Origin of the sequence: Shewanella decolorationis, assembly GCF_004354305.1 — a bacterium.
Classification (GTDB): Bacteria; Pseudomonadota; Gammaproteobacteria; order Enterobacterales; family Shewanellaceae; genus Shewanella; species Shewanella decolorationis.
Map to the genome: position 1 here is coordinate 2,309,555 of NZ_CP037898.1, position 57,671 is coordinate 2,367,225.

The following is a 57,671-nucleotide window of genomic DNA, read 5'->3' on the forward strand; positions in this document are numbered from 1 at the left end:
CGCAATGGAGTTTTGGTTTGGCGTTGAGGGTTTCCAAACCTTCTTCAACCAATTAAAAGCATCGGCTGAGCAAGGTGAGTTGGGAGGTGCAAAATGAGCAACAGTTTATCCATGCGGGACATGCTAGCAGGCCCTGTATTTGCCAATAACCCAGTGGCGATGCAAGTGCTGGGCGTATGTTCGGCGCTGGCGGTGAGTAACTCCATGCAGACGGCCGTGGTGATGACACTGGCGGTGACCTTCGTACTGGTGTTCTCTAACCTTATTATCTCCGCCATTCGCAACTTTATCCCTAACAGTGTGCGGATTATTGCCCAGATGACGGTGATTGCCTCCTTGGTGATTATCGTCGATATGGTGTTGCAGGATGTCGCTTACGAGCTATCTAAGCAACTATCTGTATTTGTTGGGTTAATTATTACTAACTGTATCATCATGGGCCGCGCAGAAGCCTTTGCGATGAAGTATCCACCTCACTTAGCCGTGGTCGATGCCGTGGGTAACGCGGCGGGTTATGGCCTAGTGCTGATCAGTGTGGCCTTTGTGCGTGAGCTGTTAGGCACGGGCAATCTATTTGGTCATAGCGTGTTGACTACGGTTGAAAACGGCGGCTGGTACTTACCTAACGAGATGTTTAAGTTGCCACCAAGCGCCTTCTTCCTGATTGGCCTGCTGATCTGGAGCATTAACGTGATCCAGCGTAAACGCGGTTAAGGAGCGGATATGGAACACTATATTAATCTGTTTTTACAGGCCACATTCTTAGACAACATGGCGCTGTCGTTCTTCCTCGGTATGTGTACCTTCTTAGCCGTGTCTAAAAAGGTGTCGACCGCCTTCGGCTTAGGTGTTGCCGTTATCGTAGTGATGACCTTAGCCGTGCCCTTAAACCAACTGATCTACGCGAAGGTGTTAGCACCGGGCGCATTGGCTTGGGCGGGCATGCCAGGCATCGATTTAAGTTACCTGCAACTGATCACCTTTATCGGTGTGATTGCGGCCTTAGTGCAAATCCTTGAAATGTTTTTAGATAAATACATTCCAAGCCTGTATGACTCCCTCGGGATCTTCCTGCCACTGCTCACCGTAAACTGCGCGATTTTTGCCGGGGTGATCTTTATGGCTAACCGTGATTACAACTTTGCCGAATCGGCGGTGTTTGCCATGGGTTCGGGCACGGGTTGGGCGCTGGCGATCGTGATGCTGGCAGGGCTGCGTGAGCGGATGAAGTTTCATGCGATTCCAGAAGGCTTACAGGGGATTGGTATCACCTTTATTACCACAGGGTTGATGGCACTTGGCTTTATGTCTTTCTCGGGGATCTCGCTGTAACGCGTGGCTGAGAAAGTGAAACCGCATTCTGTTTAGAAAAAGGGTTATCGAATGGAAATGGCAATAGGCATAGGCATGTTCACCTTGGTGGTGTGCCTACTGGTGATAGTAATCCTTATCGCCAAAAAGAAATTAGTGACTACTGGTGAGATCACTATCGGGATTAACGACGATGCCGAGAAAAGCATAAAAGTTGCCGCGGGCGACAAACTGCTTGGCGCCTTAGCGAGCAAGAATATTTTTATTCCCTCGGCCTGTGGCGGCGGTGGTACCTGCGGCCAGTGCCGGGTGAAAGTCAAATCGGGCGGTGGTGATATTCTGCCAACAGAACAAGGGCATATCACTAAAAAAGAAGCCAAAGAAGGCTGTCGTCTCGCCTGCCAAGTGGCGGTGAAAACCGATATGGAACTTGAGCTAGAGGAAGAAATCTTCGGCGTGAAGAAGTGGCAATGCGAGGTGATCTCAAACGATAATAAGGCCACCTTTATCAAAGAGTTACTGCTAAAACTGCCCGAAGGTGAAGACGTACACTTCAAGGCCGGTGGCTATATCCAAATTGAAGCGCCAGCCCATGTGGTGAAGTACACTGACTTTGATATTCCGGCTAAGTACCGCGACGATTGGGAAAAATACGGCCTGTTCGACCTAGTCTCTACCGTCAATGAAGACGTGCTGCGCGCCTATTCGATGGCGAACTATCCCGATGAAAAGGGTCGCATTATGCTTAACGTGCGGATTGCGACGCCACCTTCAGCCAATGTGCCACCGGGTAAGATGTCTTCTTACATCTTTAACCTCAAGGCGGGTGATAAGGTGACCATTTCTGGCCCATTCGGTGAGTTCTTTGTAAAGGATACCGATGCAGAAATGGTCTTTATCGGCGGTGGTGCGGGCATGGCACCGATGCGCTCACATATTTTCGATCAGCTAAAGAGTAAAAAGACCAAGCGTAAGATGAGTTTTTGGTACGGTGCCCGTTCGACCCGTGAGGTGTTTTACCAACATGATTTCGATGCATTAGCGGCTGAGAATGACAACTTTGTTTGGCATGTGGCGCTGTCGGAGCCGCTACCAGAGGATAATTGGACGGGCTACACTGGCTTTATCCATAATGTGATTTACGAAAATTACCTTAAACATCACAAGGCACCAGAGGATTGCGAGTACTACATGTGTGGTCCTCCAATTATGAACTCCTCGGTGATCCGTATGCTTGAAAGCCTAGGGGTCGAGCCTGAAAATATCCTGCTCGATGACTTTGGTGATTAAGCGGTAAGTGGTAAGTGGGATAGAAAATCGCGTTAGGCAAAGCTAGAACAGCGGAGTCCAACGCGATTTTTGTTTATAGGGCTTTTAGTTTTAGGCTTTGCTCTCTAGCTAAAGGATTTACCGCCATGGCGGCTTAAATAGCTCACCATACGCTGACTCTCAGCGGTATAGCATCCCATGCGAAACTCTCCTTGCAAGTAAGCAATATCGAGCGGACGATACCCCAGCGCATTTGGATGATTCACATCGGCACCCGCATCAACCAATAGTTTGAGCAATTCAAAAGACTGTAGCTCACAGGCATGCAACAGTGCCGTCATCCCATTCTTATCAACGCCTTCAAGATCAGCGCCATTAGCAATAATGCGCTTAACCGCATGTGTATCCTTGGCTTTAACTGCATGGATAAGTTCAGTGCTCATAGGGATATTTAACCTGATCCTGAGAAGCAAATTTAACGGAGATCAATCAGAAACGCCCAAGTGAATAAATACAACTCCTTTCTTGCCCTCGATAGCAAAATCAACCCATTCCATCTCATACCATTCATCCGTTATCAATGAAACAGCTAAAACCCTTTTGACCTCTAGCAGCGCATCAAGTTGATCACTTATCTGTTTGATAAATTCGTCTCTAAAGCTTTTTATGGACATTGAAAAGGCGTTATCGACATCCTTAAGAGAAGCAAAAGCTGAGCCGCAACCGCTCGGTGTTGTAGGTAGGAGATAGGAAAAAAGCCAATCATGAAGTGCTGCATTGATCTCACTACGCCAGTCTATGATTTCACTAAAGCTAACCGTGGCATCCTTATAAAAACCCTTAAGATAATTTTCCGTTGCAATCTCTAATGGTTTTGATGCATCAATTTTAATGATTTCAAACGTATAGCCGTGATTCGCTTTATTGTTTACATAGGATAGCCCTGTGAGTATCCCGTTTAACGTACCCAATTTATAGTCAAAGTTGTCCATTTCAGTTACTACACGCCTTTAGCCATTGAAAACGGCAACCAATAATTCTATCTGCCATTTTAAATCAACAACATAATCTGCTTTCGGCTTCCCCTCAAGCGAATAGTGATTGAGATTGTTTTAAAGACGTGGCAAAAGTGGCTGTTAACATTAGTCAATGTGAATAGGCTCGCCATGGCATTGACTCACCGACACGCAGCAAGTCCGTCCTTGGATGCTCGACCGCCCCGTCCATGGGGCGGACGGTCGTCTCGCCCATCACCATGGCTCTCCTGTTGAGCATCGATGCAATCTTTAGGTTCAATAGACAATATAATTGCCGCGAATAATCACTTTTATGGCAATACCTTGTTACTCTAAGTCACTTATAAAACTGAATTTTTACTATATGCAATTGAAAATCTAGAAAATTTAACCGTGGTTGTCACAATAAATTCCATGCTGTCTAAAAATCACTCTCGAAAGATCAACAGACCCTAGTAAGGTTTTATAGCATTAGATATCTTTGACTCCATCCAAGGAAATTTCTGGCAATCGCCAACGACATCTGATGTAGCAAAGTTATGTTCTCCCCAATATTCTACTGAATGTTCTGGTTCATAAACTTGCTTAAGTTCTTGATAAAGGTATTCCCATGCAGGTTCCTTTTGAGATTTATCCAAATATATAAATGAATTTGCAGACTCTATAATTTTCCCTCTAGCTAAACCATCACTAGCTATAAGTTTACATTCTTCTGATATGTCTGATATAACTTGATTAAGTTCTTTAATTATCACTTCGTAACATGATTGTAAGGTTTTTATGCTAAAGCATATATTTACACTAGTTTGTTGCCTTATATCGTGGTCGTCACTGAGTTCAGGCTTTTTAACTGTTTCTGTCATGTAGATAATATGTTTTTTAAGTTCTGGATAATTCTTTAAAATGTTATCTGGTTTTATTTTTGCAAGTTCAAAGCTATAAAAATTTTCAATTAAAGTGCCTTTCTTGAACTGAGGTGCATTGAAAGAAAATTTAACGCAAACCCATTCTTCATTTTTACTATGAGTTAGGCTGACCGAAATGTTTTCCCCCTTAACCATTTTTAGACATTTGTACCAATCATCTGCTGTATTTGTTGGGACATTTGAATAGATATTGAACACATTTTTTAAACAATCTTCGACTCCCATTAAAGTATGTCTTGAGTTGAGTTTTATTAATTCCAGATCTTCAGGTTTTAAAGGTCTAAAATGAGCAAGAGAATTTCGAACGGTACCAATTTCAAGTAGTTTGTTCTTAATTATATCCTTATTGCCTTTGAAGTGTTTTTTAAATATAGGCCAGTATGCATCTGCTGTGATAATCTCTACAAGTTCACCACTAGTTAAATGCATTAAAGGTGACATAACTTCAAAGCCTAGGTAACCGAAATTACGAGCTTGATTAATCCTTTTTGAAGCTATACTTTTAATGCTTTGTTGATCATTCCCACCCACTTTAAAAGAGCACTCATCCCAACTATCCATTTTTTCCATTTTCAGTATTATATAAACAAATACCCTTAATGAATTTTCAAATCTAAATAATATATTTAACGCTTCGTAATAGTGTAATTGTAGCCAACTTTCCGGCACTTTAACCAAGCCTTCATCATTAACGTGTGCTGATTTCCAATCCATTTTACTATCCTAGATGCATAAAATTTATGCCTTACATTATTCTTATTTTCAGTACCAGTCAATAAAGCGTTCTTTTCAAATCACCAATTTTAAATCAACAACATAAATGCATTTTTTCAAAATTTAACTAGCCACCCATCGTTAATTTTTCTAAAAGTGATGCTAGGCATCATTCGGAATTTAACGAGCCACCCATTGTTAAATTCTCTAAAAATTATGGTAAGCGTTACTCGGTTTGCTTTGCATGACGAGCAGACAGCACTAAAGCTACTGGAGTTCACTATTCCCTAGGAGTTGTCGCAGGGCAGTCGAATCAGGGCGGGGATCGTCTGATGCGATAACATAAGGGACGCTAAATGCCCAAGGGGTTTTCAACTCCGTTAGGGGCGTCTTTGCTGATGTGAAAACGATAGGCAAGGAGGATAGGACTAGCAGTTCTCCTTGGTCGACTCTTTATTAAAAATCAAGGGGGTGAAGCCCCACGACTTTGACTTTGCTTTTAAAAACTCAATCCATACTTTGATTGCTCATTTCAAACGCCGCAACACTATGAAAACTTATGATAAGCTGGCCGCTTTCTAATCAGGCAGTATTTGCTAATTAAGTTAAGGATAACCCATGCGTTTGAGTGTTATCGGTTCCCTGCTATCGGGGTTGTTATTATTCCCAAGTGCCAATAGTGTTGGCGAGTCGCTTGAAGCTGCGATTGTGTCGGAAAGCGCGCAAGGCGGTCAGTCAGTTAAGCTTGAAAGCCAAACTGCATCTTCAGAATCTAAGCTTGGGGAGATTAAGAGCTTAATCCAAGCCGCGATCAAGGATTCGCCGCAGCCATTGAGTGGCAGTGTTATCCTGCTTGAGCGGGGCAAGCCACTGCTTGAATTGCAAAAGGGCGAAGGTATTAGTAAAGATTCGCGCTTTGTGATGGCATCGCTCTCCAAACAAATCACTGCAACCTTGATATTACAGGCGGTTGATGCGGGGAAACTCGATTTAAATCAAACGTTAAATCATTACCTTTTTAGTGATGCGAAGGGAGATAACAAGGCACTCAAAGGCGCTGTGGCGGGCACAAATTCAAGTGCAAACACTTTAAATCCCAGTCGTTATGACGCGCGGATTACGCTGCATCAACTGCTGACGCATACATCGGGCGTTGATGAACTGGGTAAGGCCAATCGATTTGAGCCGGGTAGCCAATTTGAATACTCCAACTTTGGTTATTCACTGCTTGGGCAAGTGCTTGAAAAGGTCAATCACCAATCCTTTGCCGAGCAGGTGACGCAATTTGCTGCGCGATACCAGCTTAATGGTTTGAGTGCAGAGCTGGGTAGTCTTGAGGTGATTCACACCAAAGTACCTTCACTCGCCGTTGGTTTACAGGAAAGCGAAGTGATTGCGCCTTCTGAGCTGGTAATTGATGAAGCGTTATTGCCCGCTGGTGGATTAATTGCCTCGGCGGCCACTTATGCCGACTTTCAGCAGCAATTACATGCTGGCAAGTTGATGAGCGCAGAGAGTTATCAACGGATGACTACGGCGCATACCGAGATCCAATTTTTATGGCCGAATATGCACTATGGCTATGGGGTGAGGATCAATAAGGACGATGACCTCGTCGAATACAGTCATACGGGCTATTTAACCGGCTATATGTCGATGACACTGCATTATCCCGAATTTAATTTGGATTTGGTGATGCTGGAAAATCTATCGCTAAATCTTAATGATCGCGCTCGAGTATTCGAACTGCATAATCAGATCCGCCAAATTATCCGTAGCCAGTTGCTGCTTGCTAAAGCCGCTAATGTTTAAGCCTCTGATGTTTAAACTTTAGCTTTCGCCATTATGTGGGCGAATAGGCAGCTAAGCCTGCTGGTCTGAGGTGAGGCTTAACCTTGAAAGCATAAAGCCCCAGCGTTGGGGCTTTATGCTTGGTCTCTTTGGTTGCCAAGGTGCTAACGGCTACCAAAAGCGCTTTCTAAGTGCGGTCTCGATATCAATCTCAACCCTAAAGTATTGCAAAATCGTCCAAACGGAATCGACTAAGGCTTCGGTAAGCGCGGGGTAATCATCCTCGATAATCCCGTTAATTTCTTCGACGGTTTCATCGATATATTCCTGAACACCTTCCTCAAATTCGCCCTTTGTCGCTTGATTGCGGAAAAAGCTAAAGTTGTCGAGCTTTTCAATCAATCGTTCCACTTGCTCTTTAACCGAGTTTAACTGTTGAGCTGTGATGCTTGGATCGCTGGCTATCGGCTTAAAGAAATGCTGCACTCTGTTTTTGAGATCAAACAGCGTCGGGATTTGGCTTCTATCCACCGCCGCATCACTGACCTCTAGTCTAGTTTTTTGGGGTTGAGCGGTTTTTGGCGCCTCCACATGGGTTGTGCCACATTCAAGAGTAAGCGATGCGACTTCTGGCTTCGCTACCTTATGTTCGATAATTGTGGGGGCTGCTGGTATTTCACGCCCTAGCTTTTGTAATAGCCGACGTTGGAAATAACTTTGTGGCTGGGCTTTGCTCAGGGCTTGCTCAAGTTGTGACTCACTGTAGGGGACGATTTGCAGTAGTACTTCGAAAATCTCTTTATATTCCTGCTCCATAGTCACACTCAGCGGGCTATAACCTAAGCTGTTACTTACGGTTAAGTCGCCGCCATGTTGCTGCAACAGTCTTAAGATCCGCACCGCTGTTGATTCAAAGCGTGGAAACTCATTCGAGCTGCCGCCCATCACGGCGCAAAGGGCTGGGGTGGTGTCTTCGGCATTGATGGCATTGGGGTTAGCACCATGCTCAAGTAACACTTCAACGCAGGACTGCGCGCCGTAATAGCAGGCGCACATCAGAGGCGTAAATTGTTCATCTACTGAGAATTCTTCAATTTTGGCTCCGTGGCGCAGTAATAGTTCCACAGTATTACGTCGCATCGGGCCTGTGATTTGATCCCACCAGTAGGTTGAAATTGCCTTGTGCAATATGGGCGAATTATCATGGCCGCAATGGGTGAAAATATCTCCGCCTTGGTTAATCAGCCATTCGAGAACTTGGGTTCGACAGGCGATGGCCGCAGCGGACACGTAGTTAGTGTTGTAAATATTGGTAAGGCTTAAATCGAGTCCCTTGGTGAGCAGATATTCCATCACTTGGATAAGTGTGGCTTGATCTTCCTTACCCGAACCACGTTGGCAGATAGTCAGCAAGCTTGGTTCATCCACCGCACCAAACTTTTTATTGATATCCATGCCATATTTTATGAAGAGGTCGAGAAACTCCGGCAGAAAGGTTTTCTTCTCGACCATCGGATAAACCAATAGTCGCAAGTTCGACCAGGCTAACATTTCATAGGGTTTACCCGCATTCATAAACACTGAATTTGGATCCGCGCCATATTTGAGCAACAGCTCTAGTGCTTGATAGATATACTCCCGTTTATTCACATCGGTAAATTGGGCGTTATCAATAAATTGGTTGAGCACGGGTGAATGGTCGGCGTCAGGCGGTGTCATCCTATAGATGCGATTGATATCGACGGTCGCCTTAATCAATTTTTCGATAATTCTGAGGTCAAATTCTGAGGTCAATGCCGCGTAGAGTAAACTTTTCGCGTGGGAGTCGGCTTTGAGCTGCGGATAATGATCAAGCAGATATTCAGTGTATTGCTGCGCTTTTGCGTAGACACAGAGTTCGAGTAAATTGGCGTCATCCCAAAAGCTGCTATCGTTGGCCATAATATAACGAGGCTTTTTAAACTCAGGATAGCGTTTCACTAATGGCGTGAAGGCTTCAATCCCCCAAAAGTCACTGGAGAAAATAATCTCTTCTATCAGACTTAATTGACCAATATCTAAATAAAGGTCTTTGTTAATAATATGTAGGAATAGCTCTTTACTGCGCTCTGCATAAAGGATTTCTAAGGGATGATTTAACTCGCCATTGGTCCAAAAACTCACCGAATGATTGATATCCAGCCCCTGTTCAAGCAGCAGATCTAGCATAGCGATGCGCTGATTATCTTGATAAATATACTGAGGATTTGGATGAAATAAGTAGTTTAACCAGCAGTTATTAAATTGATTTTGGTAGTAAAGATTCGCGCCAGCCTTGAGGTAGAGCTTTACCAACTCAGGATTATTAAATTCAAGCGCTGAGTGTAAGGCGCTAAAACCATTGCATTCAATTTGAGCGCCATTATCCAGCAGATATTGTATTAATTCGAGGTCGGATTCAGGGCTACGAGAAAGCGGAACTAAAACATTACAGGGGGAAATGTCGGGATCAATAAAATTAATATCACCGCCATTGGCGAGGTACTTATTAATTTTTTGTAATTTCTTGGCTGTAGACAGCTCGTTATCGACACATATTTCCCGCAGAGTGAGGTTATTATCACCAAAAATCCAATTTAGCATGGGCTTCCCTAATTATTTAACAATAATGCAGCAAATTATCATCTAGATAAATATCATTTTACCGGATGAAAAAGAGGCCTAGTTTAATACAGGTGCTGAATAAAAAACTATGTGGATTAGGAAGGATAAAAACAGACTTGTTCGAATTTTGGCATGACTCACAACACATTATTCAATGAGTCATTTATCAATTCACAGGATCAACAGGCCTATGGCCTGCTAATATTGGCGAGTGGTTATGGGGTTAGCTCAGCGTGCAGTGGCAATAGCATTGGGATTTCACAGGCGTCGTGGCCAGTATTGCCAAGGGGGGCGCTTAAGTAGTTAAACCCTAAGTGTTCATAAAGCTTTAGGGCTTCTTTGAGTAATGCGGTGGTTTCGAGATAGCAGCTCTGATAACCCGCTTCACGGGCGAACTCGAGGGCCTGCAGCGCTAAGCGCTTGGCTAAGCCTTTACCGCGGATCTCGGGCATAAAGTACATCTTTTGCAGTTCACAAATGCCTGCATTATTAGCCAGTGGCGCAATCCCTGCGCCGCCAACGACTTGGCCTTCATGTTCTATCACCCAGTATTTGGCGCCCGACTGCGAATAGATTTGGCTTAAACAATCTAAGGTTGGGTCGGCCACGCTATAGCCTTTATCCGCGGTTAAGCCGTATTCGGCTGAAACCGCGCGGATCACTTGGGCAATGGCGGCATCATCGGCGACGGTCGCTTCACGGATAAGACAACCCGATTGTTGTTTAGCTTTGAGTATGGCTTGGTTGTATTGCATTAGGGCTTGCTCGATTTGTTGGATTTGATCAGGGGTAAGCTGCGCTAAAATTTCTTGAAAGAGTTGATTCTGTTGGATATCTAACTTCGCGAGCAGCTTTTTACCCGCAGTCGTGAGTTGCACGACAAGGCAACGATTATCCCGTGGATGCATTTGACTCTGGGCGAGGTTTTTATCGACTAAGTGTTTGATTGCTCGGCTGGCATTGGATTTATCTATGCTCAGCTTACAGGCGAGTTCCTTAATGGTTTGCGGTTGTTTACCTAGCTCAAGTAAGGCGTGGGCCTGTACTGGGGACAGAGGTAAATCACCCACAGCTGCATTGAGCATGCCTAAGTGTCTGACCATATAGCGGGAAAGTTGTCTCAGTTGGCTCGAGGAGTCTAGATCATTTGCCATAGTCGGGTTGAGTACCATAAGAATTAACCAATGTTGAGCCATGCAAGTACCAGTGCGGGCTGCCGTCGCTCATAAAATCATTTAGTTGCAAGTCACAACCAAATTAGCGGGCTTTGCTCGGCTTTGCAATATCTCATTAACAAAATTTAAGGGTACATCTCAGGATTCAAAAACGGCGCCATGGCGAGGATGATCGCTTGGGTATAATTGCTCTCACGGGTGGCATGGCCGTGGGTGAGCAGGCCTATCGCGCCACCTTTTTGTTTGATGTTGACAGTATTGAACAGTTTATCCATCACATGACCCAACTCTTCACCCGCTTCGAGTGCCTGATAAACCTGCATCGGCAGCGGCAACAGGGCGCCTCGGCCAATGCTTAAACGAGCTTGGTGAGCAATCGCAATATAGGCGAAGGTCGCAGGACCGAACTCGAAACAATCGACGCCGCCTTCCATCGCAAAGTAATAATCTGCTTCAGCATGTTGTTGGCAGTAGTTAACGCGATTGACTGCACCTTGGCGGGTGTCGCTATCTGTCATAGGTTGTGCGGGCACGCCCGAGGGCGCATCCATGCCTTGAGTTTGGATCTCATATTCAGGGAAGAGCAGCGCCATGGCATTAGCAGCTGCGTTAATTTTGACGGGGTTTTTCGAACCGACGATCACTTTGATAATGTTTTGTTGCATATAAGTTATTTATTTTGGTTTTTAATGTGGACGCTCGTTTGAATCATTGCTTAAATGGTCGGAGGTGTCTCGCCTCTGGGTTTTCTATTTTGCCATATTCATCGCCTTGGCTCAGTAAAAAAGCAAATGCATGGGGAGCAAATAGCCAGAGTCTTGCATCAGGAAGCGACATACGACTATTGCTCCTTCAGTCAATTAGCTGATTTAAGCAGTAAAGCGATGTCATTGAAGGAACTAAAATTAAGAGATAATAATAATGAAATTCAACAAACTCATGATCGCGATGGGGATGGCCTGCGGCGTTATGCTCACAGGCTGTAACGACAGCGAAGATAGCACTCCACCTACCGAACCTGAAACCCAGCTGCAAACCTTTGCCCCCAACGGCTTACTCAAAGCCAATATTCGTCGAACTACCTACGGTGTGCCTCATATCCAAGCCGATAACCTAGAAAGCTTAGGTTTTGGTAGCGGTTACGCGCAGGCGCAGGACAACCTCTGTGTGCTTGCCGATGGTTTTATTAAGGCCAACTCCCAACGCTCTATGTACTTTGGTCCCCATGCGTCGATTGATTTCACCACTGGGCAGCCCACCGCCGAAGACAATGGCAACTTAATCTCCGACTTTGCCTATAAAGCCTTAAAAATCCGTGAGCAAGCCGAAGCCAAATGGCCACAGTTTAGCGAGCGTTCTCGTGCATTAATCCAAGGTTTTACCGCAGGTTATAACCAATACCTTGCCGATGTTGAGGCGGGTAAACAAACCGCCGAACCTTTCTGTGGCGGTCAGCCGTGGGTGAAGCCCATAGTGCCAGAGGATGTGGTCACATATCTGTTTTCTATCGCCCTGCTACCCGGTGCAGCTAACTTCCTCGATTTGATTTTCTACGCTAACCCCGGGGATGGGCAGGAGTATATGCCGCGTATCGTCGGACCAGCACCAAGCCAAGAACAAACCGCGTTTGTCAGCGATATGCAGTCTAAATTGCTTGCCCGTGCGGCGCGCATTACTACCCCCGAGACCAATCCACGGGATTTAGGCTCTAACGGTTGGGGACTGGGTAAAGATAAGACCGAAAATGGTCGCGGCATGGTGCTTGGCAATCCGCATTTCCCACATACAGGCAACCTGCGCTTCTGGCAATCGCACATTACTATTCCAGGCCAATTGGATATGATGGGCGGCTCGCTGGTGGGCATGCCAGGCCCTATCAACATCGGGTTTAACAAAGACTTAGCTTGGACTCATACCTTCTCTACCGCTGAACACTTTGTGATGTATAACCTTGAGCTGGTTTCGGGCGACAGATTGCAATATCTGTTCGATGGGCAGCCGATGCCGATCAATAAAGAGACTGTGTCTATCCTAGTAAACGCTGGTCCCGCTGGCATGTTAGTGGCTGAAAAAGATATTTACACCACGGCGAAAGGCCCTATGGTCGAGGCGCCGCCTTCGCTCGCACCTTTTGGTTGGGACGATGGCAGTGCCTTTATGATCCAAGATGCCAATATGGGGAATATGGATCCGGTCGATCATTGGCTCGCCATGAACTTAGCGACCAATAAAGATGAATTCCAACAAGCCTTTAAAGACTACGACGGGGTGATTTTCAACAACACTATGTATGCCGATAAAGAGGGCAATGCCTTCTATATCGACGACTCGACCGTGCCCGGTTTGTCCGAGGCGGCCGTGGTGGTGTTAAAGACTTCGCCCGATATTAAGGCGGCAAAAGAGCAAGCAGGCTTTACTATTCTGCCGGGGAATACTTCGTTATTTAGCTTTAGTGGCCCCACGCCCTATGAGCGTGCACCTAAGCTTGAGCGCAGTGACTTTGTGCAAAACTCCAATGACTCCTTCTGGTCAACCAACTTGAATGAGCCACTGACATACTTCTCGCCCATGTATGGTCCAGAAGCAGAGCAGTTATCGCTGCGTACCCGTATGGGCTTAACCCTGATGCAGGATGCGGCGGGCAGTGATGGCAAGTTCAATCTGGAAGAACTCGAAGCCGCGGTATTGTCGAATCGCAGTTATTTAGCTGAGTTGGTATTGCCGGATTTGATTGCCCAATGTGAGGCGCAGGGCAGTACGCCTGTGGTGGTATCTGCGAGCTTATCTAAGGATTTAACTTCTGCCTGTGCAGCGCTCAAAGCCTGGAACGGTAAGCAAGATAACGACAGTAAAGGCGGCGCCTTACTGCGTGAGTTTGCCCATCAGTTCAGCCAAAAAACCATGTTGACTAAGGGATTTGACCCCGCGAATGCGGCGACTACGCCTAATACGCTTACCACAGACGGTAGCGCATTAGTGGCGCTTGCCCATGCGGCCTTGAATCTTGAAGCCGCAGGTTTTGCCTTAGATGCACCGCTAGGTGATGTGCAGTTTGTCGAGAAGTCACTCCCCGATGGCACTGCCAGCGGCGCGCGTTTACCTTGGCCGGGCAGCCATAACGCGGAAGGTGGATTCAACGTGTTTTCGACAAGTTTATCGGGAGATGACACTCTGATCCCGCAGCATAAATACGCACCTTTGATGGACGTTGTTACGGGTAAGGCGATGGCCTCTGGCATGACGGCGAAGGGGTATCAGATACGTTATGGCTCAAGTTGGATGATGGCGGTGAGCTTTACCGATGAAGGCCCTGTCGCGCGCGGCATACTCACCTATTCGGAGTCGAGCAATATACTGTCACCTTCCTTTGCCGACCAAAGCAAGCTGTATTCCAGCAGTAAGAGTTTCCGTCCTTTACTGTTTAAGGAAGCTGATATCGCCCCAGCGGTGATTTCGACTACAGAGCTGACACTGCAAAAAGCACAGTAATGGCTGAGTTGTTGTGAATAGATAGGCCCACTTAGGTGGGCCTTTTTTATGGTGCTGAGCTTGCTGTTTCAAAATGTGAAAATTTAACAATTTTCACTGTGATCTTGTTCAAGATTTTATGGTGGCTAATTGAAGTCGATCCCATTTGGCATCTTTTTGTGACTCAATACCAGTTTGCGCTTTTTATCGACAAGCGGGCAATGTCAACGCTTAGGTGTTAGCGTGAATCAACTGTACGCTATTGGTGATTTTGTGTGATCTTTTTGATGCGTTATTGGAAATTTATTACATTAATTCATGGATCTAGATCGCAATATCAGCTTTATTTGAAATTTCATTACTTAAAATGGTGCTAGATCAACTTTTGCTAAAGCTTTTTCGCTATCCTTACGCCGAATTTTTTATGCGGTATCACCGTAAGGTAATTTTAAAATGCAAAAAGATGCGATCAGTGTTCTCGAAACACCTCAAAGCACGCAAGAAAGCACAACAAGACACTTACCATGGACGCGCCAAGACACCACTTGGATGCTAAGTTTATTCGGCACCGCTGTGGGGGCGGGCATTCTATTTCTTCCTATCAATGCGGGCATGGGCGGTTTTTGGCCCTTAGTATTGATGGCCATTATCATCGGCCCTATGACCTATCTCGCCCACCGTGGCCTGTCACGCTTCGTATGTTCATCGAGCATTCCCGGTAGTGATATTACCCAAGTAGTTGAAGAACACTTTGGGATTGGCGCTGGCAAGGCGATTACGCTGCTGTATTTTTTAGCGATTTATCCCATTGTGCTGATCTACGGCGTGGGGATCACTAATACCGTCGACAGCTTTATCGTCAACCAGTTGGGCATGGCCTCTCCGCCACGTTTCCTGCTGTCAGGTGTGTTGATTTTCGGCATGATGGCCGTGATGGTTGCCGGTGAGCAATTTATGCTGAAGGTGACTCAACTGCTGGTCTATCCGCTGGTAGGGATTTTGGCCTTTATGTCCATCTATTTGATCCCTGAGTGGAAAATGGATGCGCTGCAAGTCGTGCCAGAAACCGGCGCCTTTTTAGGCACTGTATGGTTAACCATTCCTGTATTGGTGTTTGCCTTTAACCATTCTCCGGCGATTTCACAATTTTCGGTTTCCCTTAAGCGTGACCACGGCGTCAACGCGGCCCGTAAGGCCGATGTGATCCTGCGTAATACCTCGATGATGTTAGTCGGCTTTGTGATGTTATTCGTGTTCTCCTGCGTGTTGTCACTGTCGCCAGAACAGTTGGCCGAAGCGAAGGCGAAGAACCTGCCGATTTTATCTTACCTTGCTAACGTGCATGACAGTGGTTTTGTCAGCTATTTCGGGCCTTTCATCGCGTTTGTGGCGATTGTGTCTTCTTTCTTTGGCCACTATATGGGCGCGACTGAGGGCATGAAGGGCATTATCGTTAAGCAGTTGCGCTCAAGTAACAAACAAATCAGTGAGAACAAGCTGAACAAGTTTATCTTAGTGTTTATGTTTGCCACGATTTGGGCCGTTGCGATTAAAAATCCAAGTATTTTGGGGATGATTGAGGCGCTGGGCGGGCCGATTATTGCGGCTATTTTGTACTTAATGCCAATGTATGCCGTGTACAAAGTGCCAGCTTTGAAGGCTTACCGTAACCGCATCAGCAACGTGTTTGTGATTATTGCGGGCCTACTGGCGATGACGGCTATTCTGTTTGGCTTGTTAAGCTAAGCTTGGAATTAAAAGCGGTTTGAAACGAAAGGATCGGGTTATGCCCGATCCTTTTTTATTACTTTTCTTCGTACATCAGATAGCAACTCTGCTTCATCCCTAGTGCTTGGTAGGTTTGCTGAGCGGCGGTATTTTCCTGCTCCACATAGAGACGGAAACTCGCGGCGCCACCATTGGCCTCAGCCAACTGTTTCACCTCAGCATAGAGCTTGCCATAAATCCCCTGACGGCGATTTTGCGGATGAATATAAACGCTTTGGATCCAGTAATAATCTTTGGCGCGCCAGTCGCTCCACTCGAAGGTAACCATCAGCGAACCGACAATGTCGCCATCGATTTCGGCCACCAGATAAAAGCCTTTCTCAGGGTGATTCAATAGGGTATTGACGCCTTTAATCAGGGTCGTTTCGTCTAGGGCGAGGCCTTCGGTTTCCTGTGCCATTGCCTGATTAAATTGAACTAGGGCGGTGAGATCTTGCACTTTAGCTTTACGGATCAACATATAACAACTCCTCGGCGGTTAGTACCTCTACCGCTCTTGTGTATGGGGATGACGCTTTTGCATCAGCTTCATTCGGCGGCACACTTTAACATGGAACCGTTTAGAAGAACGAGTGAACAGCGTTTCAAAGCCTGCTTTAATTGCGGCTAATTTTTGTACGACTAAAGTCTAATCTGCTAGGCTTGAATAAGGTTTTCACCTTAAGGGAGTGGTGCGATTATGGCATTCGTAAAATCAACTCGTCTCTTTAAGCCCAAATTTTTACAAGCCTATGAAGTACAAAAAGATCTTAAGATTAATCATGGGATGCACTTTGTACTTACCTTAATCACTTTTGGTTTATGGGGGCTGGTTTGGTGGTATTTAATCCTCAAATCGCAGGGGGATAATCAGTCACTCTTTAGCGGTTTCGATGATGACTATTGGAGCTACCTTATCGAGTGTGAGCAGCCGCCCGCATCCCTTTATCGCCAACGTTTTGCCGCCTCAGTCAGAACGGTGCAATTTGAGGCATAAGTTAACTATTAGGTGGATTTTGCAGCGGTTGACATCAACGTGATATAGATCATCCTTAGAATTTTATCCCTTATGCTAGACTCGGCGGCTGGCTAATTTAAGGTTAGTCCCGCCAAGGATAAGGCTTCGCCCTATCATCATTTCAAACTCAAGGTTATAAACATGTCAAAACAAAGGTCATCAGCCCTAGGCCGGATCTGGTCTTCCTGGATGTCAGTGCCCCTGTGGCTGCAAATTTTCGTCGGTATGGTGTTGGGGATTGCAGTGGGCGTCAGCTTAGGTGAGCAGGCTTCTTACCTGAAACCTATTGGCACCCTGTTTGTGAATACCATCAAGATGCTGATCGTGCCTTTAGTATTTTGTTCATTGATTGTCGGTGTGACCTCGATGGAAGACACCGCCAAAATGGGCCGAATTGGGTTTAAGTCTTTTGCGTTTTACCTGTGCACCACCGCGATTGCGATCAGCCTAGGTTTGGCCGTGGGCTATGTGATTCAGCCTGGTGCCGGTGTGCCTTTACTCCATCATGAAACGGTGCAAACAGCGAAGGAAGTTCCTTCTGTGATGCAAACCCTGATTGACATAGTGCCTACCAACCCCGTCGCCGCCTTGGCGAGTGGCCAAATTTTGCAAGTGATTGTGTTTGCCGTGGCGCTTGGGATTGCCTTGGTCTTGATTGGCGACCATGGTAAGCCTGCGATTAAGGTGTTTGAAAGCCTTGCAGAGGCCATGTACAAACTCACTGACATGGTGATGAAGCTTGCGCCCTATGGTGTGTTTGGCTTGATGGCATGGGTTGCGGGCGAGTATGGCATCGACATGCTGTGGCCGCTGATTAAAGTGATTATTGCCGTTTATATTGGCTGTATTATCCACGTGTTAGGCTTCTACAGCATAGTGCTGCGTCTATTTGCCAAGCTCAATCCACTGCATTTTTTCAAGGGGATCAGCAATGCGATGGCGGTGGCATTTACCACCTCAAGTTCGGCGGGTACTTTACCTGCAAGCATGAAATGTGCGAGCGAATATCTCGGGGTAAATAAGAAGATCTCTAGCTTTGTGCTGCCCTTAGGCACCACCATCAATATGGATGGTACGGCTTTATACCAAGGCGTGACCGCGCTGTTTGTGGCGCAGGCCTTTGGTATCGATTTAACTTGGGTCGACTATCTAACGATTATTTTAACCGCGACCTTAGCTTCAATCGGCACCGCGGGCGTGCCGGGCGCTGGCTTAGTGATGTTGACCTTAGTGCTCTCGACCGTGGGCTTGCCCTTAGAAGGCGTGGCCTTGATTGCGGGGATTGACCGTATTCTCGATATGGCGCGCACCGTGGTAAACGTTTCTGGCGACTTAGTGGCGACGACTGTGATTGCTAAGTCGGAAGATGAGCTCGATGTTGAGCATTACAATGCCGACATGGTGCAGAGCGCTATGATTGCCGAGCAAAATGCCGCGAGTGAAAACGCCGCGACGAAAAGCTAATTCATCGAATAATAAAAAACCGCCAACTAGGCGGTTTTTTATTATCGAAGCGAGCTTATTTAAGCTGGCTTAAGACGAGGACGGGCTTATCGTCGCTGCTAAGCAGCGTTAAACGCCCTTGAACTAGCTTGGCTTTAGCGACCAATGGCAGGGCTTGCATCACTTTATGCTCCTGCTGCATCAGCGCATCGACGCAGGCCTTCATCGTGCTGCCGCCAGGAATAATTTTTAGCGCCTGTCCTTGCTGGCTGTATTGGCCAAAGAAGTTGTTGCAGCTGTTATTGCCAGAGAGTTTACCTTCATCAGCGAAGGTAATTTGCGCAGGGCTGTAATCCACTGTGGGTTGCCCTTGAACGGCTTCAATATGCCAGCTTCCCTGCAATGGCACAGTCTCCTGATTGGCAACGTCAGTGCTCTGACATGCGGTTAAACCAAAAAGTAATGCGCTTAATAAAAATGTTTGTTTTAACATTGTCTCAGTTCCTTTTTCCGTATTCATGGCCATAGTGTACAAGTTTAGCGGGAGATAAAAAGAGGTTTATATGACAGATACCATTAAAAGCACTATGAATTTATTGAAGTTTTTACATTGGTTAGGTGTTTTGATGTTAGTTTGTGGACTTGGGATCTATATGTTGACCCAATGGAGTCTAGAAATCAGCGGTATGTTACTGATCTCAAGCCTCATTGGTTTAGGACTCGTATTGATGTCACCCTATCCCGTGGTGTTGTTTATCCAATGGGCGAAGCGTCAGGACGAGCTTCCTAAAGATTAATCCCGCGTAAAGCTAGAGCTCGGCCGAGTCGGCGGCGGGATTATCATACTGCTCGGCATCGAACTTAGTCGCTTGATTCGTCGGCGTTGGTTCAGGCTCTGGCTGCATGGATTTCAGTTTGCAGCGCGCATCTTCCATCATGGGCGCTAACTTGGCTGTCGATTCTGGAGTGAAAAAGCTATAGCTAGCATCGAGTTTTAGATGGGTGTTTTGTTGTTCTAATTGTTTTTCGACCCGCTTCATAATGTGCAATATATCGCGTTCGCTATCGACGAAAGCTAACACCACAAATTGAGTCTCACTGTAATGGGCGGCGACATCAGCGGTGCGAATAGTATCTTGGACCAAATTGCCCAGTAGTCTATGGTGTTTATCTTCTAAATTATTTTCCGATGGATTTGCTTCAGTTAACTCAAAGAAGATAATCCCTGCATGGGCGCCAAAACGTCGTCCTAAATTCAGCTGTCTAGGTGCCATCATCATAAAACCGTAATGGTTGAGCATGCCGGTCTCTTGATCGCGCATTGATAGGGATTCAATGCGATGGTTTTGGCATAACAGGGATAATTCCTGCTGCAGCAATATTTGGAACGGCTCCAGCATGGCGCTGTTGCTCGCGGGCTCGACCATATGGGGATTTAACACGCACAGTGAACCAAACTGACTGCCGTCGGGCCAAGCAATTGGTCGGGAAAGAATATGCTGTATTCCATCGAATTCCCGTGGCAGTTCGTCGAGCATAAAGCGGTCAAGATTGAGATAGTCTCCTTCAAGGCTACTATTTTTTAATGCTTGAAAGAGTGGGAAGTTATGAGGGAAAAGTGTGCCTGCGGTAAAAAGCGGAGTGTCGTTAACGGTAGTCACAATCACTTCAAAACCAGATTGAGTAATTTGCAATACAAAAGCATAGGCCGCACTGTAGTAACTCTTTACTAATTCGCATTGCTGCATCCAACGACCTAAATTTACCTGAAGCAGATCGTTATCCAGTACGCTGATATTGGGGTTAATAGTCTCTGGTAGCATAGAATGATAAGGAAATGGCCTAGGATAGGGTAAGTTTGGAAAACAATGACATGATTAGCAAATTTGTCGCTAAAAATTCAAATTTTGACTGACAAATTAAGTATACTCACGCGCCTAAATCTCGCAGTTAACCATTGGTTGGAATTTCCTATGTTGCAAACTCGATTAGCAACCTTAAAAGATGTTGCAGTATTGGCAAGTTTAGAGCGCCAGCATCTTAATGATGAACTCGTTTCCGGTGGTTTTAATTTAGCTGGCCAGGCATTCACGCCCAGTGAATTAACCCAGCTAATCGAAAAGCATTGGGTTTTAGTCGCTGAAGTGCAGGGAAAAATCATAGGTTATGTGATTGCAGGTCGCTGGTCGTTTTTTGAAGCTTGGCCCATTTATCGTTTCATTCTGAAAAGATTAGAAAAAAATAATAGCGATAGCCCAAGATTAACCCGACAAAATAGTTGTCAATATGGCCCTATTTGGATTGATAAGGGTTATCGTGGGCAGGGCGTTTTTGAGGCGCTTGTTGCTAGGGTATACCAAGAAGTTGCGCCTAGTTTTGAGCATATGGTGACTTTTATCGCTGAGGAAAATGAGCGCTCATTGGCGGCGCATACTCGCAAAGCTAACATGCAAGTGAAAGATTTTTTTACTTTTTCAGACAGAGATTATTATCTTATGCATCTGGAACTTCGCCAATAAACTATTTGTTTTCGTTAATATTTTTTCGTTGTTTTTCTTTAAAGAATCAGTATTTTGTGACATAAGTTATGCGCTAAGCGGTTGATCGACTATGTTTAAATAAATAATTCTCGACCATAATCCTCCTAGAATGTTTGAGCTTCGCAAGTTTCTTGATAGAAGTTTTCTGATCTCTGTACGTGAATCCTTTATCGCGTTACTGCCGTTTATTCTTGTAAACTCCTTGTTATCATTGATTATTGCACTATTAAGCACTTGGGCACCTGAATGGCAGACAACCGCTATTTTCTATGGCCTGACATTCTTTTCGGTACAGCTTGCAAAAGTATTTCCGCTGCTAGCCTTGATTTCGCTTTCATTTCATTTCGCTAAGTATTTACAACTTTCAGCGATTGTTGTTTGCTCGATATCCTTTAGTGTCTTGCTGGCCATGCATGTCCCCACTACTGGGGAGGCGTTGAATATTGACTATGTTTACGCGGTGTTAGGTGATCCTCGGGTCGTCGTCTTGCCGATTTAACAGCCTATTTATTACGATTTTTGGTAGCTTGGCGATGGTTGGATTTAGTGAGAGGGAAGGCATTAAGTCGCTACTTGAAACAGCATCTAAACATATTTTTGCCCGTTGTAATTTGCTTTATTGTGATATTACTGCTTGTGACCGAAGCATCGACTTTGCTGAGCTGGTTTTTTTCCCCTTTAATTGAAACATTACAAACGGCAAGCATTGGCATCCAATTGTTTATTCGCATTTTGTTAACTCATATCCTTTGGTGTTTTGGCGTTCATGGTGATAATGCATATTTGTTGTTAATTGGGGTAGATAATGGTTTAACTGAGGTTGTACCAAATCTAACTGCTAGCCAATTTATGGATTTATTTATTCTTTATGGCGGAAGTGGTGCGACTTTATCGTTAATTATTGCAATTTTTATAGGTTCAAAAGATAGCGCGACTAGGCATATCGCTAAAATCGCAACGCCGTTTGCAATATTTAACATTAATGAAATTCTGATTTATGGCTTACCCATTATTTTTAATCCAAGATTGCTTTTACCATTTATTATCTCTCCAATATGCAATTTTTTACTGGCGTATAGTGCCATTAGCATAGGGATGTTAGAGTTTGATACCCATAGTTTTCCTTGGATAACCCCGCCATTGGTTAATGCTTATATAGCAAGTGGTCATCTGAGCACTGTGCTGTTCCAGTGCTTTCTTATCTTCGTTGGGGTTTTAATTTATTTACCTTTTGTGCGACGTTTTTCGTTGATGAGTGAACACTATGAATTTGATCGTGAATTGATAAAGCGTGTTCAGTTTCAAGATGATATTGAAAAAATGAATGAAACACATTATCTCAAGAAACAATCTGAATCTTTAAAGGCTGAAATTAATTTAGAAAAAACGATTAAAGAAGTATTAGCTGGAGAATTACAACTTCATTATCAGCCTAAAATTGCCCTAGCAGACGGTAAAGTCGTTGGGTTTGAAGCCCTCATTCGCTTGAAGGATGAGTATGGGCGTTTAAAAGGCCCCTATTTTATTGATGCTTTTCAGCGAGCAGGATATTCGCATATTGTTGACCGCTTTGTGATTAATACCGTAGCAGAAGATCTTGCTCGATGGTCGTTAGAAGACTTCTATCCCAAGGTGAGTATCAATATTGATCCCAATAATATTACCGATGTCCAATTATTGGCGGTAATGAATGAAAGGCTTGGAAGTGTTGCTGAACAGGTTGAAATTGAGATGTTAGAATCTGCTTTTATGTTGGATTTAAGCCGAATAGATAATAGCATTCGACAGCTTAAACAGAGTGGGTTTAGATTTTGGTTGGATGATTTTGGCACCGGATTTTCGAGCTTAAGCCTTTTGAGCCGAATTAACGTTGATGGCATTAAATTAGACCGAAGTATTCTTGCCAATACTAGCGAGCCCAAAGGCCGAACTCTGTATCTACAAATCTGTAAACTTTGCAGTAGCTTAGGTTTTAGCCTAACGGCAGAAGGTGTTGAAACTCTTTTAGAAGCTGAGTTTGTAAAGGAGGCCGGTGTTGCTTATGTGCAGGGCTGGTTATACGCCAAGGCGATGCCAGGACCCGAAGCCAAAGCCTTTTGGTTGGAGAGAAATAGTGAGTGATACCTTGGTCAGCAATCTGCTGACGACATACGCCAATGCGAACTTGTCGGCTTGGGATAATTTGCGAGTCTTGTTATCCGAGTGCACGTTGCAGCAGCGTGAAGCCCGTGGATTTGAAGTCGATTGCGACGATAGTCGACCCCATTATTGGTTACAGATTGAAGATTGTTGGCTCGATTGTGGCCGAACTAATGCTTACTGTGCCGCTATTGTTCCTTTAACACCGAATGCCGTTCAAGGTTCAAGGATAATTGGCATACAAGAGTGTGCGCCGTTATCCGCCGCGCAGATAAACCTGTTGCGTATACAAAACGCTCATTTTGATCACTGTGAGTAGTTGTTTCAAAAAAAGTTAAATATTTACTGCAAAGTTTATACGCTTTGACAGCTATTTATCTATGCCCAAAAGTCGTATGGTATGCTTACAGTCTTTATTGGAATTTCTGTTATTACAGCGTTTGAAGCATATGCTGAAAACGGGATAGTTAAGCCGTCACTAAACACAACCGTCGAGATAGGTAGATAAACTGATATACTTTGTGAGGTGGTTAGGTTCGAGTTCAGTGCGATAGAGCCGGAAAATTTTATCTGCTCTACTGGTAGCTGTCTTATATCTTGTAATATTTTTTGAATTATTAGCGAGGCTGTCATTCCATTAAAGTCAAAGCTATTTAGATTTATATCTACTTCCTTAATAATCTGTTTAGCAAAGAGTTCCACGCCGTAACTTGCCATCCTAGTTTCCGCTTTAGGCGGTGGATATGGTCCTATTCCTGCAGCTGTTGATATTTGTAATTCTTCTCCGGAACCTAGTTTTTGCCTTACTTCATTACGAAAATATGCAAAGGTTGCAGCTGAAATACTGGGTATCGAAAGCTCAAATGTGAGTTCAACAGAATTGTGACTTCCAGAAGTGACCTGTGCTGAAACTTGGTTATATCCTTTATAGAGAATGCCATTTATAGTGGGAGTATTTATAACAGATTTTACTAATGCCTGAGGAAGATAATTTAATCGGTATTCATCATTCTGTCTGAGTATTACTTCATTCCTTGAAATCAGATCCTGAGGGAGTGTTATTAAGTACATTCTGAGTGGTTTCCCATAAAACGCCCTACATTCCGACTATGTTAGGGCGTTTGTCTATTTATGTTATTTACAATTACAGGATAATAGTACTGTTATTATCCTTACTCGGTAAGGCATTACCATTTTGATCTTGTGCACCGGTATCACTTGCTGGGTCACCTGCGGACATCATATTGTAGGTATTACCAGAACTGTCTTCTATTTGCATGATCAGGACATAACCTGAAGCATCTACTTGCACATTAGGATATTGCCCTGAGACATACAAACTGACATTTGCAGAACCTTCAACTTCTTGAGAGTTCGATACTTCTTTGAAAACCTCATGGATTTCTTCTTTGTGGGTTTCAGCGTTGGCTGAAATGCCTAACCAGCTCCAAAATGCACTAACACCTCCACCTATGTGGTACTCTTTTTTCATCATATCGTAGGTCTTAGAATTATCTAAACTACGAATTTTGAACTTCATAGTGCCATCAAGTTTGGCCCATGCTCCCGCACCAGAAACCGATACTCCTAAACCTGATTGAGTACCGCGTTTAGTTGAAACTTTCCAAGAGGAAACGCCAGTGCTATTTCTTTCTGGAGCAGCAAAAGCAATTTGGTTATGAGGAGCGATAAAATTCAAATTAGCCATTTCGAATATCCTTATTCCTGAGTTGCTGGTAGTTCCAGCGTAGAGTGATATAAATGTTTTACTTATAGATAGGAAGAATCGTGAAGGTTCTCTTCAGCTTCCCTGCCAAAGTAAAACTCGTACTAACCACGAAAATTCTTTCGTAGTGCAGATAAGCGTAGCCGACAGTGATTCAAAATCAATCGCTCTCTTTGGATGAGTGATGTGCAGATTTCTGGAAATGAAAAAATATTATTCTTTTGATTATTTAATAGGTTGTGCATGTTTTTTTCTTGATAATTAAATTTAAACTTTGAGGGTATGCTCCATAATTTGCTGATTTATAAAAGAGAAAAAAACTTAAAATAAATTCGGCTTTCTATGCATTTGCGTTGGGATTTAAGCATAAAAAAACCGCCCTTAGGCGGTTTTTTACAAGTTAAAGCGTGATCTTAATGCAGATTATAGACCTGCATCTGCGCGCAGTGCGTCAGCTTTATCCGTCGCTTCCCATGGGAACTCGCTGCGGCCAAAGTGACCATAAGCGGCGGTTGCTTGATAAATTGGGCGAGCCAAGTTCAACATTTCGGTTAGGCCGTATGGACGCAGGTCGAAGTGTTGACGGACTAACTTGATTAAGACTTCTTCAGACACTTTACCTGTACCGAAGGTCTCAACGCTGATAGACGTTGGTTCAGCCACACCGATAGCGTAAGACACTTGGATCTCACAACGGTCCGCTAAGCCTGCTGCTACGATGTTTTTCGCAACGTAACGGGCAGCATAGGCCGCACTACGGTCAACTTTTGATGGGTCTTTACCAGAGAATGCACCACCACCGTGACGCGCCATACCACCGTAGGTATCCACGATGATCTTACGACCGGTTAAACCACAGTCACCCATTGGACCACCGATAACGAAACGGCCAGTTGGGTTAATGAAGTATTTAGTGTCCTTGCTCAGCCATTGTGCTGGCAGAACTGGTTTGATGATGGTTTCCATCACGCCTTCGATCAGGTCTGCTTGGGCGATGTCTGGGCTGTGTTGGGTAGACAGTACGATCGCATCGATACCAACAATTTTGTTGTCTTCGTAAGCGAAGGTGACTTGGCTTTTCGCATCTGGGCGTAACCATGGCAGAGTGCCGTTTTTACGCACTTCTGATTGACGCTTCACTAATGCGTGGGCATAGGTGATTGGCGCTGGCATCAGAATGTCAGTTTCGTTGCTGGCATAACCAAACATTAGACCTTGGTCGCCGGCACCTTGCTCTTTTGGATCTGCGCGGTCAACACCTTGATTGATGTCTGGAGACTGTTTGCCAATCGCATTTAATACGGCGCAAGAATCGGCATCGAAGCCCATATCTGAATGGATATAACCAATCTCACGAACCGTTTTACGGGTCAGCTCTTCAATATCAACCCAGGCAGAGGTGGTCACTTCGCCACCTACTAATACCATGCCAGTTTTGACATACGTTTCGCACGCAACACGTGCTTTAGGATCTTGGGCCAGAATCGCGTCTAGCACAGCATCAGAAATCTGATCTGCAATTTTATCGGGATGACCTTCTGAGACCGACTCAGAAGTAAACAAGTGCTTTGCCATAGTAGGAAAATCTCGTTGTTAGCAATCAAACGTGTAGAAGCATCTACATCTAGACGGCTATTTTAGTGGAATTTCATCGCCATGACACCCCCAAAGCTAAATATTTCTGTACTTAGTGAGGTAAATCTCAGCTTTAAAATTTGAACTAAAAAGCATGGTTGTCATTTAACTGATTGAAAATAATTAATTAAAAGTGTTTAAAATCCATCTGATTCCACTAAGGATGCGCGGCGGCATTTCCTCTTTTCCACCCAGATGAGCTTTGGGGGAAATCGTACAAGGTTATGTTATAGCGACTTAAAGTACGAAGCCTTAGCTTGAATAGTTCATCCTTAAGCTATTTTTATCGTAAAAAGTCCTATTGCGGGCGGGAAGGCAATATTGTGGTGAATTTTCGTTTGCGTCGCTTCGCTATGTAGGGGAAAATATGCGTCCAAATTGCCCGCTAGACCCCACAAATTAAGCAGGAGAGAGCATGTCTTCCCGTAAAGTACTCGCCAACGCAATCCGTGCGTTAAGTATGGATGCAGTTCAAAAAGCAAACTCAGGCCACCCTGGCGCCCCAATGGGCATGGCAGATATTGCTGAAGTGCTGTGGAATGATTTCCTTAAGCACAACCCGAACAATCCGAAATGGGTCGATAGAGATCGCTTTATCCTCTCTAACGGTCACGGCTCTATGCTGATCTACTCTTTATTACACCTAACTGGCTATGACCTGCCAATGGATGAACTGAAGCAATTCCGTCAGTTACATTCAAAAACACCTGGTCACCCTGAATACGGTTACACCCCAGGTGTTGAAACCACAACGGGTCCATTAGGTGCTGGGATCAGCAACGCTGTGGGTATGGCGATTGCTGAAAAAACCTTAGCGGCACAGTTTAACCGTGAAGGTCATGAGATTGTTGACCACTACACTTACTGCTTCCTCGGCGATGGCTGCTTGATGGAAGGTATTTCCCATGAAGCGTGTTCTCTGGCAGGTACCTTAGGCCTAGGCAAACTGATCGCATTTTGGGATGACAACGGCATCTCTATCGACGGCCATGTTGAAGGCTGGTTTACCGATGACACGCCAAAACGTTTCGAATCATACGGCTGGCACGTGATTGCTAACGTTGATGGTCACGACAGCGATGCGATTCGCGCGGCTATCGAAGCGGCAAAAGCCGTGACCGACAAGCCGACAATGATCTGCTGCAAAACCATTATCGGTTTTGGTTCACCAAACAAATCTGGCAGCCACGATTGCCACGGTGCACCATTAGGTGATGCGGAAATCGCCGCGGCACGTGAATTCTTAGGCTGGCCACATGCGCCATTCGAAATCCCCGCTGACGTATACGCAGGTTGGGATGCTAAAGAAGTGGGAGCAGCCCGTGAAGCTGCATGGAACGACAAGTTTGCCGCTTACGCTGCTGCTTACCCAGAATTAGCTGCTGAATACGAGCGCCGTGTACTGAAAGGTGAATTACCAGCTGATTTCGAAGCCAAAGCACAAGCCTTTATCCAAGAATGCCAAGCGAAAGGCGAAGGCATTGCGAGCCGTAAAGCGTCACAAAACGCGATTGCAGCCTTTGGCGCTATGCTGCCTGAACTGTTGGGCGGCAGTGCTGACTTAGCAGGTTCTAACCTGACCCTGTGGGCAGGTTCTAAAGGCATTCAAGAAGATCCAGCGGGTAACTACGTGTACTACGGTGTGCGTGAGTTCGGTATGAGCGGCATCATGAACGGTGTGTCACTGCATGGTGGTTTCATCAACTACGGCGCGACGTTCATGATGTTTATGGAATACGCACGTAACGCAGTCCGTATGTCTGCGCTGATGGGTATTCAAAACATCTTCGTTTACACCCATGACTCTATCGGTCAAGGTGAAGATGGTCCAACTCACCAACCAGTTGAGCAATTAGCTAACCTGCGTATGACGCCAAACATGGCGGTATGGCGCCCATGTGACGCGGCTGAAACCGCAGTGGCTTGGAAAGCGGCTATCGAACGTCGTCATGCACCGACATCGCTAGTCTTCAGCCGTCAAAACCTGAAGGCTCAAGCTCGTACTGCTGAGCAATTAGCGAATGTGGCAAAAGGCGCTTACGTACTGCAAGACTGTGCTGGTACGCCTGAGTACATCCTGATTGCGACCGGTAGTGAAGTGCAATTAGCGGTAGAAGCTGCGGCTGCGCTGACTGAACAAGGCAAACAAGTTCGCGTGGTTTCTATGCCATCAAACACTGAGTTTGATAAGCAAGATGCTGCTTACAAAGAATCTGTACTGCCAAAAGCGGTGACTAAACGTATTGCTATCGAAGCGGCCCATACTGACTTCTGGTACAAGTATGTTGGTTTCGAAGGCACTGTTGTGGGCATGACTACCTTTGGTGAGTCTGCGCCAGGCAACGTGCTGCTGAAGCACTTCGGTTTCACCGTTGAAAATGTGCTGAACGCTGCAAAATCACTAGGCTAATTGTTTAGGTGATGGGATTACCGACAAAAGGTTAAACTTTTGAAAGGTTAATCTGTATAATGCGGCCTGCAATCGTTTGCAGGCCGTTTTTGTATATGCAGTACTGTTAAGAGGAAATAAAGACCTCAATGATCCGAGTCGCAATCAATGGTTATGGTCGTATTGGCCGCTCAATCCTTCGTGCTTTATACGAGTCTGGAAAACGTCAGCAAATACAAATTGTCGCGATCAATGAGTTAGCTAAGCCTGAAGCCATTGTCCATTTGACCCAGTACGATACTACCCACGGTCAGTTTCAGCCCAAAGTCAAATTAGTCGATGATCTGATGCTGATCGGCGATGACGTCATCAAAATTCTCCATGAACCGGATCCCGCTAAGCTGCCTTGGCGTGAGATGGACATCGACATCGTCTATGAAGCGACAGGCGCCATCTTAGATCGCAACAGCTGCGAGGCCCATATCCACGCAGGCGCCAAACAGGTCTTAATCAGTCATCCTTCTTCTGCCGATGTTGACGGCACTATCGTTTACGGTGTGAATCAAGACTTACTGCGCGCCGAGCATACAGTGGTTTCTAATGCTTCTTGTACGACCAACTGTATCGTGCCCGTGATCGATGTTCTGGATAAACACTTTGGTGTGAAAAGCGGCGCGATTACCACTATCCATTCTGCGATGAACGATCAGCAAGTGATTGATGCCTATCATGATGACTTACGTCGCACCCGAGCTGCGGGTCAGTCCATCATCCCTGTCGACACTAAACTTGCCCGCGGTATCGAGCGCATTCTGCCGCACATGAAAGACAAGTTTGAGGCGATTTCGGTGCGCGTTCCCACGATTAACGTTACTGCTATCGATCTTTCGGTAACATTAGATAAAACAGTGGATATTGCGACCGTCAATCAAGTGCTAGAATTGGCCGCCAATGGACGATTTAACGGTATCTTAGGCTATACTGATGAGCCGCTCGTATCCTGTGATTTTAACCATGATCCGCGCTCAAGTATTGTCGATGGCACCCAGACGCGGGTGAGCGCTGGGCAGTTGGTTAAACTGTTGCTGTGGTGCGATAACGAGTGGGGCTTTGCAAATCGCATGCTAGATACCAGTTTGGCGATGATTGCAGCTAAACAAAGCTGAAGATAAGAATTTATACCAATGGGTTAAGCCGAGTGGCCAATTCGACGGGATGTCGAGTGCCGAGTAGCTATCTAAGCTAACCAATTGATGCAAAAACCAGTTTGTTTTTTTGATTATAAAAGGAAGCGTTACCATGGCAATTATCAATATGTCAGATTTAGATCTCCAAGGTAAGCGAGTGCTTATTCGTGAAGATCTCAATGTGCCAGTCAGCAACGGCGTCGTCACCAGTGATGCACGTCTGCGCGCCTCTCTTCCCACTATCGAATTAGCCCTTGCCAAAGGTGCTGCGGTAATGGTGATGTCTCACTTAGGTCGTCCAACCGAAGGTGAATACAACAGCGAATTCTCCATGCAACCTGTGGTCGATTACTTGGCCAAAGCTCTGTCTTGCCCTGTGCGCTTAGCGACCGACTATTTAGACGGCGTTGAAGTGGCGGTAGGCGAAGTGGTTGTGTTTGAAAACGTTCGCTTTAACAAAGGCGAGAAGAAAAACGACGAAGCCCTGTCAAAGAAAATGGCGGCCTTATGTGATGTGTATGTGATGGATGCCTTCGGCACCGCTCACCGTGCAGAAGCCTCAACCAATGGTGTTGGCTTACACGCTCCTATCGCCTGTGCTGGCCCATTATTAGCACAAGAATTAGAAGCGTTAGGCAAAGCCTTAGACAACCCTGCGCGCCCATTAGTGGCCATCGTTGGTGGTTCTAAAGTGTCGACTAAGCTGACCGTATTAGAAAGCTTATCTGGCATCGTTGACCAATTAGTTGTGGGTGGCGGTATCGCCAACACCTTTATCGCTGCGGCGGGCCATAATGTAGGTAAGTCACTGTATGAGGCTGATTTAATCGATGAAGCTAAGCGCTTAGTGGCGAATGCCCAAAGCCGCGGTGGCGACATTCCTGTGCCTACCGATGTGGTTGTTGCGGGTGAGTTTAGCCCAACGGCCGCAGCGACCTTAAAAGCGGTCAATGAAGTGGGCGATAGCGACATGATTTTCGACATCGGCCCCGACAGCGCCGAAGCCTTAGCGAAAATCATCGAGTCTGCTGGCACTATCGTATGGAACGGCCCTGTGGGCGTGTTCGAGTTCGACCAATTCGGTGAAGGTACTAAGCGTATCGCACAAGCTATCGCTGATTCTAAAGCCTTCTCTATCGCGGGCGGTGGTGACACCTTAGCGGCGGTCGACAAGTATGATATCGCCGATAAAGTCTCTTACATTTCTACTGGCGGTGGCGCTTTCCTGGAGTTTTTAGAAGGTAAAGAGTTACCGGCTGTAGCTATGCTAAAACAACGCGGTGCCTAATATTGATTTAGGTATTGCACCATCGCGGCAGGGCGCCGCGATGGCACAAAAACAAGATAAAAAATTATAAAAAAACCGCTCTTTCTCTAAAGGGATTTACACATCACTAGAGCGATTGAGCATAAAAATCCATCCAAACGATAGCGACCTCGGTGACCTAACGTTGATGTGACCGTCACCCTATTATTGGAGTTAAAAAATGGCGTTAATTTCCCTACGACAACTACTCGATCACGCGGCAGAACATGGATACGGTGTGCCAGCGTTCAACGTAAACAACCTTGAGCAAATGCGTGCCATCATGCAGGCCGCAGAAGCTACAGACAGCCCTGTTATCGTGCAAGCCTCAGCGGGTGCACGTAAATATGCGCGTCCACAATTCTTAAAATACCTGATGACGGCTGCACTTGAGCAGTATCCCGATATCCCGGTCTGTATTCACCAAGACCATGGTACCGATCCTGATATCTGCCAGCGTTCTATCCAATTAGGTATGTCATCAGTCATGATGGACGGTTCATTAATGGCCGACGGTAAAACCCCAGCTTCTTACGAATACAACGTCGATGTAACTCGTAGAACCGTTGCTTTCGCCCACGCTTGTGGTGTGTCTGTAGAGGGTGAAATCGGTTGTTTAGGCAGCTTAGAAACCGGTACTGCTGGTGAAGAAGACGGTGTGGGTGCTGAAGGCGTATTAAGCCACGACCAACTGCTGACCAGCCCAGAAGAAGCGGCACGCTTCGTTGCTGATACCCATGTTGACGCGCTGGCGATTGCGATTGGTACTAGCCACGGTGCATACAAGTTCAGCCGTAAACCAACTGGCGATGTACTGCGTATCGACCGCATCAAAGAAATCCATGCCCGCATTCCTAACACTCACTTAGTAATGCACGGTTCTTCTTCAGTGCCTCAAGAATGGTTACAGATCATCAACCAATATGGTGGTCAAATTCCTGAAACTTACGGCGTGCCATTAGAAGAAATCGTTGAAGGTATCAAACACGGCGTGCGTAAAGTGAACATCGATACCGACCTACGTTTAGCGTCTACCGGTGCGGTACGTAAATACTTGGCCGAACACCCAAGCGAGTTCGACCCACGTAAGTTCCTTAAAGCCTCTATGGAAGCGATGGCAGACATCTGTACTGTTCGCTACGAAGCCTTTGGTTGCGCGGGTCAAGCTTCTAAGATTAAGCCTTTGTCTTTACAAGCAATGTACAAAGCTTATCAGTCAGGCGCATTAGATCCTAAGATCAACCTGTAAGCCTTACATTACTTTTCAAAGCCCGCAGTTAGCGGGCTTTTTTATTGAATTTTAATAAGTTAGCGACTTTTAATTGGAACCTGAATGTATTTGTTGTTGAGACTTATATTGGCTTTTTGTTTTATAAGTTAAATGAATTTTGGGGTTATATGTGATTTTGATCGAGTCAATTGGATTGCCAATGGTCGAAAAATCTTCACAATAGCCGAGCTACATTATCGATTTGTTGAATGGAACATCTGGAGAAGCACTGTTGTCCTCATTTTTTGGGTTTCTGTTACTGTTAAGCATCTTGGTTTTTTGTGTTTATCTGGTCAAACTCGCGATAACTTACCAAGCAAAGCTGAAGTCATTTCAGGCTGAACTTACTCAGGCTAATCAAATAATACAATCGCTTAGGCAACAACGTGAATCTGAACAGCGCACCTTCGGACAACTGTTTGCTGAAATAACAAAAAATGTTACTTGGTTAGCGCCATATATTGCGAACGTAAAGACCCATACCGATGAGATGAATGCCTTATTGCAGCGTATCAACCAACTTCTCGACAGTACAAAGCAGTGGAATGAGTCATCTCGCCAGATGTTGTCCTCGCCATTTTTGTTGCAACCTTGGCTAAAAAACCAATTAAGTTTCGAGAAGGCAAAAAGCCAACAACCTTTACCCATTCATATTAGTGAAATCCCCGAACTGCTGGTTCAAACCCATCTCGAACTGTTAGAAAAAGTCTTCAGCAAGTTTTGTCAGGACGTCAGGCAATCAACAGGTATATCAGGCTATGTGCTTGAGATAGAGTCACAGCAAGGGCTTCGCTTAACCTTAACGGATAACGTCGAGGCTACGCGGGAAGAATGTGCCGATGCTAGTTACCTGTTGTTAAAAAAGCGGGTGGAAGAAAATGGGGGGGAACTCTGTTGCCTTCATAGTTCACAATCAATAGCGCAATATACGCTTAACTTACCTGCGACAGTCTCTGAATTACCGCAATTTACGCCAGATTTTAGATATCTACAGCATCATGTTGCTGATGAGACCAAAGCTAAAGTGTTGATCGTCGAGAGCGAACCAGAGTTTATGGATTGGCTTTATTACCATTTAGCTGCTGATTTTCGACTCACGCTTTGCCAAACATGGCAAGGAGCGCAATATGAGTTAGATGAACAGGGCGCAGAATTAATCCTATGTGATACCCAATTAAGTGATGGTGATGCGGCCAGTTGGTTATCAACACTCAAACATCAGCCTGAATATGCCGCCATTCCCTTTGTGATGTTAACTGCGGTTGATGATCCGCAGCAACGTTTACAGGCATGGCAGTGTTATGCCGATGATTATGTCAGCAAAAACAGCGATCCCGCATTATTGGTTGTGAGGTTAAATGCTTTAATTGAAAATAGGCGACTTGTGCAGCAGCAAATGTTATCGCTTTCCTTAGCCACAAATTCTGCGCAAGCATCCTCTTCAACACCTGTGCTAAGCACAACAGAAAGCCTCGATGAACAATTCGCTAAACGTTTAAGATGGGTGATTGATCAGCACATTACCACACAGGAATTGACGGTTGAGTTTGTTGCACAGCAGTTTCATACCAGTAGCCGTTCATTGCAGCGGCGCGTACAAAGCGTATTTGGCTTGTCATATTCCCAATATTTAAAGCAAACCCAATTACAAATCGCTAAGGATGCTTTAGTCGCAGGGCACAGCGTTAAAGAAGCCGCCTACTATGCAGGTTTTACCAGTCAAAATTACTTTGGCCGCGTCTTTAGGGCTGAATATGGGGTAACGCCCAGCCAATTTAAAAAGGATGCCAGTACTAAACCGCCAAACTTGGCCTAAGTTTTTTTAATTGCATGGCTTCACCTAAGAGGCGATCAATAACTTGTCGATCGCTTTCTTCAGAGAGGTGTTGAACACAAAAAGTGCTGATAGCAAGTGAGGTCAGTTGCTTGGCTTTATCTGCTAGTTGCTGCGCGAGTTGATTGGCATCCTCTAACCGATAGCCGGGTAAAATAATAATAAAAATATCGCCAATATAACGAGTTAATATGGCATTACTGGGTAAGTGATGATTGAGGATATGGCTTAACTGTTTTAGGCGCATATCGCCAATGGTATAGCCGTGAACTTCATTCACTTTACGAAAGCTGACAATATCCAAGGCAACAATAGAAAGGGGCGTTAACTGATGGCGACTTTCAATAATCTGTTGTTTAAGTCGGCAATATAATGCATGGCGATTATGGCAGCCCGTTAATGAATCGGTATTGGCGATTCTTTCCATTTCTTCGAGCAGTTGCTCTTTTTCGGTGACATCGGACAGCATGATCACACTGCCAATCGCCATGGCGGCGTTTTTTCCCATGAGTGAACGCTGTACTTGGACTCTTTTACCATCCTCTAATCTGATCACCTTAGTTTGGTTATCAGCCACCAGTAATGGGTCAATAAAACTACTTAATGGTTGACCTATTTTCCCCGTCGATAGTGTTGGCAAGAAGATTTTTGCCTTTGGGTTATAGTCAATTAAGCGCGATTGCTCATCAATCACGATATAACCTTGTTCAACTTGGTGAAATATTTGATCCCGTGCAATGGGGGTGAGTTTAATTAAGTCATAACGAAACACACTTATCGCAAAGGCGATAGTACAAAAAAATAAACCAAAAGGACTCATATCAAGGCCGTAGGGAGTATTGCCAATAAGCGTCCAAATATAGTTCAGCCAAGTTAAGGTAATGCCGACCAGAATGAGTAAAATCTGTGGCCTTAATACTGGATGTGTATTTTGCATGCAGCGGATAAAAATAATCACACTCACGATAACGGCCAAATGAATATAGAGCGAATACGCTAAGTACAGCCATCCTAAATGATTGGTCGTGACACTGATGTTATCCACTTTTTCTAGCCCGACAATATTAAAGCCTAGCCCATGCAAATCATTGGTTAATTGGCCTAATAGCACTATGGCACTGATCGAAAGCAAACTACTCACTAACCATAAAGGTGGCGAGGTTCGGGTCTGATAACTCACCGCAAACAAGACTACACAAGTAGGAATAAAGCAGGCACCTACAAATTCAATATTGAGCCAAAATTTAATTGAATCTAGCTCATGACTTGTCAGTTCAAAAGCATAACCAAAGGCTTGAATGGCGTAAGCCAGCAGCAGCCCAATAAACCAAATCGTGACCGCTTGGTAACGGATTTTAAGTGTCGCCCCTGCAAGGATGAGGCATAGTGCGGAGATAAGGAATAATAACCAACTGAAAACCGTAAAATCAGCAAACATGCAAACGCCTTTTCACTAAGCCACCTCTCAACATTAATCACGGGCAGCTAACTAGCGCATATGCGCTAAGTATCTATTCTTCTACAAAACGTGGCTATCTTAACGTTATTGATACAAGAAAGAAATAAGCCTAAAACAAAAGGCTGACACCTAAACCGCATTATTCATTCGCACTTTTACGCCAACTATTCGGACTTATACGCCAAGGTGATTGCGTTCAATCCCCTACTGAGTTCACATACAAGTACTTTATTTTTCAGTCGTTAATCTGTTATCGCTTAAGACAACTATCTCAATATTCAATGGGCACAATGGGCTGTTGAGTATCACGATAGCGCTGAGTGGACTTTGGCTTGGCAATAACAGATAAAGCAGAAAAGGGAATAACCGTGATTCGAGCGAAAAAACCAATTACACAGGCATTTTTAATAGCCTTGTTTGCCATGCTCTGTGGCGTACTTTCTGGTTGTGGCGGAGATGACGCAGGGGCTAATCCTTCACCAGAGCAACCGGATAATGGTGGTGGCGTTACTCGGGTCACCATCAGTTCGGTCGCCTCAGAGGGCGGCTCGATATTGCCCGCACAGCTTGAACTCAACAAAGGCGGTTCAGCCAGCTTTGCTATTAGCGCCAATCCTGGCTATTCCATCGACCAGATCACTGGCTGTAATGGTGAGCTGAAAACCGCAATGAGTTTGAACTATGCAGGCCACAGCGACTGGCGGGTACCCAGTTAGATACTCTGGTGCAATACTCGGAAGGTCGAGCCCCCTTAGCACACCCCAATGGTGAGTATTCAGGCCATACCGATGGCTGTTGCCTTGGCCACAACTACCAAAGGCCGACCATTAATACCTGTGCTTTTCCAAATATGCCAGAGTCGAGTGATTCTAGTTATTGGTCGTCTTCGCCCTATGCTAGTGATAGTAGCATTGGGTGGTTCATCCACTTCGGTGTTGGTGGCATCGACCGCAATTATAAGAACGGTTTTGAGTTGAGCTACATTAACGTCCGTTTGGTGCGTGTTGGACAGTGATTGGCTTTGGCCGTGCGTCTTTGTAGCGCATTTTAAGGGGGAAAAAGGCAGAGTTGATGCGGATGCTGCGAGTGAAACTAACAATACAGCTTGGATTGGTTATCGAAATGATAGTGATTGACTTATTGGCCATTTAAATTACAGAAGCGTTTCAGTTTGTAATGTCAAATACGAAAAAATTAGTCTAAAAATAGAGGTGTAAATATATGAGTCAAACAGCTAAACAGGATTTTTTGAAAACGTTTAAACAATATTCTTTACTTTTAATCGCGCTTTTTTACATTATTTTTTGTGTGATTTTGATGTCGTTTGCCAACCACAATACTGATTTTTTCCGGTCTGTTTGGGGTGTGTTTTTTGAGTTCTATGAGAGTGCCTTTGGTGGTGCTAGTGATGATTTTTTTATGTTCGTTTATGGTGTTGCACATTTTGTCATTTTTAGTCCGGTTGCGGCATTATTAATAGGTTTGCCATCCTACATCATTCTTCGACTTATGTCTCGTCAGCCCCGTAATCTCATTTTACCTCCTATCATAATGTCATTATTAGGGATGGTTTTATTTGTAATATTAAATATTACAATTGATTAATAATATATCTATACCCTTCCTACTTGACGCTGCAGCGGTGTTGGCTACGTTCGTTCACCCCAATCACATAGTGTATCTATGCTCATGGGGATTCACTCACTTGCCGCCTACCTGCAACTCCAAGTAGTTTGAGTATACATTGATATTTGGGGGGGAAGATACGTTAAATGGCTGGAGTAGTAATGGTTATTACAGGCTATTCCCACAAAGACCAATGGTCTATAAGTGGGAAACTAATGGCGCATTTTAGTGTGTAAAAATAAGAGTAGGCACGGATGCAGCAATTGAAGCAAACAAAAAGGCTTGGGTTAGTTCTGCTGGGTATAGGGTTATTCGGCGCTGTGGTTTACGCGCTGAGCATGCTAGAGCGTGGTGCGGTAATAGTGGGGGATAGTGATTCACTATCTCCCATGCCAGTGCCTTATTATTTAAACCTTAAAGAGGGCGAGTACGCCCGTCTCATCCCTCGGGCGCAGAAACAGTATGCGCTGGCACTGTGCCAAGGTGAAGACTATTGGCCCTTGCCTTATCTCGCTTACGATAACCAGTTATTGCAAGAAGTGCTGCAAAATCAAAATGAGTTTTCACAGCAGCACTATCTTAAAAGTCGCCTTGCATTACTGAACGAACGCTTTCGTTTTAAGCAGGAGCGGCCTTTTTTACGTGGCGAGTTGCAAACGCTATTGCAAAGCAGCACTGCAGAGCAAAGCATCACCTTCAGTGCTTGGCTGAAAAACCGGATGGCAAAACAGCTTGAGCAGTTTCAGCAGTTGGATCATCAGCTAAAAGCGAGTCAACCTTGGTGGCCGTGGGCCGATTGGCCAAGCGATAATCACTGCTTGCAATGGGCGAAGCGGATGCAAAACGATGACTCTCTCTCGCAAGTGCCGATTTACCTTACCGACAATGGTGGTGGCAAAGGCATTGTCATTGATGACTTTTTTGCTTTGTTGTTAGAGCATCAAATCGATCAATACCTTGCGCGCGGTGATGTGCAAAGTGCCGCCAAGGTGTGGCCGCAGGTGATCCGATTTGAACTTCTCGATGCCCGCATATGGCAAGACAACATCATTGCGCATATTGATGAGTATTTGGGCTTTATTACGCTGTTTGGTTTAGATAAAACCGAGGCCGTGGCATACGCCGAAGCGCAGTTGCAGCAAATCGACGATATTGATTACTACCCTGACGATAAAGCCATTATGCAGCGCAGCCTAGCCTACTTACAGCAGAATGCGCGTGAATCACAGCCAGTGCCAATTTCTGTCAAAAATCAACATCGCTTGCGCTGTTATCAAGGTAAAGCGCCTTGCCTAACACTATGGCAGTTGTATGAACAAGGATAATTAGAATTATGAGGTTTATACCAATTGATTGAATGTACTTAGCATGGTTAAGTTATTTATAAATAATATTAATCAAAGAGGCATGAGGGAAATACAGATTAAGTAAAAAATTTTATCTTAAAGTTTTTGCATATATTGGGTCTATGGCTGATGCACTGTTTAATTTACGTCATTATTTTATAGGGTGTTATAAATTATCTTGTGATTAACAATATTCAGTCTGCTTACAGGAATTTAATGTTTATCATGTTTTTGTTTTTTTAATCTATTTTGGTGTGTGTTTGGTTTTTTGTAGTGTTCTATGTTAAACGATAAAGTCTTTAGTAGCTTTAAAATGTAAATGGAGAAAAGTAAATTGAAAATTTTTAAAAAGATAGCTTTGGTAGTTCTCGTGCTATATGCGGCAGGACTATCATTTGTGAATTATCTAATGTATGTCGAGGATGAAAAAGGGTGGGTTAACTTAAGGGAGTTAAATTCGAACTTAGCTACTGTAAAAGACCAATTCAAAAAATATAATATTAATATGGGATATTTTGGTGAAGCTAAAGGTGATGATTCAATAAGGTTTTCCAAGCTTGAATTAAGTCATAATAAAGCAAGTTTAGAGTTGGAGCAGGTTCTGATCACGGGAGTTGGTTCTACACAACTTCAGTTAGAGGCTCGTTATAACTATTTTGTTGCCAAAGAAAATATATTAAATGGGAATTTTGAGGCCATTATCGATTTATCTCGCAATAACGATAAGTTAGCTATGGCAGATATAAAGTTTAAGCTAAGGTCTAGTGGTGTAGAACGAGCCAAAGGTTCTTTGGTTTTAGATTATTCACAGACAAAAGATTCAGATGTTGATAATTTATTTAGTAAAGCTATTGTTAAAGAGTTTAGGTTGAAGCTTGATGATAATAGTTTGCTTTCCGCTCAGGCTAAAGCAACAAAGGATTTTTTGAGTTATGCTAAGCCTGAAATGAAAATTAATGAAAAAGAACTAATGTCTCATGTCACTAATACATATTTAAATAATGCTTATATTGCGCTTAATGAGTTAGGGTATACGCTAAATAATAATGATGGTGAGCAAATTAAAAAGTCGCTAGAGGATGAAAGTTTGAATCTCTTTGTATCCTACAAAAGTAAAGATAGTTTAACACTAAAACAGTTATACGAGAAAATTAGGTCAAACAAAAGTCCTGTAATAATTGGAGTCCTCTAGCGGAGTCCATCTTGAGATAGAGTTGTAGCATTTTCGCTACAACTTTATTCTTTTTCATGATGTTGGCATATTACATTGAGGCATAATAAGTGCTTTATTGTTACAAACCTTCGTACTGATAAATGTGATTATTGCGATAATAAGGGTGTGGTTTAAATCTATTTGATTGGCAGTGATCGTATGCAGAGGTCGTTCTATCTGTGTGCGCTTGTTGGACGACTCCTTAGGGGATCGTGTTGTTGCTATTTCCGCCTTTTTATCATGTGGTTAAGATGAGTAACGACATCGTACGGATTTTGCTTTGCATCAATGTCTGCTAACTTGTTGCAAAGTTACGCTGAAATCTTAACGCCCTAGGAGATCCGATGAACTGGAACCCCGATGATTACTTAGCCGCATGGTACTTTGCGGCGCGTGCCCATGCTGGGCAAACCTTTAAAGGCCAACGGCCTGATGAGCGCTTGCCTTATTGTGTGCATTTAGGCGCGGTGGCAATGGAGGTGATACATGCACTTAAATCGCGCCCCGATCTTGATGGCCGTTTAGCACTGCAAGTGGCGCTGCTGCATGATGTGATTGAAGATACTTCAACCCGTTATCAGCAAGTGGAAGAAGCGTTTGGGGAGCAAGTGGCGCAAGGCGTGTTGGCACTGAGCAAAAATAAGCAGGTAGGCGATAAGGCAGCGCAAATGGCCGATTCACTGGCGAGGATACAACAGCAGCCAGATGAAATATGGCTGGTGAAGCTGTGCGATCGCATCACCAATTTATCGCCACCGCCACACCACTGGGACCGTGAAAAAATTGCTGCCTATCGCGATGAAGCGCAGCGAATTTTGGATGCCTTGGGCCGTGCCGATGCAGGCGCTGCGCAGCGATTAAACGCACGCATTGCCGATTACGCGGCGTTTTGTTCACCGCAAGCTGAGTAGCAGTAAGCTTATGGAGTGAAAAGCGCATGAGCCAACTCTCGCTAAGTGAAGCGACACACAGAAATATTCAGGCGTTAGACCAAGCGCAAAGGGCTTCGCTGCTGCCTATTGTGCAGCAGGTACTGCACTATCGCGATTTAGTGGCTCGCCAAGGTTGGTTAGTACTGGAAATGGCGCATCAACCCTTTGTCGAACCGGTTTTGAGCCAAGCTGCACAAAGTTATTGTGACAAAGTGATCGAACTTTTGCTGTGGGGGCATGATGCCAGCGCAGTGGCGCAAGTATGCCAGAGAGGGTTGTTGAATCAGCCTTTTTCGGCGTTTGAACAACTGGCGCTGCTGTTGTTTAGCGATGGTATGCTGGCACTGAGCGAGGGCAGGCCACGTGATTATCTGCGCGACATCATGCTCGCGTCACTCGGTTTTGAATGGCAAGCGGCTTTGGAAGAGGCAGAGCAGGCGCGCGAAAGAGAGTATCCGCTTGCACCATTAGTCTGGCAGCCATTCACTGACGCTCAGCTACAACAAGAGTTAGAGAACCACGTGCCCGGCGATCAAACCCCGTGGCGCGCCGCTTTTTTGTTCGCCCATTTAAGCGATGCACAGTTACAAGCGTTACTGCGTGAAGCTCAGACCAGCGACTGGATTAATCTGCTGTGGCTGGTGCAAAGTGAACCATTATGGCAACGGTTGGCGGATAACATTACGCAGCGGACTCAACGCCATTTTTATGAAAGCTATCAACATCATTGGCAAGGTGTCAGACGCAGCCAACCGCTGGCGGCGTATTGGCGAGAGGCGTATCAATCATTCACCAATCTCTATCAGTTGCTGCATGTGCAGCTCGGTGATGAGCTATTCGCGCGCTTACTGGGTGATCTGCCCAAAACCGAGAATAGAGTCCCTTATGACAGCTAGCTCAATGAAAATCAAAGGTCTCCCTCAATGTTTTGGCTGCCTACTCCTATTACTTGCCATGAGTAGTTCTGCTTATGCTGCCCACGAAAGCACTAACCCACTGGATAAAAACTCCGCATCTTTTCAACAGGCCTACGCACTATTGCAGCAAAATGGCGCGTCGCTGGATTTGGAGCTGTTTGAAAAACATCCAGTGGAATATCAAGCGTATTTGCTCGGCAGTTACAGTGCGCTGGCGCAGCATTACCCGTTAGCGATTGAATGGTTTAATCGAGCCTATGCGGATGTAGATAAACTGAACGAGTTCAGTCAGCAGAGCTTGCTCTATCAGTTAGGATACAGCTATGCGCAGCTTGGTGAGTTGGCTGAGAGTGAAACTTGGTATCGCCGTGCGATAGCCAAAGGCAGTGCCGATGCGTGTGTTAACTTAGGTGCGAGTTATGAGCAGCGCCAGCAATATCAACAAGCCGAGGCTCAGTATTTAAGCTGTCTTCCTGACAACGAAAGTGCCTTGCTTTACCTTAATCTCGGTACGCTTTATTACAATGGGTTAGTTAAGCAAAATAAAAACTTAGGCGGCCGTTATTGGCAGTTATCCGCTAAGCTCGATCCCTACGATAGCGATATTCAATATAACCTAGGTGTTTACTACCTCAATACCGAGCGCGATCTAGACAAAGCCCGCTATTACTTTAGCCAATGCAGTTGGCAAGAAAGCGAATGTACCAGCGTGTTATCGCATCCCTTGCTGATTGGCCGCAGCGCCGAACAAGCGCATTGGCAAGCATTACGCCAAGGCAGTGTGGTCGAACAGCGTCATCTTTTAGAGGACAGAGCCAAGCATTTGTTACCTGTGCCTGTGTATTTTGAGGATGAAACGGCAGAGATTATGCTGCAAGTGCAATTGAACGATAAAGAGTGGCAGAAGATCACCGCCACGGCTCAAAGCCGAGAGCAGTTAGAAAAAGCCTGCACTTGGTTAAATCGACTGATTTGGGTCGATACCTTTTCGGGGGCGAATGCACAAACCTATTTGCAGCTGAATCGTGGTACGTTAACGTTACCCTTGGAATGGAAATATCAGGGCTTACGTTATCAAGTCCTCGAGCAAAGCGGACAGTGGCAGTGTTCTGCGTATCCCCTTAAATCTAATGAGTAATTGGTATTAATATCAAGAGAGCTGCAAATAATTGTGGTGTTGTTTTTAGATCTTGAGTTTCGATAAAGACATATGATTTTTACTCATTCTGTTAAGGTTTAATGATGGCGAGATTCCATGGCATATTTTGAAACTGCTTATGTGGATTTGGTGATACTCAATGTATTTATGAATGCCTTGGCTTTAATAGAAAAATCGATGAATTTTTATTTTTCAATCGTAAATGTTAGTATTGCGCAGATTTTTAGGGGATTAAACGGAACAGGAACGGATAAACATGAAGAAAGTACTGACCGCGGCATTGTTGATGACTGCGCCATTTATGGCGAATGCTGGAGCCGATTTTGTTAAGGGCGACAAGACATTCGCAGGTGAAGCAGAGCTAGGGGCAACCTTAACCACAGGCAACACTGATACCTCATCTTACAAAGGTCGCTTAAACTTCAAGCATGAATTAGGTGACTGGGAAAACCAGTATCTTTTAGAAGGTTTATATAAAGAAGATACGGGTGAGGTCACGGCTAAACGTTATTTAGCGGGTGCCCAGGGTAACTATAGAATGAATGACCGCAGTTACTTGTTTGCCAATGCTAATTACGAAGTCGACCCTTTTACCGGTTATGACTACACAGTATCAGGCGCGGCGGGTTATGGTCACAGACTCTATGACACCAGTAAGACCTTCCTGGATGTGGAAATCGGTCCCGGTTACATCTATCAACGCCTCGATTCAGAGCAAGCCCTGTTAGAAGGTACTGATTCGAATGACAGCGTGGTTGCCCACGGCGTGATCAACTTCGAAACTGAAATCACTGAAACCTCAAAATTCCAGCAACGTTTTGTGGCCGACTATGGTGATAAGTTGGATGCACGCTCAGAAACTTCGCTCACGGCGAATATTATTGGCGCTTTGGCAATGAAATTTGCCATTATTGTGCGTTACAACAGTGAGCCTTTAGATGATAAAAAGAGCACAGATACTGAAACAAATATGACCTTGCTCTATTCGTTCTAATCAATGTGATTGATATCAATAAAAAAGCACCGAGAGGTGCTTTTTTATTGACTGTTTTTGGACTAACTTGAAACAAAGTTAGTTAATTCTTTATTAGTTGTGCCTGTAGTTATACAAAAATTAATGTTGTAAGTACCTTTGGTTATCGGGAAATGCATAGAAAGTTGCGATTTATCAAAATTTACAGAACGAGAGCTATGGTAATTTGCGATCTTCTTTCCCTTGCAGAGATCAACTTTGATGAAATTACAGCGGTGGTTTAAGAACGGTGGAGTAGGATTGTTTAGCCTATTCTGCATTGCAATATTGAGCGGATTCTCACCAGCAGTTTGGGCTATGACCGAAGGAACAGAACGGCTCGATTTAACCGCTGCAGCAGTGGGGTATCTTGCCATTTGTGTCTTCGTACTTGCCTATATTTTGGTGATGGCCGAAGAGGCGCTGCACCTGCGTAAATCCAAACCCGTATTGGTCGCAGCCGGCATTATTTGGGGCATGATAGGCTTTGTGTATGTGCAACATGGCATGTCCGAGGTCTCTGAGGCGGCTTTTAAGCACAATTTACTGGAATACGCCGAGTTATTACTCTTCCTATTAGTGGCGATGACGTATATCAATGCCATGGAGGAACGTAATTTATTCGATGCGATTCGCGGTTGGCTCGTGGGACGCGGTTTTAGTTTGCGGACCGTATTCTGGCTAACGGGATTTATGGCCTTCTTTATTTCGCCAGTGGCCGATAACTTAACCACAGCATTATTGATGTGTGCCGTAGTGATGAAGGTCGGCGCGGGGCAGCGCAAATTTATTACGCTGGCGTGTATCAACATTGTGGTTGCGGCGAATGCGGGCGGTGCTTTTAGTCCCTTTGGTGATATCACCACCTTAATGGTGTGGCAAAAGGGTTTAGTGCACTTTGCCGACTTCTTCCATCTGTTTATTCCTGCTTTGGTCAACTTTGTCTTGCCTGCGGCTATTATGAGTGTGTTTATCCCACGTTATGTGCCTGAGCCAGAAAAAGAGCAGGTGTACACTAAACCCGGTGCTAAACGTATCGTAGCGTTATTCCTGTTGACCATTGCGACGGCGGTGTGTGCTCACTCCTTCTTCGGCATGCCACCAGTGCTTGGGATGATGACAGGGTTGGGCTTCCTGCAATTCTTCGGTTATTACCTGCGTAAAACTTTCAATCGTTCAGTTGCCCGTGAACGTGCTAAGGCGGAGTTGCGTCAAGATCAACAACGTCTTCAGCAGCTTGGTAGCGTAGTGCCCTTCGATGTATTTAGCCGTATCTCCCGTGCTGAATGGGATACCCTGCTGTTCTTCTACGGTGTGGTGTTATGTGTGGGTGGCCTAGGCTTTATGGGCTATTTAAGTTTGGTTTCAGAGGCGATGTATTCCCATTGGGATGCGACCTATGCCAACGTGGCTATCGGTCTATTGTCTTCGGTCGTCGATAATATTCCGGTGATGTTTGCTGTGTTGACTATGAATCCCGAGATGGCACTTGGTCAATGGCTATTGGTGACGTTGACTGCGGGCGTCGGCGGAAGTTTATTGTCGATTGGAAGTGCTGCAGGGGTGGCATTAATGGGGCAGGCAAGGGGGATTTATACCTTTGGCGCCCACTTACGTTGGACACCTGTCATTGCATTGGGCTACGTGGCGAGTATTTTAGTCCATATGTGGTTAAATGCAGCAATGTTCTAGAAACAAATGAAACGCAGTGTATCTTTGTGTTTTTTAGCATTTAATTTTTTATTGATGCAATTCACAGATTATTAATCTGCTAAAGCGAGATGCTTCTGGATCACTGCGTCATTTAAGTTCAAATTGTATACTCGGCTCCAAGTTAAATGGTGAGAGGAGCCGAGATGCAAATTGGTGATTGTTGGTTTGATGCGCATGAACATTTGTTAGTTGATGCTTCTGGCTGTCGCTGGATATTGAGTGTCGATGAGTTTCAAGTGTTGAGTGTATTGGCTAAGAATCAAGGGAAGGTGGTTTCCCGCTTCGAATTAATTCAGTTATTGTCGTCCTATGATAAAGACTCACTTCGGTGTGATGATCAGCTTGATGATGTGATTAAGCGTATACGCTCTATATTAGGGAAAAAACCTTATTCTCTACTTGATACCGTGAGAGGAGAAGGATTTATTTTGTACCCTTCGCAAACATCAATGAGATATAAATTGCTTAGCTCTCCAACATCCCAAATAAATACGTTACAGTTTTTGTTTATCATTCTTGTCAGCCTAATGACTTTGTATGGGATTAATATGCATATATCTCATCCCACAGTAATAGCGCCTAATTATCGACAGCAGATCATGATGCACAATGGCTCGTCTTCAGAGATAAAGTTCTACACTGGTCAGCACTACGAAGCGAATATGAAATTATTCGTCAAGCAAATGATTGGTCAAATGGAGGCTTGCGCTGTTTCTCCTTGGCAGTCAATTGCAGCCAATGTGTCAACAGACCGAAAATTGATCAGCTTCATTTTGCGAAATAATCGGGAGAATGGGCTGAAATTTCAGACGGTAAAATTAATGTCAGATAATTTTATAGCAGATACCTCGCAGCCAGATTGGCTCATTTTATCGGGGATTTGTAGCTAAAATGAACAATACCATTCTGGCATTGGGCCGCTTTAAGCCGTGGCAACTTTTGCTTATCTTCGTCAGCGGAGTTGGAATATTAGTCTTCGGATATACGGCGAGTTTTAGCCATAAAAGTTTGAACTTAAACTGCCTGGCTCAGCTGTATCAACCGCCTTTTTGGGATGCCACCTCGTCTTCATTGCATCATTCCTTATCACTTACAGTAGAAGTGCAGGACAAAAAAGTGAATTTAAATTATCGTTACGGCAGTAATGATAAGGAGCTTGCGTCCATTAATTACTCTGGCGTAGTTAAAAATTTTGATATTGGCTCAATGGCTTATCAATTTGATTTGGCTCAGGCAAACGTCCAAATGGATCTGCTACAGATAGAGATCCCCGACCCCATTCGAGATGATGTTCAACGTTCAAGGGAGGCATTAATGGCGCTGGGGACAATGAGCTTTAATATGCAGATAGTGGATATTAATCGTCTCGATGACTATACCCTAATTAAATTTACCCCCAGTGGTAATTTATGGGCATGCAGTAGTCGCTAATAACAATATAGGCATCCAACTCCTCCTTGAAGTGGATGCCTATCTATTGGGACGCGATGAAAGGGATTACAACGGAGCGACAGGGACTAATGCCAGTTCATTATTGGCTTTCGTGCCATAGATCTGAATCGCGACTTTAATTTGGGACACTGCGCCACTCGGATCCTTTGACTGCCAATCTAGTCCTGCTATTTCAAACTGGTATTGACCATTTTTTACCTCAGTCAACTTACCACTGCACTCACCTTTGCTCTGGCAGCGATAGTTTTGGGTAACATGCCAACGCTTCCATGCCTTGGCATTTGACGAAGATTTACTCTTGTCAGGAAAGCCAAAGTAATAGATATCATAGCTTGTCGCCTCGGTAATGGATGCTTTGTTCGCATCCGTCAGCGAAAAGTTTAATGTACCAGTCTTAGGATCAAACTGCTCTACGGTCAGATTAATCTGAGTTGCGTCATTGATACTGACGCTGGTTTCCACTGGCGGCGGTGGTGGCGGAGGAGTGATTTCCTCTGATTTATCATCACTACCACAGCCGACTAGTGCGAGCGTACCTAGAGTTAATATCAGTAATGGGGATTTCATCACTGCCTCCTTAATTAAAGTGTCCTGTGTGGCAAGTGGTACATTCCATATCGGTTTTTACACTGGCGGCCGAACCTAAGGTGCCTGTGCTGCCGTGGCACACTTGGCAATCTTGCGCTTCAAGTGAAGGTTTACTACCCGGTAATGCCCCAATAATCTCCCCTTGATAGGCACGATTTAGCAGTTCGACTAAGTGATACGTCATAGAAGCAGATAGGCGATAGCAGCGCTCACCTTTCTTGGCGAATGGCAGTCCTGAGGCCCGAGACCAGTTACTGATTGAGGAGTGGCACAATACGCTCATCGCCTTTGATGAACTGCCTACAAGCGCTGTTTTTTCCGCGGTTGAACCTATGCCAGCAATAAATTCTGGGGAAGAAAGTGGCAAAGTGGTGTTTTCGTAATAACGGAATGCATTTGCAATTACGGCGTTATTTTGGCCATTGATATCATCTAAGATATTGACCAGCATACCGATAGCATTGAGGTTGCCGCACAGAGTTCCTTGGCCTGTAACCCCTGCAAAACCATAGCCTGCCAATGCGGTTGGGATGGACTTAAACTTATCGGCATCGGCACTCGTTGATTGCGCTAGCTTAGTGACAACTGAGTGAAAGACTTGATGCATACAACCACCACCTGTCTCGTAGGCGAGTTTGGCCGTTGCCATTGGATCGAGTGGTACGTATTTTAGTTTTTCACCGAGTGCTAATTGATATTGGCCGTCGGCATTGGTCGCCGCAAATGCTGACGTACCCATTAAGGTTGCGCCCGCTGCAGCTGTGCTAATTCCGATAATACGAGTTAATGCTTGGCGTCGATTAATGCTCATCATGAATATCCTCTTGAGTAATTGCTTTTATTTATCAATCATTAACCATTGGTTGATGGCATCATTCTATGAAGCACAAATATAAATAGTGTGATTTGTCGCAGGGGATATTTCGCTGTGATGAAGCAAGGTAAGCAGGGGGACATCAATCGCTTTAGTTGATTACTGTAACTTGGTTATCTTATTTTTATCGATTTCAATCTGTGGGGGAGCACATTATTTGTGATATTTATGTAAATTTATGCGGATTTGCTAGCAAACAAAGCCGTCACAAAGGTCATTTATTGCTGTGAGCTAACGCAGATTTTTGTTTTATGCTCATCTACTTGCGGGGGAAGCTCACGAAAATTAATTATTTAGTACCTTGGGTTAACGGGATCACAGTAATCATTAGATGCCTTGCATAGACTTAATTCGATGATTTATGGGTTGGAGTTTTTTATGCAAGTGGGGAGCTGTTGGTTTGACCGGGAGCGTGGCTTACTCGTCGAACAGGCTCGAAATGAATCTTGGCACCTTCCCCGTGCCGAGTTGCAAGTGTTGAGCCTATTGGTTGAACATCAAGGTAAACTGGTCTCCAAGCATGAGCTTAAGACTGGCGATGGAGAGCACCCGCCGCTCACCGATACTTCATTAGCGCGGGCGGTATTTATGATCCGCTCTTTCCTTGGGCCACAATATGAAGGGTTGATTGAAACCGTCAAGGGGCAAGGCTACCTACTGCATAGCACTCAGGGACAGCGGCTAAAAAGTTTTCATTACCATAGATTGCAGTCATTACCTTGGTGGAGTGCGCTATTAGTCTTTGGTTTTATGCTTGCTATTTCAGGCTTTTATTTAAGCCGCATCGACCATAGCGTACCAACTGAACCTCTTCTATCCACTGAGTTGCCATTAGCCTCGGGTCAGCATATTCGATTGCATCTGTATGCTAATTCTAAAACTAATAATACTTTGTTGTTTGAATTAGGCGACCGTTTGGGCCAAGGATTAAGTCGTTGTGGACAGAGTGATTGGTCAGAGGTTTACTCTTCACTTTCCCATGATAAACAGGTGCTTAATATTACTCTGCGTGGGCACAAACTCGGACAGTCTGTTATTCGCAATTTGAAGATTAGCGATTTTAGGCGGCCAAAAACATTTATTGATGAAAACTGGCTACAGGAGATTGGGATCTGTGGCTAAATGGCTTAAGTGGACGATAAATCTCACCATTCTCACGGCACTGATTGTGGCCTGCGGTGTGATTTACCTGCAATCCGTCTCTAACAAGGCGGTGATCTTAAATTGCAGTTCCGAGCTTTTTGACCGTCACGTTCAACGTGTGGATGATGGGAAATACTACCTTTTAGTTGACGTATTGATCTCGGCGGGTAATGCGCAAATCAATTACCGCTACTTTAATCTTGATGGCTCAAGTGCGGGCGCGATCCTGATGCAGGGTGAGGTCAAAAGCATGGAGCTCAATCGCATGACCTACAATGTGTCGGTCAAAACCAAGACGGAATCCGAAGATATCGACAAAAAGTCTTGGCCCGAGCATATGAAATACCTTTCCTACATTAGCAGCTTACATTTTAGTGAATCGGGTAGGCACAATCTCAGTATTGAGGTGCTCGATAGCGACGCGAACCAAGATTATGCGGTTGTCTTATTCCAACCGAGTAATACTGTTTGTGGCTGCCGAATCGTCAATAGTCGAATTTAATCAGTGAATTTGCTGCGCTTTCGGTTTAGATTATCTTTTCCGTGGTGTTAATGCCGACTCTTCCATCTCAATCATAAGGTTGTTGTGTTTAAGATACGTGTCAAACAAGAAGAATCCCTGTCGATTAAGTTCAGCCATCAGATGGAAAAGGGCGATAATCGTCAGCTCGATCTCTATTTCTTTTTACCAAAGGAAATGGGCATAGGCGCGCATACCTTAAACGAAGAAGAGTATTACCACAGCGCGATTGTGGGACGCCGCTCCTACTACTCCGAAGGGCTACATTTGCCGCTGGTGCAGGGGCGATTCGCCAGTATGAATCGTCGCACTGTGGAAGAATTTCGGTTGTACTTAAACCTGTTTGCTTATCAGTTTGCTGTCGCGGTTGAAAACGATGTCAAAGAGCTCAATCGCATCGCCGATGTAGAGCACTTTTATCTTGCGCTTGATGAGCTGTGCGAGCAGGTGACGCAACTGCTGAAAAAGTTTCGCCGTAATGAGCCGGGCGATCCTAAATGGAAATCCTACTTTGAAAACGCCGATAACTATCTCTCCTGGTTTTGCGAGCAGCAACTGTTAAAAGTGCTCGCCCACGCCACTCGCACCAGTGATTTTGCTGACATCCAAGAACGGGTATTGACCCTGTGCCGCAACGAATGCGCCTACCGCGACGCCAACAACTATAACTCGGCACAAACTAAGCAAGATCCCAATCGGATTTCGAATAAAATGCTGTTATTACGGCGTTTAATTCAGCAAGGTGTGGTGCTCAAAGAAGAGTTAAAACCCTTGGGCATCGGCCTTAAAAAGTTCACGACTGGGCTGGCGACCGCCCTGGTGATGTTGGTGGTGTCGGCGCTGATCATCGAAGCTCAGGGGGTCTTTAGTGGCTTTACCATAGCGTTGGTGCTGACGCTGGCGGTGATTTATGGTTTTCGTGAAATTTTTAAGGACGATGTACGTAATGCCCTGTGGCGCTATATTCAACGGGGAAGACCGCGCTGGAGCCGCATTTTGAGGGATACGACCAATCAGTCTGTCATTGCTAAGCAATTGGTGTGGCTTGAATTTATGCGACCTCAGGATTTGCCTGATAAGGTCAACGAAATCTTAAAACAACGGCATAGCCAGAATAAGGTCGATGCCGAAATCCTGCATTACAAGATTGCTACTCGGGTAAACCACGGTGAGTTTCAAGCGGGATACTCGACGATACAAGAGCAAGTCAACTTTAGTTTTGTACCTTTTGCCCGCTATTTAGAGCGGGGCAAGGCCAAGATTTATAAAGAACTTGAAGGCAAGATCAGTCACGAGTCGGTCGAGCGCCGTTATCAAGTCAATCTGATTTTAGTGCTGCGTGATGGCCGCGAAGAGCCGGAGTATGCGCGCTACAAAATCACCATGAACCGTTCGGCCATTATCGAGATCACCCAAAGTAAGTTGCCTGATTCCTTTAATCCGCCCGCTAAGGCTGATGACGTGTAAAGGCCTGACCGATATTTTGATCATTATTCTGTTTTGCCCGTTTGAGTGCCACCTCAGCATTGCTGAGGTATTGCTCTAAGCTTTGTCCTTCCTGATAGCTTGCAATCCCCATGCTGATCCCTTCACCTAGGCCATTACTATTCAGCTTTTCAATGGTATTGAGTGCGAAGTGATGCGCCGTTGTGGCATCGGTATCAGGCAGTAACAGCAGTAGTTTACCGAGTTGCCAGTGAAGGATTTGATAATGGGTTGGAATTTCTAACAACAGCTGTACTTCCACTTCCTGTTGACGCGTTTCGAGTTGGTCAATATCACTCATATGGCTGAGCAAGCCTTCTGGGTTGATATCCATCACTAATAAGCTTGAGTGGTTGCGGCTTTGGGGCGATAGCGAAGCAAAATAGCGTTCTAAATCGGATAGGTGCTGCAAAATAGTACTGCGGTGTGGCACAAAGTTGCGGGGTTCTGCTCCCCTTTGGCTGTCAGCGGCTTGCTCTAAAGTGCAAATGATGTAATCAATTTCACCATCGGCAGCAACATGGCCCTTTAGCGTGGCCTGCAAACAATTCGAATGGCGAGGATTCGGTGAACAAAGTATTTGCCCCTGCCACTGGCCTTGCATGCTGATTTGGGCTGTGATCCGCTGCCATTGGTTCCCCAGATCGTTAGCGAGCAGTGAGGCTAAATCATGGTTTAAATCACCATTAAGTTGCATCAGCTGATCGAACACCGGATTGATTTTTATCAACTTACCATTAGCGTCAGTTAATGCTGTTGCCACAGTGGTGTCGCAGAGTAGGTCACTTAAGAAGGCCTGATTCTGATAATCGAGCATGGTGCTGATATCTTCAAGGGATACAAGCAAATGAGGCAAACCACGACCCAATCGCGGTGCTTGTTGCACTTTTACTCTTAGGGTCGAACCCATCTCATTATCAAGTGACAAATCCTTGCTCCATTCGCCCTCGCGATAGACTTGTTCAAGCATTTGCGCCGAGGTGAGGTCGTCAAGATTAAGTGTTCGCTGTAGGCTACGGTCAGTCAGTTCATCGAGTGGGACTTGTGTGGCTTCTGCGGCCTTAGTGTTGGCACTGATAATACGAGCCTGTTCGTTGGCTAAGATAAAGCCTAAATTGTTATTAAATAATGTATTTGCCACATCGATACTGTATTGGCGCGAACGATGTTGCAGGCGATACATGTGGCTCAGCAGGATAACCCAGGCGGCCAGAAGTGTTAGGATTAACGACGCAATAATCACAATATTCTGCCACTGGGAAAATTTCGAGGCGATATCATCGTTACGGATATAGGAGAGTAAAAAGTACTCGCGGCGCAATTCTGGCTGATTGGTGAGCTCGACTTTGAGGTACACGAAGGTGGCATCTTCACCGTGGAATTGGCCAAAGTTGCTCATCGACATTTCCCGCCACAGTGCCGGATAGCTCTGACGTAAACTGGCACCTAAGGTGTCTGGAATATGGGATAATGGCGCCAGATCACTCACACCTGCATAGAGCAAGCCTTGGGTATCCAGCACTAGCATCGGCGATTTATTGCTTGAAAATGCAGGTTTTATTGCTTCTAGCATCTGCACAATCGAGTTGTAGGTAATCAAATAACCTAGCGAGCTTTGATCGGGTTTCTCAAGCCATGCCATTTGATACATATAGGGTTCGAGCATGCCATTGAGGGGGACAAACTCTAAGGACGAAGTAAAGACTTCTTTGCCACCTAAATTTCGGCTAGAACCTAACAGTGCGGCAGGAAGCGCATCCTGACTAAAATTTGAAGGTGTCGCAAACTTATAATTACCTTGAGGATCGAACAGGGCAATACCGAGGAGTTCGGGAATATGTTGCACCAACTCCTGCCAACTTTCCTGTAATTTTTGCTGAGATGAGGCAGTTGGATTTTTGAGGTACTGTTTGAGTAATTCGTCTTTGGCAAATAGCTGAGTGCGAAACTGCTGAAAGGTGACCTTATCGGTAATGAGCGTACCTATGGTCTGCAATTCGCTATACCTTTGGGTTGCCCATTCTTCTTGTAACCTATGTTCACCTAAGGTAATTATTAAATTAGTTAAAATAATCATGCCTATCACTAACATTGATAACTGACTCGCGACAGCCAGCATGCGTTGGTGCGACCAATGCAGTCCTTGGGATAATGAAAGTAATGTCGCGAGTGGGTGTAGGCTTGGTTTTTTCTTCAGCATGGGCCGATTTTGAGTTGATGAACTGTTAATTTGGCTATGTTAACACGAATGAAATGTTACGACAGTGGCAAGTTGCTCGCTGCGAGTGTATCCAAAGCCAGAATTTTCTCGGCCTAGGCTAAGCCAATCAGTTAACCAAGCGCACCGAGTACTCTATGCTTAAACTCGCAATCCGAAGCGAGTATTTGTTCGCGGCACAGATCGATGTCGACGCCTTCTAATCCCTCAATGGCTGAGACTTGCACGCGTTCAATGTAATGAGGTGCGAGGGCGATAAAGGCATTGACTGCGGCGTAGGAACCCGCAAGTTTTGGGCGACAATGTTGGTTGTAGGCCGCTTCATTATCGGCATTGAGTGAAATCGATAACGCATCTACACACTCAGCAAGTTCGGGCAGAATATTACGTCTGTGAACCAGATTACCTAAACCATCAGTATTCACCCTCACTCGGCCGCCGCGGCGTTTTATTTCCTTGGCCACAGCCAGTAGAGTTGGTAGATTCAGTGTTGGCTCGCCATAGCCGCAAAACACATATTCTTCAAAGTCTTCCACATTTCCTAGTAGCGGGATGATTTCTTCAGGCTTGGGTTGGTGGCTTAATGCCAGTTGATACTCATGAATTTGTTTACTGCCATTATGTTTAGGGCAAAAAGCACAGCGCAGAGTGCAACGCCCCGTGATATTCAGATAACGACTCCTGCGAATATCATAGACTAAGGTTTCAGTGGCACAGGTTTCATTGGTGCAAACCTCCGCTGTAATGTTGCCATTGGCTAAGGTTTCAGTGGCTTTGAGTTGCGTTGGCTTAATTTGGGCTGGCTGCGAGGTTGGCATTCGATCTATTTTCATACTATCGACTTTTTTGGCATCTTGGCGGTCACTTAGGTTGAGTGTAACCAATGACCAGCAGGATAACTGCCACTTAGATCGCACTACGTGTTTTCCTATTCATAGATCTCAGAGGCAAAAAAGAGAGCCTAGGCTCTCTTTTTATAAGGTAAAAATGAATGACCTAATTCCACTAATCCTGCTTATAGTCCAATTCATTTAAGGCAGTTAAGGATACCTTGTGGCTCTCATTGGTGTGTAAATGTATATCCTGCGTTTTTTTAGGGCGCCACCACCAATGATAGAAGCGGCTACCAAGGCGCTTGACATCATCGAGTATGATATACAGCAAGGGTACCAGAATTAAGGTCACCACAGTCGAGAACAGGATACCGAAGGCGAGGGAGGTCGCCATAGGAATCACCACTTGCGCTTGCAGGCTACGCTCAAGGATGATCGGTGCGAGGCCTACAAAGGTTGTAAGTGAGGTTAAGATAATCGCCCTAAAACGATAACAGCCTGAATCTATCGCTGCTTGTTTTATTGATTGCCCTTGCGCCCGCGCGCGGTTAACAAAGTCAACCAAAATCAAGGAGTCGTTTACCACCACCCCAGCTAGCGCCACAATCCCACAGAGGCTAAGCACGCTAATCGATAGGCCCTGGATGAGGTGGCCAAAAATGGCGCCAATAATGCCAAAGGGGATTACTGACATAATAATTAAAGGCTGACTATAGGATTTCAGCGGCACCGCCATTAAGGCATAAATAGTAAACAGGGCAAAGAAGAAACCTTGCATTAATCCAACCATGGCATTCTGCTCATCTAAACTGCTGCCATCGAGGGTTGTTTGAATGCTAGGGTACTTGCTTTGTAATTGGGGTAAATAAGTCTCTTGGATTTCATTGACCACTTTGGAGGGTTCAACGATATTTTTATTCGCGTTAGCAGTAATGGTTATTGCCCGTTTACCATCTACACGAGTGATAGAAGCAAAGGACTCGCCCTTTTCAATTTCTGCCACGGTAGAGAAGGGCACTGCAGTGCCTTGAGGTGTGCGGATCAACATATTTTCAAGGTGGCCAAGGGTTCGGCGTTGTTCTAATGGGTAACGCACCATCACTTTGACTTCTTCCTTGTTGCGCAAGATGCGCTGGGCTTCATAACCGTAGAAGCCATAACGAACTTGGCGGGCGAGATCCGAAAGTGTAAGCCCTAACGCTTCGGCTTCAGGGCGAATTTTTAGGCGGATTTCATTGCTACCCGATGAAAAATTATCAGCAATGTCATATACGCCTTCATAGGAAGCCAGTTTTTGCTTGATCTCCTTCGAGGCCGCCGATAATTCATCCAAGGAGTTCGATGATAACCTGAAGGAAATATCACCACCGCCACCCATGTTACGACCACCGTTAAGATCGAGTTTTTTTACCGACAGCAGTTCAGGCAATTGTTCGCGCCAAGCTGCTGAAATGGTATCGGCATCAATGTCCCTCGCTTCACCTTTGACAAGCTCTGCAAAAATGAAGGCCGAGGTGCGAGAGTCCATATTAATAAAACTATGTTTAACCACCTCATAGCCATATTTTTGGGCAATATCGGCGTTCATTTTATATAAGGCATCTTCAATATCCTGAATCACCTTGAGAGTGTTTTGCTCAGAGCTGCCTTCATCCATTTCCAGTTGTACTTGGATAAAATCCGAGGCTAGATTGGGAAAGAATACCCAACGTACTTTTCCGCTGAGCACTAATGCTATGGAGAGGATTAATACACCGATAAAAACCGCCAACACGTTATAACGATGCTGGATACAGCGCTCGAGGAAGTTACGGTAACTATGGTGAATTAAGTGTTGAACGCGATTATTAAATCTGTCCTTGAAGCGACCAAATAAACCAGTTGGTTCACCTAGCTTCCTAAACTTCATATGGGCTAAGTGCGCGGGCAGAATAAATTTAGATTCTACCAGTGAAAATGCCAGACACATGATCACGACCATACCGATGGATTTCCAAATAATCCCCATGGGACCAGAGACCATCAACATAGGAATAAAGGCAGCGATAGTGGTTAGCACCCCGAAGGTTGCGGGCATTGCCACCTTTTGCGCGCCGCGGATCACATTGTCAATCGAGTGCCCATGATGCTCAACTTCATAGTAGGCACTCTCGCCAATTACAATCGCATCGTCGACCACTATTCCTAACACCAGAATGAATGCAAATAGGGTCATCATGTTGATAGTCATCGAAAACGGTTCGAGGGGCATCAATAATATTGTGCCAAGGAAGCACACTGGGATGCCCATCATGACCCAAAAGGCCAGCTTGAGATCCAGAAATATAGCAAGGATGATGAAAACCAGCAGTGCGCCATAGAACATGTTGGATAACATCATATTGAGGCGATCTTTTAGGTAGTGAGTCATATCACCCCAAGTGTCTAGCTTGGCATTGGCTGGTAATGTAGCGCGTCGATCTTCAACATATTGTTTTACCTGCGCAGCAATTTCTAAGGCGTTTTGATCGTTGACGCTAGTGACTTCAATAATGGCAGCGGGTTTTCCATTAAAGCGCGTATACTCCAAGCGTTCTTCAAAATCGTCCTTAATGGTTGCGACCTGAGGCAGCAT

The 57,671-nt window shown here is 45.0% G+C and carries 54 protein-coding genes (2 of these 54 running past the window's edge); 35 read left to right on the plus strand and 19 right to left on the minus strand.

Annotated elements, in window-relative coordinates:
* The 4 genes in view from EYR25_RS10520 to nqrF are tightly spaced (at most 51 nt apart) and all read left to right on the plus strand, a layout consistent with a single transcriptional unit that may run on beyond the window.
* Positions 1–97 carry the 3' end of a Na(+)-translocating NADH-quinone reductase subunit C gene (locus EYR25_RS10520; protein WP_133179952.1) on the plus strand. Its footprint begins 698 nt before the window's first position, so the window shows 97 of its 795 coding nt (coding positions 699–795); its start codon lies beyond the left edge, outside the window; its stop codon occupies positions 95–97.
* The gene (locus EYR25_RS10525; RefSeq protein ID WP_011071186.1) at positions 94–714 is read left to right on the plus strand and encodes an NADH:ubiquinone reductase (Na(+)-transporting) subunit D; all 621 of its coding nucleotides are present in this window, start codon (positions 94–96) and stop codon (positions 712–714) included. The genes EYR25_RS10520 and EYR25_RS10525 overlap by 4 nt, the downstream gene beginning before the upstream one ends.
* Positions 715–723: 9 nt before the next feature.
* The gene (gene nqrE / locus EYR25_RS10530; protein ID WP_037429000.1) at positions 724–1,332 is read left to right on the plus strand and encodes an NADH:ubiquinone reductase (Na(+)-transporting) subunit E; all 609 of its coding nucleotides are present in this window, start codon (positions 724–726) and stop codon (positions 1,330–1,332) included.
* A 51-nt stretch (positions 1,333–1,383) separates the two neighbouring features.
* Entirely contained in the window at positions 1,384–2,601 is a 1,218-nt protein-coding gene (gene nqrF / locus EYR25_RS10535; protein WP_133179954.1) for an NADH:ubiquinone reductase (Na(+)-transporting) subunit F, read from the plus strand.
* Between the two features lie 104 nt (positions 2,602–2,705).
* On the opposite strand, the gene EYR25_RS10540 is transcribed toward nqrF, so the two are convergent.
* The 4 genes from EYR25_RS10540 to EYR25_RS10550 all read right to left on the minus strand — a co-directional run bounded on the left by EYR25_RS10540 (position 2,706) and on the right by EYR25_RS10550 (position 5,236).
* Complete coding sequence (locus EYR25_RS10540) at positions 2,706–3,023, minus strand: ankyrin repeat domain-containing protein (protein ID WP_133179956.1); 318 nt, start codon at positions 3,021–3,023, stop codon at positions 2,706–2,708.
* A 42-nt stretch (positions 3,024–3,065) separates the two neighbouring features.
* Complete coding sequence (locus EYR25_RS10545; RefSeq protein ID WP_240292454.1) at positions 3,066–3,572, minus strand: hypothetical protein; 507 nt, start codon at positions 3,570–3,572, stop codon at positions 3,066–3,068.
* A 154-nt stretch (positions 3,573–3,726) separates the two neighbouring features.
* Positions 3,727–3,855: a hypothetical protein gene (locus EYR25_RS21500; protein ID WP_260846243.1), complete on the minus strand. Its 129-nt coding sequence runs from the start codon at positions 3,853–3,855 to the stop codon at positions 3,727–3,729.
* A gap of 193 nt (positions 3,856–4,048) precedes the next feature.
* On the minus strand, positions 4,049–5,236 hold the full coding sequence (locus EYR25_RS10550; protein WP_133179958.1) for a hypothetical protein: 1,188 nt from the start codon (positions 5,234–5,236) through the stop codon (positions 4,049–4,051).
* Between the two features lie 618 nt (positions 5,237–5,854).
* On the opposite strand from EYR25_RS10550, the gene EYR25_RS10555 reads away from it, so the two are divergent.
* A complete protein-coding gene (locus EYR25_RS10555; RefSeq protein ID WP_133179960.1) occupies positions 5,855–7,048 on the plus strand; it encodes a serine hydrolase domain-containing protein in 1,194 nt (397 codons plus the stop codon).
* Between the two features lie 150 nt (positions 7,049–7,198).
* Here the strand turns inward: EYR25_RS10555 and EYR25_RS10560 are convergent, their stop codons facing one another.
* The 3 genes from EYR25_RS10560 to yjjX form a co-directional block, all read right to left on the minus strand.
* Positions 7,199–9,649, minus strand: coding sequence for an ankyrin repeat domain-containing protein (locus EYR25_RS10560; protein WP_133179962.1), 2,451 nt, complete (start codon positions 9,647–9,649; stop codon positions 7,199–7,201).
* A 236-nt stretch (positions 9,650–9,885) separates the two neighbouring features.
* Positions 9,886–10,866, minus strand: a complete 981-nt coding sequence (locus EYR25_RS10565) for a bifunctional helix-turn-helix transcriptional regulator/GNAT family N-acetyltransferase (protein ID WP_165953488.1) — start codon at positions 10,864–10,866, stop codon at positions 9,886–9,888.
* A gap of 104 nt (positions 10,867–10,970) precedes the next feature.
* A complete protein-coding gene (gene yjjX / locus EYR25_RS10570; protein WP_023265869.1) occupies positions 10,971–11,510 on the minus strand; it encodes an inosine/xanthosine triphosphatase in 540 nt (179 codons plus the stop codon).
* A gap of 256 nt (positions 11,511–11,766) precedes the next feature.
* On the opposite strand from yjjX, the gene EYR25_RS10575 reads away from it, so the two are divergent.
* Both EYR25_RS10575 and EYR25_RS10580 read left to right on the plus strand, forming a co-directional pair.
* Positions 11,767–14,334 carry an acylase gene (locus EYR25_RS10575; protein ID WP_133179964.1) on the plus strand — a complete coding sequence of 856 codons (2,568 nt, stop codon included), beginning with the start codon at positions 11,767–11,769 and terminating at the stop codon, positions 14,332–14,334.
* Between the two features lie 432 nt (positions 14,335–14,766).
* Positions 14,767–16,059 (plus strand): serine/threonine transporter, encoded by a 1,293-nt coding sequence (locus EYR25_RS10580; protein ID WP_133179966.1) that lies wholly within the window; start codon positions 14,767–14,769, stop codon positions 16,057–16,059.
* 58 nt (positions 16,060–16,117) lie between these two features.
* Here EYR25_RS10580 and EYR25_RS10585 read toward each other — a convergent pair whose 3' ends face one another.
* The gene (locus EYR25_RS10585) at positions 16,118–16,561 is read right to left on the minus strand and encodes a GNAT family N-acetyltransferase (RefSeq protein ID WP_133179968.1); all 444 of its coding nucleotides are present in this window, start codon (positions 16,559–16,561) and stop codon (positions 16,118–16,120) included.
* Between the two features lie 219 nt (positions 16,562–16,780).
* On the opposite strand from EYR25_RS10585, the gene EYR25_RS10590 reads away from it, so the two are divergent.
* The gene (locus EYR25_RS10590; RefSeq protein ID WP_133179970.1) at positions 16,781–17,077 is read left to right on the plus strand and encodes a DUF4234 domain-containing protein; all 297 of its coding nucleotides are present in this window, start codon (positions 16,781–16,783) and stop codon (positions 17,075–17,077) included.
* Between the two features lie 162 nt (positions 17,078–17,239).
* A complete protein-coding gene (locus EYR25_RS10595; protein WP_133179972.1) occupies positions 17,240–18,562 on the plus strand; it encodes a dicarboxylate/amino acid:cation symporter in 1,323 nt (440 codons plus the stop codon).
* Positions 18,563–18,617: 55 nt separating this feature from the next.
* Here EYR25_RS10595 and EYR25_RS10600 read toward each other — a convergent pair whose 3' ends face one another.
* Entirely contained in the window at positions 18,618–19,034 is a 417-nt protein-coding gene (locus EYR25_RS10600; protein ID WP_133179974.1) for an META domain-containing protein, read from the minus strand.
* A gap of 70 nt (positions 19,035–19,104) precedes the next feature.
* Here EYR25_RS10600 and EYR25_RS10605 point away from each other — a divergent pair, with 70 nt between their 5' ends.
* On the plus strand, positions 19,105–19,338 hold the full coding sequence (locus EYR25_RS10605) for a hypothetical protein (RefSeq protein ID WP_086903750.1): 234 nt from the start codon (positions 19,105–19,107) through the stop codon (positions 19,336–19,338).
* Positions 19,339–19,350: 12 nt separating this feature from the next.
* Here EYR25_RS10605 and EYR25_RS10610 read toward each other — a convergent pair whose 3' ends face one another.
* Positions 19,351–20,364 carry a GGDEF domain-containing protein gene (locus EYR25_RS10610; protein ID WP_133179976.1) on the minus strand — a complete coding sequence of 338 codons (1,014 nt, stop codon included), beginning with the start codon at positions 20,362–20,364 and terminating at the stop codon, positions 19,351–19,353.
* Between the two features lie 153 nt (positions 20,365–20,517).
* Here EYR25_RS10610 and EYR25_RS10615 point away from each other — a divergent pair, with 153 nt between their 5' ends.
* From EYR25_RS10615 to EYR25_RS10625, 4 genes are all read left to right on the plus strand, one after another.
* Positions 20,518–21,060: a GNAT family N-acetyltransferase gene (locus tag EYR25_RS10615; protein ID WP_165953566.1), complete on the plus strand. Its 543-nt coding sequence runs from the start codon at positions 20,518–20,520 to the stop codon at positions 21,058–21,060.
* Between the two features lie 130 nt (positions 21,061–21,190).
* Entirely contained in the window at positions 21,191–21,580 is a 390-nt protein-coding gene (locus EYR25_RS21345; protein ID WP_243729951.1) for a hypothetical protein, read from the plus strand.
* A 74-nt stretch (positions 21,581–21,654) separates the two neighbouring features.
* Positions 21,655–23,202: an EAL domain-containing protein gene (locus EYR25_RS10620; protein ID WP_243729952.1), complete on the plus strand. Its 1,548-nt coding sequence runs from the start codon at positions 21,655–21,657 to the stop codon at positions 23,200–23,202.
* Positions 23,195–23,539 carry a hypothetical protein gene (locus EYR25_RS10625; protein WP_133179981.1) on the plus strand — a complete coding sequence of 115 codons (345 nt, stop codon included), beginning with the start codon at positions 23,195–23,197 and terminating at the stop codon, positions 23,537–23,539. Before EYR25_RS10620 ends, EYR25_RS10625 begins: the two co-directional genes overlap by 8 nt.
* Positions 23,540–23,598: 59 nt before the next feature.
* On the opposite strand, the gene EYR25_RS10630 is transcribed toward EYR25_RS10625, so the two are convergent.
* The 3 genes from EYR25_RS10630 to metK form a co-directional block, all read right to left on the minus strand.
* Complete coding sequence (locus tag EYR25_RS10630) at positions 23,599–24,291, minus strand: hypothetical protein (RefSeq protein WP_133179983.1); 693 nt, start codon at positions 24,289–24,291, stop codon at positions 23,599–23,601.
* Between the two features lie 73 nt (positions 24,292–24,364).
* Positions 24,365–24,928 carry a hypothetical protein gene (locus tag EYR25_RS10635; RefSeq protein ID WP_023266625.1) on the minus strand — a complete coding sequence of 188 codons (564 nt, stop codon included), beginning with the start codon at positions 24,926–24,928 and terminating at the stop codon, positions 24,365–24,367.
* A gap of 441 nt (positions 24,929–25,369) precedes the next feature.
* On the minus strand, positions 25,370–26,521 hold the full coding sequence (metK, locus tag EYR25_RS10640) for a methionine adenosyltransferase (protein ID WP_037414745.1): 1,152 nt from the start codon (positions 26,519–26,521) through the stop codon (positions 25,370–25,372).
* Positions 26,522–26,996: 475 nt separating this feature from the next.
* On the opposite strand from metK, the gene tkt reads away from it, so the two are divergent.
* The 5 genes from tkt to EYR25_RS10665 all read left to right on the plus strand — a co-directional run bounded on the left by tkt (position 26,997) and on the right by EYR25_RS10665 (position 34,549).
* On the plus strand, positions 26,997–28,991 hold the full coding sequence (tkt, locus tag EYR25_RS10645; RefSeq protein ID WP_133179985.1) for a transketolase: 1,995 nt from the start codon (positions 26,997–26,999) through the stop codon (positions 28,989–28,991).
* 128 nt (positions 28,992–29,119) lie between these two features.
* Entirely contained in the window at positions 29,120–30,136 is a 1,017-nt protein-coding gene (gene epd, locus EYR25_RS10650; protein ID WP_133179987.1) for an erythrose-4-phosphate dehydrogenase, read from the plus strand.
* A gap of 133 nt (positions 30,137–30,269) precedes the next feature.
* Positions 30,270–31,445 carry a phosphoglycerate kinase gene (locus tag EYR25_RS10655; protein ID WP_011718153.1) on the plus strand — a complete coding sequence of 392 codons (1,176 nt, stop codon included), beginning with the start codon at positions 30,270–30,272 and terminating at the stop codon, positions 31,443–31,445.
* A 199-nt stretch (positions 31,446–31,644) separates the two neighbouring features.
* Positions 31,645–32,712: a class II fructose-bisphosphate aldolase gene (fba, locus tag EYR25_RS10660; protein ID WP_011621571.1), complete on the plus strand. Its 1,068-nt coding sequence runs from the start codon at positions 31,645–31,647 to the stop codon at positions 32,710–32,712.
* Positions 32,713–32,965: 253 nt separating this feature from the next.
* Entirely contained in the window at positions 32,966–34,549 is a 1,584-nt protein-coding gene (locus EYR25_RS10665; protein ID WP_243729953.1) for a response regulator transcription factor, read from the plus strand.
* Here the strand turns inward: EYR25_RS10665 and EYR25_RS10670 are convergent.
* The gene (locus EYR25_RS10670; protein ID WP_133179992.1) at positions 34,527–36,005 is read right to left on the minus strand and encodes a histidine kinase N-terminal 7TM domain-containing diguanylate cyclase; all 1,479 of its coding nucleotides are present in this window, start codon (positions 36,003–36,005) and stop codon (positions 34,527–34,529) included. The genes EYR25_RS10665 and EYR25_RS10670 overlap by 23 nt on opposite strands.
* Before the next feature lie 389 nt (positions 36,006–36,394).
* Between EYR25_RS10670 and EYR25_RS10675 the strand changes: the two genes are divergently transcribed.
* From EYR25_RS10675 to EYR25_RS10735, 13 genes are all read left to right on the plus strand, one after another.
* Complete coding sequence (locus tag EYR25_RS10675) at positions 36,395–36,742, plus strand: hypothetical protein (protein ID WP_243729954.1); 348 nt, start codon at positions 36,395–36,397, stop codon at positions 36,740–36,742.
* Positions 36,743–36,750: 8 nt separating this feature from the next.
* Positions 36,751–37,041, plus strand: a complete 291-nt coding sequence (locus EYR25_RS10680; RefSeq protein WP_165953489.1) for a hypothetical protein — start codon at positions 36,751–36,753, stop codon at positions 37,039–37,041.
* Between the two features lie 206 nt (positions 37,042–37,247).
* Complete coding sequence (locus EYR25_RS10685; RefSeq protein WP_023266618.1) at positions 37,248–37,631, plus strand: hypothetical protein; 384 nt, start codon at positions 37,248–37,250, stop codon at positions 37,629–37,631.
* A 284-nt stretch (positions 37,632–37,915) separates the two neighbouring features.
* The gene (locus EYR25_RS10690; protein WP_133179994.1) at positions 37,916–38,977 is read left to right on the plus strand and encodes a hypothetical protein; all 1,062 of its coding nucleotides are present in this window, start codon (positions 37,916–37,918) and stop codon (positions 38,975–38,977) included.
* 355 nt (positions 38,978–39,332) lie between these two features.
* Positions 39,333–40,190, plus strand: a complete 858-nt coding sequence (locus tag EYR25_RS10695; protein WP_133179996.1) for a hypothetical protein — start codon at positions 39,333–39,335, stop codon at positions 40,188–40,190.
* 365 nt (positions 40,191–40,555) lie between these two features.
* Positions 40,556–41,122 (plus strand): HD domain-containing protein, encoded by a 567-nt coding sequence (locus EYR25_RS10700; protein WP_133179998.1) that lies wholly within the window; start codon positions 40,556–40,558, stop codon positions 41,120–41,122.
* Between the two features lie 26 nt (positions 41,123–41,148).
* On the plus strand, positions 41,149–42,039 hold the full coding sequence (locus EYR25_RS10705; protein ID WP_133180000.1) for a hypothetical protein: 891 nt from the start codon (positions 41,149–41,151) through the stop codon (positions 42,037–42,039).
* Positions 42,029–43,198 carry a tetratricopeptide repeat protein gene (locus EYR25_RS10710; RefSeq protein ID WP_243729955.1) on the plus strand — a complete coding sequence of 390 codons (1,170 nt, stop codon included), beginning with the start codon at positions 42,029–42,031 and terminating at the stop codon, positions 43,196–43,198. The genes EYR25_RS10705 and EYR25_RS10710 overlap by 11 nt, the downstream gene beginning before the upstream one ends.
* Positions 43,199–43,315: 117 nt before the next feature.
* Positions 43,316–43,549 carry a hypothetical protein gene (locus EYR25_RS10715; protein WP_023266612.1) on the plus strand — a complete coding sequence of 78 codons (234 nt, stop codon included), beginning with the start codon at positions 43,316–43,318 and terminating at the stop codon, positions 43,547–43,549.
* Entirely contained in the window at positions 43,476–44,213 is a 738-nt protein-coding gene (locus EYR25_RS10720; protein WP_039977835.1) for a DUF481 domain-containing protein, read from the plus strand. The genes EYR25_RS10715 and EYR25_RS10720 overlap by 74 nt, the downstream gene beginning before the upstream one ends.
* A gap of 240 nt (positions 44,214–44,453) precedes the next feature.
* Positions 44,454–45,923 carry a sodium:proton antiporter NhaD gene (gene nhaD, locus EYR25_RS10725; RefSeq protein ID WP_133180002.1) on the plus strand — a complete coding sequence of 490 codons (1,470 nt, stop codon included), beginning with the start codon at positions 44,454–44,456 and terminating at the stop codon, positions 45,921–45,923.
* Between the two features lie 164 nt (positions 45,924–46,087).
* Positions 46,088–46,834: a winged helix-turn-helix domain-containing protein gene (locus EYR25_RS10730; RefSeq protein ID WP_133180004.1), complete on the plus strand. Its 747-nt coding sequence runs from the start codon at positions 46,088–46,090 to the stop codon at positions 46,832–46,834.
* A gap of 1 nt (position 46,835) precedes the next feature.
* Positions 46,836–47,375 carry a hypothetical protein gene (locus EYR25_RS10735; protein ID WP_133180006.1) on the plus strand — a complete coding sequence of 180 codons (540 nt, stop codon included), beginning with the start codon at positions 46,836–46,838 and terminating at the stop codon, positions 47,373–47,375.
* A gap of 66 nt (positions 47,376–47,441) precedes the next feature.
* Here the strand turns inward: EYR25_RS10735 and EYR25_RS10740 are convergent, their stop codons facing one another.
* A complete protein-coding gene (locus tag EYR25_RS10740; RefSeq protein ID WP_023266607.1) occupies positions 47,442–47,963 on the minus strand; it encodes a hypothetical protein in 522 nt (173 codons plus the stop codon).
* A gap of 10 nt (positions 47,964–47,973) precedes the next feature.
* Positions 47,974–48,795, minus strand: a complete 822-nt coding sequence (locus tag EYR25_RS10745) for a cytochrome c3 family protein (protein ID WP_165953490.1) — start codon at positions 48,793–48,795, stop codon at positions 47,974–47,976.
* A 441-nt stretch (positions 48,796–49,236) separates the two neighbouring features.
* Between EYR25_RS10745 and EYR25_RS10750 the strand changes: the two genes are divergently transcribed.
* The 3 genes from EYR25_RS10750 to EYR25_RS10760 all read left to right on the plus strand — a co-directional run bounded on the left by EYR25_RS10750 (position 49,237) and on the right by EYR25_RS10760 (position 51,988).
* Entirely contained in the window at positions 49,237–49,980 is a 744-nt protein-coding gene (locus EYR25_RS10750) for a winged helix-turn-helix domain-containing protein (protein ID WP_039977829.1), read from the plus strand.
* Positions 49,973–50,503, plus strand: coding sequence for a hypothetical protein (locus EYR25_RS10755; RefSeq protein WP_133180010.1), 531 nt, complete (start codon positions 49,973–49,975; stop codon positions 50,501–50,503). The genes EYR25_RS10750 and EYR25_RS10755 overlap by 8 nt, the downstream gene beginning before the upstream one ends.
* 84 nt (positions 50,504–50,587) lie before the next feature.
* A complete protein-coding gene (locus tag EYR25_RS10760) occupies positions 50,588–51,988 on the plus strand; it encodes a hypothetical protein (protein ID WP_023266603.1) in 1,401 nt (466 codons plus the stop codon).
* Here EYR25_RS10760 and EYR25_RS10765 read toward each other — a convergent pair.
* The 3 genes from EYR25_RS10765 to EYR25_RS10775 form a co-directional block, all read right to left on the minus strand.
* Positions 51,969–54,206 carry a PAS domain-containing protein gene (locus EYR25_RS10765; protein WP_133180012.1) on the minus strand — a complete coding sequence of 746 codons (2,238 nt, stop codon included), beginning with the start codon at positions 54,204–54,206 and terminating at the stop codon, positions 51,969–51,971. The two genes, EYR25_RS10760 and EYR25_RS10765, sit on opposite strands and share 20 nt — an antisense overlap.
* A gap of 131 nt (positions 54,207–54,337) precedes the next feature.
* Complete coding sequence (locus tag EYR25_RS10770; protein WP_052030991.1) at positions 54,338–55,042, minus strand: TatD family nuclease-associated radical SAM protein; 705 nt, start codon at positions 55,040–55,042, stop codon at positions 54,338–54,340.
* Positions 55,043–55,229: 187 nt separating this feature from the next.
* A protein-coding gene (locus tag EYR25_RS10775; protein ID WP_133180014.1) for an efflux RND transporter permease subunit crosses the window boundary here: on the minus strand, positions 55,230–57,671 show its 3' portion. It continues 762 nt past the right edge of the window; the window shows 2,442 of its 3,204 coding nt (coding positions 763–3,204); the start codon falls outside the window, past its right edge; the stop codon is at positions 55,230–55,232.

Coding starts and splice junctions, on each gene's coding strand:
- EYR25_RS10585 (WP_133179968.1), bottom strand. CDS start 16,561: ATGTTGATCCGTAAAGCTAAAGTGCAAGATCTCACCGCCCTAGTTCAA.
- EYR25_RS10560 (WP_133179962.1), bottom strand. CDS start 9,649: ATGCTAAATTGGATTTTTGGTGATAATAACCTCACTCTGCGGGAAATA.
- EYR25_RS10565 (WP_165953488.1), bottom strand. CDS start 10,866: ATGGCTCAACATTGGTTAATTCTTATGGTACTCAACCCGACTATGGCA.
- EYR25_RS10575 (WP_133179964.1), top strand. CDS start 11,767: ATGAAATTCAACAAACTCATGATCGCGATGGGGATGGCCTGCGGCGTT.
- EYR25_RS10770 (WP_052030991.1), bottom strand. CDS start 55,042: ATGCCAACCTCGCAGCCAGCCCAAATTAAGCCAACGCAACTCAAAGCC.
- EYR25_RS10630 (WP_133179983.1), bottom strand. CDS start 24,291: ATGTACTTAATAACACTCCCTCAGGATCTGATTTCAAGGAATGAAGTA.
- EYR25_RS10540 (WP_133179956.1), bottom strand. CDS start 3,023: ATGAGCACTGAACTTATCCATGCAGTTAAAGCCAAGGATACACATGCG.
- EYR25_RS10740 (WP_023266607.1), bottom strand. CDS start 47,963: ATGAAATCCCCATTACTGATATTAACTCTAGGTACGCTCGCACTAGTC.
- EYR25_RS10525 (WP_011071186.1), top strand. CDS start 94: ATGAGCAACAGTTTATCCATGCGGGACATGCTAGCAGGCCCTGTATTT.
- EYR25_RS21500 (WP_260846243.1), bottom strand. CDS start 3,855: ATGCTCAACAGGAGAGCCATGGTGATGGGCGAGACGACCGTCCGCCCC.
- EYR25_RS10715 (WP_023266612.1), top strand. CDS start 43,316: ATGGCATATTTTGAAACTGCTTATGTGGATTTGGTGATACTCAATGTA.
- EYR25_RS10545 (WP_240292454.1), bottom strand. CDS start 3,572: ATGGACAACTTTGACTATAAATTGGGTACGTTAAACGGGATACTCACA.
- EYR25_RS10745 (WP_165953490.1), bottom strand. CDS start 48,795: ATGAGCATTAATCGACGCCAAGCATTAACTCGTATTATCGGAATTAGC.
- nqrF (WP_133179954.1), top strand. CDS start 1,384: ATGGAAATGGCAATAGGCATAGGCATGTTCACCTTGGTGGTGTGCCTA.
- EYR25_RS10730 (WP_133180004.1), top strand. CDS start 46,088: ATGCAAATTGGTGATTGTTGGTTTGATGCGCATGAACATTTGTTAGTT.
- EYR25_RS10550 (WP_133179958.1), bottom strand. CDS start 5,236: ATGGATTGGAAATCAGCACACGTTAATGATGAAGGCTTGGTTAAAGTG.
- EYR25_RS10635 (WP_023266625.1), bottom strand. CDS start 24,928: ATGGCTAATTTGAATTTTATCGCTCCTCATAACCAAATTGCTTTTGCT.
- EYR25_RS10600 (WP_133179974.1), bottom strand. CDS start 19,034: ATGTTAAAACAAACATTTTTATTAAGCGCATTACTTTTTGGTTTAACC.
- EYR25_RS10605 (WP_086903750.1), top strand. CDS start 19,105: ATGACAGATACCATTAAAAGCACTATGAATTTATTGAAGTTTTTACAT.
- nqrE (WP_037429000.1), top strand. CDS start 724: ATGGAACACTATATTAATCTGTTTTTACAGGCCACATTCTTAGACAAC.
- EYR25_RS10705 (WP_133180000.1), top strand. CDS start 41,149: ATGAGCCAACTCTCGCTAAGTGAAGCGACACACAGAAATATTCAGGCG.
- EYR25_RS10655 (WP_011718153.1), top strand. CDS start 30,270: ATGGCAATTATCAATATGTCAGATTTAGATCTCCAAGGTAAGCGAGTG.
- EYR25_RS10670 (WP_133179992.1), bottom strand. CDS start 36,005: ATGTTTGCTGATTTTACGGTTTTCAGTTGGTTATTATTCCTTATCTCC.
- yjjX (WP_023265869.1), bottom strand. CDS start 11,510: ATGCAACAAAACATTATCAAAGTGATCGTCGGTTCGAAAAACCCCGTC.
- EYR25_RS10595 (WP_133179972.1), top strand. CDS start 17,240: ATGTCAAAACAAAGGTCATCAGCCCTAGGCCGGATCTGGTCTTCCTGG.
- EYR25_RS10750 (WP_039977829.1), top strand. CDS start 49,237: ATGCAAGTGGGGAGCTGTTGGTTTGACCGGGAGCGTGGCTTACTCGTC.
- EYR25_RS10685 (WP_023266618.1), top strand. CDS start 37,248: ATGAGTCAAACAGCTAAACAGGATTTTTTGAAAACGTTTAAACAATAT.
- fba (WP_011621571.1), top strand. CDS start 31,645: ATGGCGTTAATTTCCCTACGACAACTACTCGATCACGCGGCAGAACAT.
- EYR25_RS10765 (WP_133180012.1), bottom strand. CDS start 54,206: ATGCTGAAGAAAAAACCAAGCCTACACCCACTCGCGACATTACTTTCA.
- nhaD (WP_133180002.1), top strand. CDS start 44,454: ATGAAATTACAGCGGTGGTTTAAGAACGGTGGAGTAGGATTGTTTAGC.
- EYR25_RS10580 (WP_133179966.1), top strand. CDS start 14,767: ATGCAAAAAGATGCGATCAGTGTTCTCGAAACACCTCAAAGCACGCAA.
- EYR25_RS10735 (WP_133180006.1), top strand. CDS start 46,836: ATGAACAATACCATTCTGGCATTGGGCCGCTTTAAGCCGTGGCAACTT.
- EYR25_RS10720 (WP_039977835.1), top strand. CDS start 43,476: ATGAAGAAAGTACTGACCGCGGCATTGTTGATGACTGCGCCATTTATG.
- EYR25_RS10700 (WP_133179998.1), top strand. CDS start 40,556: ATGAACTGGAACCCCGATGATTACTTAGCCGCATGGTACTTTGCGGCG.
- EYR25_RS21345 (WP_243729951.1), top strand. CDS start 21,191: ATGTTTGAGCTTCGCAAGTTTCTTGATAGAAGTTTTCTGATCTCTGTA.
- metK (WP_037414745.1), bottom strand. CDS start 26,521: ATGGCAAAGCACTTGTTTACTTCTGAGTCGGTCTCAGAAGGTCATCCC.
- EYR25_RS10590 (WP_133179970.1), top strand. CDS start 16,781: ATGGCATTCGTAAAATCAACTCGTCTCTTTAAGCCCAAATTTTTACAA.
- EYR25_RS10710 (WP_243729955.1), top strand. CDS start 42,029: ATGACAGCTAGCTCAATGAAAATCAAAGGTCTCCCTCAATGTTTTGGC.
- epd (WP_133179987.1), top strand. CDS start 29,120: ATGATCCGAGTCGCAATCAATGGTTATGGTCGTATTGGCCGCTCAATC.
- EYR25_RS10555 (WP_133179960.1), top strand. CDS start 5,855: ATGCGTTTGAGTGTTATCGGTTCCCTGCTATCGGGGTTGTTATTATTC.
- EYR25_RS10610 (WP_133179976.1), bottom strand. CDS start 20,364: ATGCTACCAGAGACTATTAACCCCAATATCAGCGTACTGGATAACGAT.
- tkt (WP_133179985.1), top strand. CDS start 26,997: ATGTCTTCCCGTAAAGTACTCGCCAACGCAATCCGTGCGTTAAGTATG.